Source organism: Nocardioides sp. Root140 (genome assembly GCF_001426745.1).
Taxonomy (GTDB): domain Bacteria; phylum Actinomycetota; class Actinomycetes; order Propionibacteriales; family Nocardioidaceae; genus Nocardioides.
Genome location: NZ_LMFI01000016.1, coordinates 153,677 through 211,347 on the forward strand (window position 1 = coordinate 153,677; position 57,671 = coordinate 211,347).

Consider the following 57,671-nt stretch of genomic DNA (forward strand, 5'->3'; position numbering starts at 1 on the left):
GTCCTGCGGATCATGAACGCCTACATGGACGGCGACTACACCTCGGTGCCCAACAGCACCACCTCCGCGGTCTACATCCCGCCGACGTACACCTTCACGCACCCCACCAACGGCGGCAAGGTCGGCTCCCCGCACACTGCCTCCGGCGGCAACAACACCGGCAACACCGGCGACCCGGAGTCCCCGTCGACTGAGTCCCCCTCGACCGGCACCACCGACCCGGGCACGACCGACCCGGGCACGACCGACCCAGGCACGACCGACCCAGGCACGACCGACCCAGGCGACGACCCGGCAGGCACGCTCACGAAGACAGGCGAGGCCATCAAGAAGGCCACCGACCCGGTCGTCGCGACCGTGACCGGCTTGCTCGGACCGATCGAGAAGACCCTCGTCGCGACGCTGGCGCCCGTCAAGTGCACCGCCGAGTCGCTGACGTTGGCGCACCTAGGAGACAGCACCTACTACAAGCGCTGCCTCGCGTCGTACGGCCTCTGATCTGACACCTCGAACGGCCCGGACTCCACACGGAGTCCGGGCCGTTCGGCATTTGCGCCACCGGGTGCAGCGAAACGGACCACTCCGCGTGCAGACGCCGTCCGTTTCGCGTCACTCGGTCTGATCAGGCGGCGTCGCAGCGCTTGTGCACCGGATCGCAGTCACCTGATGACAGCAAGGCGGTGCACAAGGGCAGGGCACCGGCGGCGGCACAGTCGGTCAGCACCGGAGAGCGCATCGGCGCCGGCGGACCGTGCGACAGGTAAGTCGGGGGCTCGGCACCAGGTCCACGCTCGGATCCGGACCGAAGTCGCCGAGTTACCTGTCCTACGGTCCGTTGCGGCCCGGAGGCAGGCGAGGAACCGGTCGCCGATGACCCGTGACGTTCATCTGGGCATACAGTTCAGCGGTCGCAGCCCCAAGGCCACGCTCAGCCGTCGCCCGTGCGGCGTGAACTGTATGTCGACATGAGCAACCATCGGCGCCGCGAGCTGGCCACGGCCAGATCCGCAGGGGCGAAGCGCACGGGCAGCGTCACCGGCGGTGACGGTGTGCTCGACCTTGTGCACCGTGCTGCGTGCAGCAGGTGACTGCCCGGCCGGGCACAGGCCGGTAGGCCAGGCGGTGCACACGCCGGTGGGCAAGACGGGCACACGCCCGTGGGCAAGGCGGTGCACATGCCGGCGTACAGACAGCGCGGCGACGAACCTCAGCGGCGCAGGAGGCGGGCGGCCTCGGCGGCCCAGTAGGTCAGCACCACGTCGGCACCGGCCCGGCGGATCGAGAGCAGCGTCTCCATGATCGCGGCCTCGCGGTCGATCCAGCCGTTGGCGGCCGCGGCCTCGACCATGGCGTACTCCCCCGAGATGTTGTACGCCGCCACGGGTACGTCGACCGCGTCGCGCACCCGGCGGATGACGTCGAGGTAGGCCAGGGCCGGCTTCACCATCACGAGGTCCGCGCCCTCGGCAATGTCGAGCAACGCCTCGCGGACGCCCTCGACGGCGTTGCCGGAGTCCTGTTGGTAGGTGCGCCGGTCGCCCTGGAGCGAGGAGTTGACCGCCTCACGGAACGGTCCGAAGAACGCGGAGGCGTATTTCGCGGAGTAGGCCAGGATCGAGACGTCGGAGGCACCGGCGTCGTCGAGGGCAGCGCGGACCACCCCCACCTGGCCGTCCATCATCCCGCTGGGTCCGACCATGTGCACCCCGGCGGCGGCGTGCGCGCGGGCCATCTCGGCGTACACCTCGAGGGTGGCGTCGTTGTCGACCCGCCCCGCGTCGTCGAGGACGCCGCAGTGGCCGTGCGAGGTGAACTCGTCGAGGCACAGGTCGCTCATCACGGTGAGCGCGTCACCCACCTCGGAGACGACGTCGGCGATCGCCACGTTGAGGATGCCGTCGGGGTCGAGCGCACCCGACCCGGTGGCGTCCTTCTCGGACGGGATGCCGAAGAGCATGACGCCGCCGAGTCCCAGAGAGGCGGCCTCGGCGGCGGCCTCCTTCAGCGACGAGCGGGTGTGCTGCACGACGCCGGGCATCGAGGAGATCGGGACCGGCTCGGTGGCGCCCTCACGGACGAAGACCGGCAGCACCAGCTGGCGCGCCTCGAGCGAGGTCTCCGCGACCATCGCGCGCAGTGCCGGCGTACGACGCAGGCGGCGGGGTCGGACTGTCGGGAACTCCATGCTGCTCCTCCGCTCGGGTGGGAAATGCCGGACGTCCTGCGTCGTGGCCGCCGGAGCGACCCCGACGCAGGACGTCACGGATGGATCAGGACGTCGTGGCCCGGCGACGGGTCGACGGCTTGCGGTCGGACGGCTTGGTGACCGGCTGACCGCTCTCGACCAGCGACGCACGACGCGTGGCACCGAAGTCGGCGAGCGCGTCGACGAGCACCTCGACCGACGGCTCGCTGGCCATCACGTCGACCCGCAGGCCGTGCTCCTCGGCGGTCTTGGCGGTGGCCGGACCGATCACCGCGATCACGGTGGAGGCGTGCGGCTTACCGGCGATGCCGACCAGGTTGCGCACCGTCGAGGACGAGGTGAACACGACCGCGTCGAACTTGCCCGACTTGATCGCGTCACGCGTCGGCGCCGGCGGCGGCGTGGCCCGCACCGTGCGGTAGGCGGTGACGTCGTCGCACTCCCAGCCCAGGTCGATCAGGCCGGCCACGAGGTTCTCGGTGGCGATGTCGGCGCGGGGCAGGAAGACCCGGTTGATCGGGTCGAGCACGTCGTCGTACGGCGGCCAGTCCTCGAGCAGGCCGGCAGCGGACTGCTGGCCCGAGGGCACCAAGTCGGCGCGCAGGCCCCACGCGGCGATGGCCGCGGCGGTCTTGTCGCCGACGGCGGCGATCTTGAGGCCCGAGAAGGCACGTGCGTCGAGGCCGTACTCCTCGAACTTCTCGCGCACGGCCTTGACCGCGTTGACCGAGGTGAACGCGATCCACTCGTAGCGACCCTCGACCAGGCCGCGCACGGCCTTGTCCATCTGCTGCGGGTTGCGCGGCGGCTCGACCGAGATCGTCGGCACCTCCTCGGGGACGGCGCCGTAGCCGCGCAGGCGCGAGGTCAGCGAACCGGCCTGCTCCTTGGTGCGCGGCACCAGCACCCGCCAGCCGAAGAGCGGCTTGGTCTCGAACCACGACAGGGTCTCGCGCAGGTTGACCACGTCGCCGACCACGGTGATCGCCGGCGGGGCGATCTTGGCGGCGCGGGCGTCGGCGGCAATGCGCTCGAGCGTCGAGGTGACGGTCGACTGGGTGGTGGTCGTGCCGGACTGGGTCATCGCAACAGGAGTCGTCGCCGAGCGACCGGCGTCGATCAGTGCCTTGGCGATGTCACCGATCGAGCCGACCGCCGAGAGAAGCACCAGGGTGCGGTTGTCGGCGTACCGGCTCCAGTCGATCTTCTCGCCACAGGTGACCACGGCGACCTCGCGGTTGTTGCGCGTGGTCAGCGGCACTCCGGCGTACGCCGGCACCGCGGTGGCCGACGAGACACCGGGCACGATCTCGAAGCCGATGTCGGCCTTGGCACAGGCCTGGGCCTCCTCGGGCCCGGAGGCGTAGAGGAACGGGTCGCCGTTCATCAGGCGTACGACGCGGAGCCCGCGCCTGGCCTGCTTGACGACCACCTTGGCGCGGTTCGCGTGGGTCAGCGGCTGGCCGTCGGGGCCGAACCCACCGTCGACGATCTCGGGGCCGGCGGCCTCCTCGAGCGTCTCGTTGCCGTCCTCGTCGGCGACCATCCGCGGCTCCGGGATGCCGAGCACGGCGCGCACGAACGCGGCATGCTCGGGCAGCTCGGTGACGACGACCTCGGCGTCGCGGAGCAGCTCGGCCGCCCGCACGGTCAACAGGTCGGGGTCACCGGGGCCACTGCCCACGAATGCCACCCACCCGCGTGCCTGCGAAGGGATCGTTGACGGGCCCTGCACGGATGCGGGGGCCGGCGTGGTCTTGATCTTTCGTCCAGTCATGCCTGCTGCCTTCTACCTGGTGTGTCGATCAGTTCAGCTGCGCCCTCTTCGAGCATTCCGGCCGCCAACCGGGTGCCCACTCCTGCCGCGTCGGCGAGTGGGCCACTCGCTGATCTGCGGATGTCGATCGTGCCGTCGTGCGACAACGCCACGGCGCGGATCCAGACCTCGTGTCCGTCCTGCCCGTCGTCGACCACTTCGGCCAGTGCTCCCACCGGGGCCGAGCATCCGGCCTCCAGCGTGCTGAGCACGGCCCGCTCCGCCTCCACGGCGGCCCGGGTGAACCGGTCGTCGAGGTGTTCGCGCAGCCGTGCTGCCAGCTCCGTGTCGGTGGTGCGGCACTCGACGGCGAGGGCTCCCTGCCCCGGGGCCGGCAGCATCTGGATCGGGTCGATGGTCTCGGTGACCAGCTCGAGCCGACCGATGCGCGCCAACCCGGCACGGGCCAGGATCACGCCGTCGACCTCACCCGAGGTGACCTTGCCGACGCGGGTGTCGATGTTCCCGCGAAGTCCCACGATCTCCAAACCGAGACCGAGGGCGCCGAGCTGGGAGGCCCGGCGCGGCGACCCGGTGGCGACGACGGAGCCCTGCGGCAGCTCACCGAGGGTGAGCCCGTCGCGGGCGACCAGCACGTCGCGCGGGTCCTCGCGGGTGGGTACGGCGGCCAGGGTGATGCCCTCGGTGGGTGCGGTGGGGATGTCCTTGAGGGAATGCACCGCCACGTCGACCCGACCCTCGAGCAGGGCGTCGCGCAGTGCACTGACGAAGACGCCGGTGCCGCCGAGCGTGGCCAACGGGGCACGAGAGACGTCGCCCTCGGTGGTGATCTCGACGAGCTCGACCTCGACGCCGAGGCGTTCGCTGATCATCTCGGCCACATGGCCGCACTGGGTGCGGGCCAGCAGGGAGGCGCGGGTGCCGATCTTGATCGTCATGTCAGACGCCCCGCTCGGGTGACCGCGTCGACGGCCTCCGGGTCGAGGGCGAAGAGCTCGCGCAGGGCAGCCGCGTAGGACACGGCGCCGGTCTCGTTGGCGAGCTCCTTGACCCTGGTGGTGGGCTGGTGGAGCAGCTTGTCGGCCACCCGGCGTACGGCCTGCTCCACCTCGGCGCGGGACGCGTCGTCGAGGTCGGGCAGGCGGGTGAGCAGCCGCTCGATCTCGCCGTCGACGACGTCGGTGGCCATGCTGCGCAGGGCGACCACGGTCGGGGTGACGCTCGCCTTGCGGCGGGCGCTGACGAAGGCGGCGACCTCCTGGCCGACGATCTCGCGGACGCCGATCACCTCGAGGGCACCGTCAGTGCCGGAGAGGTCGGAGGCGAGTCGGCGCAGGTCGATCACGGAGACGCCGGGGAGGTCGGCCACGGCCGGGTCGACGTCGTGCGGGAGGGCCAGGTCGAGGAAGACCAGGGGGTCGTGGTTGCCGGCCCGTGCGGCGGCCACCTGGCCGGCGGTGACCACCTGACCGGTGGCGCCGGTGCAGGAGACCACCAGGTCGGCCGTGGCCAGCTCGTGAGTGATCTCGGAGAGGGGCAGCGAGCGGGCGCCGTACTCGGTGGCGAGGCGTTCGGCGTTGCCCTCGGTGCGGTTGAGCACGGCGATGTCGGCGGCGCCCAGGCGGGACACGGTGGCCACCGAGAGTGCGGCCATCGCGCCGGCCCCGACGACGGCGACGCGCTTGCCGGCGACGCTGCCGATGTCGGCGGCGGCCAGGTCGAGGGCGGCCGAGACCATGGAGGGTGCGGCGCGGTCGATGTCGGTCTCGGCGTGGGAGCGCTTGCCGACCCGCAGGGCCTGCTGGAAGAGCACGTTGAGCGCGGGACCGACGGTTCCGGACTCCTGGCCGAAGCGGAGCGCCTCGCGGGCCTGGCCGAGGATCTGGCCCTCGCCGACGACCATCGAGTCGAGCCCGGCGGCGACGTGGAAGAGGTGCGACACGGCACCGTCGTCGTAGTGCACGTAGAGGCAGGAGAGCAGGTCGTTGTCGAGCGCCAGGTCGGCGCCCCGGTCGCAGAGCAGCCGCGAGATCTCCTCGACGCTGCCGTGGAAGCGCTCGACCTCGGTGTAGATCTCGAGGCGGTTGCAGGTGGCCAGCACGGTGGCCTCGGCGACGTGGTCGACGCCGATGACGTCGGTCAGCAGCTTGGCGACACCGTCCTCGTCGAGGGCGAGACGTTCGAGGAGGTCCACCGGGGCTGTGCGATGTGAGATTCCGACCACGAGGATGCTCACGCGATCACCTCCTGGTCCGTTGCGTGGCCCAGGTCCGCGTCGGGAGCCGCCTTGCGCTGCTCGTGGTAGGCGAGGATCTGGAGTTCGATGGAAAGGTCGACCTTGCGTACGTCGACTCCCTCGGGCACCGAGAGCACCGTCGGGGCGAAGTTGAGGATGCTGGTGACGCCGGCGGCGACCATGCGGTCGGCGACATCCTGGGCGGCCACCGCGGGCGTGGCGATCACGCCGATGGAGACGGACTCGGCGGCGACAATCTCCTCGAGGTCGTCGAAGGGACGCACCTCAAGACCGGCCACCGCCTCGTCGTGGCGTTCGGGGGCGGCGTCGAGAAGGGCCACCACGCGGAAGCCTCGCGAGCGGAACCCGGAGTAGTTGGCCAGCGCGTTGCCGAGGTTTCCGATGCCGACGATGACGACCGGCCAGTCCTGGGTGACGCCGATCTCGCGGGCGATCTGGTAGCGCAGGTAGTCGACGTCGTAGCCGACCCCGCGGGTGCCGTAGGAGCCGAGGTAGGAGAGGTCCTTGCGGAGCTTCGCACTGTTCACGCCGGTGGCGGTGGCGAGGTCCTCGCTGGAGCAGGTGCCGATGCCGCGCTCGACGAGCACGGTCAGCGCCCGGAGGTAGATCGGCAGCCGGGCCACGGTCGCCTCGGGGATCTCACGACCAGCGGTTCGGGCCACGCCGTCGACAGGTGCAGCCCCATGGGGGCTGCCGGCGGCGGGCGTCCGTGCGGTCAATTGTCTCGTCTCCAAGGCGCCGCCAGGCACGATTCATCACCTGGCTGGAATGCGAGGCGGTGTTCCTTGCGGCGTCGTTCACTTTAGGAGTTTGTGAACGGAAGAACAAAACGAGTCCGCACCGTGGCTACCACAGGCGGGGTGACCCATCTCACGGGGGTCCCGATCAGCCGGTCAGGGCCTGCCTCAGCCGGGCCTCGTCGACCCTCCAGAAGTCGTGCTGGCGCCCGTCGACGAACGTCACCGGGACCTCGTCGGTGAAGCGTGCCTGCAGCTCGGGATCGGCGTCGATGTCGACCTCGTCGTAGGACTCCCCGAGGTCGGCGCAGACCCGTTCGATGACCAGCCGCGCCTCGTCGCAGAGGTGGCAGCCGGTGCGGCCGTAGAGCCGGACCCGGGGCTCAGCCACCGGACGCCTCTTCGGTCGGCTGGTCGGTCGGCTCGTCGGTCGGCTCGTCGGTCGGCTCGTCGAAGAGGGCCACCCGCTGGCGGGCGGCGGCGCGGAGCCGGCCCTTCTGCACCTTGCCGGTGACGGTGTAGGGCAGCTCGTCGACCACGTGCACGGTGGTGGGCTGCTTGAAGCGGGCCAACCGGTCGGCGCAGCGGGCACGCACCGCCTCCTCGAGCCCGGCCTCGTCACCGTCAGGGGTGGCCACGACGTAGGCCACGACCGCCTCGCCGGTGAGCGGGTCCTCGACCCCGATCACGGCGCAGGCCTGCACCCCGGGGACGTTCGCGATGGTCTCCTCGACCTCGGAGGGGTAGACGTTGAAGCCGGACACGATGACGAGGTCCTTGCGCTTGTCGACCAGGAAGAGGTCCCCGTCGGTGTCGAGGAAGCCGACGTCGCCGGTGGCCCACCAGCCGTCGCCGTCGGGTCCCTCGCGACCGTCGGGCCAGTAGCCGCTGAACAGGTTGCCGCCACGGATCTCGATGTCGCCGGGGTCGCCGCCCTCGACGTCGTGACCGGCCTCGTCTCGCAGCCGGATCTCGATGCCGGGCAGCGCCGCACCGACCGAGCCGGTGGGCGCGTCCTTGCTGCACAGCGTCGAGGTGACCACCGGCGCCGCTTCGGTCAGCCCGTAGCCCTGGTGCACCGCGACTCCAGTGCTCTCGACGAAGGAGTCGATGACCTCGGCCGCCAGCGGCGCCGAGCCCGAGAGCACCAGCCGCACGGGGCCCAGGCGCTCGGCGAGGTCGTCGAGCGGCAGCCAGTGCGCGAACACCGGCGGCGCCACCGGCACCACGCTGATCGCCTCGTCCTCGATGAGGTCGAGGGTGCCGCCCGGTTCGAAGGAGTCGGCGAGCACCACGCGCACCCGCAGCCGCAGCGAGGCGCCGAGCACGGCGTTGAGGCCGTAGACGTGGAACAGCGGCAGCACCCCGAGGACCACGTCGTCGGCGGCCAGCATCGGGGGCTGGACCTCGGCGATCTGCTCGATGTTCGCCAGCAGTGCCCGGTGACTGAGCATGGCCGCGCGCGGGCGCCCCGACGTACCGCTGGTGTAGAGGAGCGCGGCCAGGGTCTCGGGGTCCTGGAGCGCGGGGAGCGCGCGGCCGTGGCTGGCACTGAGGTGGGCGTAGGACCGCTCCCCCGGCTGCAACGTCGAGCCGACCGTCACCAGACGGGGCTTCGGGACGTCGGCCAGGTCGTCGGGGTCGATGCCCTCGAACTCGCCGTTGCGGGCCCGCTCGACGATCTGGAGGGCCTCGCGGACCACCGTCACGGTGTCGGTGTCGGCGATGATGATGCGGGTGCCGGAGTCGGCCAGCATGCGGGCCAGCTCGTTGGCGGTCGACCGCGGATTGACCGGTACGACGACCAGCTGCGCGCGCAACGCCCCGAGGTAGCTGGTCACGAACTCGATGCGGTTGCCGAGCACGAGCATCACGCGGTAGCCGGCGACGGCGCCCTCGTTGGCATAGCCGGCGGCGACCCGGTCGACCTCGTCCTCGAGCTCCGACCACGTGACCCGGCGTCCGCTGGACGCCTCGACGACCGCCATGCCGTCGGGCAGTTCGCGCGCGGCCGACGTCAGGAGGTCGGCGACCGAGTTCGTCATGCGCAGATACTTCCACACGAAGGTCGGTCGCTGGCGAGAACCCGAACGCCCCGGGGTACGCAGAGCGCGCCTCCGCAACGTGGGTTGCCCACTAGGGTGGAGGCGTGAACGACAAGCGGCCCCAGGCTCCCCGTCGGATCGACCTCAAGGCGCGGTCGACGATGGCCGGCGAGGCCGCGGCCGCGGCGACCGAGGTGGAGTCCGCCCTCGACGTCCCGCCCGACCCGGGGTCGGCGGCGTTCTTCGACGTCGACAACACGATCATGCAGGGCGCCAGCATCTTCCACCTCGCCCGTGGGCTGCACCGCCGCAAGTTCTTCACCACCCGCGACATCGTCGGCGCGGCCTACAAGCAGGCCTACTTCCGCCTCGTCGGCGTCGAGGACCCCGAGCACGTCGCCGAGGCCCGCAACTCGGCGCTCAGCTTCATCGCCGGACACACGGTCACCGAGCTCGAGGAGCTCGGCGAGGAGATCTTCGACGAGGCGATGGCGCACCGCATCTGGCCGGGCACGCGCGCCCAGGCCCAGCTGCACCTCGACCAGGGCCAGCGGGTCTGGCTGGTCACCGCGGCACCGATCGAGATCGCCAGCATCATCGCCCGCCGACTCGGACTGACCGGCGCGATGGGCACCGTGGCCGAGCACGAGGACGGCGTCTACACCGGCCGCCTGGTCGGCGACATGCTCCACGGTGAGGCCAAGGCCGAGGCGATCAAGGCCCTCGCAGCGCGTGAGCACCTCGACCTGACCCGTTGCTCGGCGTACAGCGACTCCTCGAACGACCTGCCGATGCTCGGGCTCGTCGGCGACCCGGTGGCGATCAACCCGGACGCGAAGCTGCGGGCCCACGCCCGCGAGCAGGGCTGGCGGATCCGGGACTACCGCACCGGACGCAAGGCCGCCCGGGCCGGGCTGGTCCTGGGCGCCGTCGCCGGAGCGGCAACGGGGTCGGTCGCCGCAGCAGCAGCACTGCGCCGCAACCGCAACTGAACGTGTCGGGCACCTCACATTCTGGAGAGGTGTTCACAGATGACCGAAAATTACCTACTCTTGGGTAGCGGGCCAGGGAGAGGACCGCGGGAGGGCAGGATCGATGTCTTGGGGAGCGCAGGACCTCGCGCGCGGCATGACCGCGTTGCGGGACGCGGTTCTCGCGACCCTCGCCGCTGAGCCCGAGCTGGCCCACGGCCTCGCCGGCGACTCCGGCGTCGTGCTCACCCAGGACGTCCTCGCCGGCACCCGTCCCTCCGGCGGCGGCAACGGGTCGTACGACGACGCCGACCAGGCCGCGTCCTCCGCGGAGAACGAAGCCGACCGCGAACGCATGATCGCACTGGTCGAGCTGGCCCGTGGAGGCGACAAGGAGGCCTTCGGGCAGCTCTTCGACCACTACCACCCGGCGGTCTACCGGTTCCTCTACTACCGCACCCGGTCCCAGACCCTGGCCGAGGACCTCGCCTCGGAGACGTTCTTCCGTGCGCTGCGGTCGATGAACAACTTCCGCTGGCAGGGCAAGGACTTCGGCGCCTGGCTGATGACCATCGCGCGCAACCTGACCACCGACCACTTCAAGGCCGGCCGCACCCGCCTCGAGATGACCACCGAGGACATGGGCGCCCACGACGACGTCACCGACGGACCCGAGTCCGCCGTCCTCGCGTCGCTCACCAACGAGTCGTTGCTGGCCGCCCTGCAGAAGCTCCCCAAGGAGCAGCAGGAGTGCCTGATCATGCGGTTCCTCCAGGGCATGAGCATCGCCGAGACTGCCCAGGTGCTGGCCCGTTCCGACGGCGCAGTCAAGCAGTTGCAGCTGCGCGGCGTGCGCAACCTGGCGAAGTTGCTGCCCGCGGGGATGAGGGACTGATGTCGCCTACGTCTCAGACCGTAACCTCGGTTCCCCGCGCCTCGTTGTTCCTGTCGACAGGGTCACTGCCGACGGCTGCGTGCGGCCGGCGTGACGTGAACGAACCGACAGGAAGAGCGCGATGATCTCGGTGCTTCCGGCACACAGGCGTGCCGAGGAGTTCAACGCCCAGCTCGAGGGCGCGGGCGGCAGCCACAACTCACGGCATGCCGACCTCCTCGAACTGGTCTCCGCCATGCGCTCGGTCGAGGCCCCCGCGCCGCGGCCCGACTTCGTCGCGGACCTGCGGGCCCGACTGATGGCCGAGGCCGACGTCGCCCTGACCGAGGTCGACCGCAAGCTGGCCCTGCCGGCCCACCCGCGCAGCCACCGCGACCGGCGCATCGCCGTCCTGGCCGGCACCGCGGCTCTCCTGGGCGCCACGACCTCGGTCGCCGTTGCGGCCCAGGGCACCCTCCCGGGCGACACGCTCTACCCGGTGAAACGGGCCATCGAGGGCATCCAGTCCTCCCTCACGTTCGACGACACCGCCCGCAGCGAGACCGTCCTCGACCAGGCCACCGGCCGTCTCCTCGAGGTCGAGGCGCTGGCCCGCCAGGTCGACTCCAGCCGGGCCGACCAGCTGCCGTCCACCCTCGACGACTTCTCCAGCCAGGCCGGGGAGGGCGCCGACCTGATCTTCACCGAGTACGGCGAGACCGGTGACACCGATCCCCTCGTCGAGCTCAACGGCTTCGTCGACTCCAGCATGAAGAAGCTGGTCGACCTCGACGCGCTGCTCCCCTCGACGGTCACCGACTCGCTGCGCAACGCCACCACCGTGCTGACCCGCATCGACGACGAGATCACCAAGCTCTGCCCCGAGTGCGCCGGCGGCATCCTGCAGCTGCCCGCCCGGCTGACCAGTGCACTGGGCAGCGCCGACCCCGGCCCCGTGGTCACCCCGAAGCAGAAGGCCTCCACTCCCGGCGACTCGACGCCCAACCAGGCGATCGACCCGAAGGACGTCATCCCGCTGCCCCCGGTCGGCGGCGACTCGACGCCTGACTCCCCGACGTCCGACCCGACGAAGACGATCACCGAGGAAACCCCCAAGACGGTGAAGAAGACCGTCAAGGCGGTCGAGGGGACGCTCAAGGGCGGCAACGAGCTCCTGCTCGGCACTAACGGCGTGCTCGGCCCCGTCACCACGACGCTCGACCCGTTGCTCGGGCCCATCCTCGGTGACGGCGGTCTGCTCAGCGACTGAGCCGTCGCCTCTCCGTACGCTGGTCGGCCTTCGAGGACCAGCCCGCGAAGGTCGCGTTCTCGCAGGTCAGCCGAAGACCGACTTGCGCTCCATCAGCAGCTTGTAGAGCGACTGCTGGATCGTCTCGCGCACCTGGTCGGTCACGTTGAAGACCAGCATCGGGTCGTCGGCGGCGTTCTCGTCGTACTCGTCGGTGCGGATCGGCTCACCGAACTCCAGCAGCCACTTCGAGGGCAGCGGCACGAGTCCGAGCGGGCCCAGCAGCGGGAAGAACGGCGTGATCGGGATGTAGGGGATGCCGAGCAACCGGGCCAGTGAGGGCACGTTGCCGACCAACGGATAGATCTCCTCGGCACCGACCACGGACAGCGGGATGATGGGTACGCCGGTGCGCAGTGCGGCCGAGACGAATCCGCCGCGGCCGAAGCGCTGGAGCTTGTAGCGCTCGGAGAACGGCTTGCCGATGCCCTTGAAGCCCTCGGGCCAGACTCCGACCAGCTCGCCCTGGCGCAGCATGCGCTCGGCATCCTCGCTGCACGCGAGGGTGGCGCCGCCCTTGCGGGCCACACCGCCGACCACGGGCAGCTGGAAGACCAGGTCGGCACCGAGCGGACGCAGGAACCGGCCGGCCTTGTCGTGCGTGGTGACCATGGTCATCAACCCGTCGATCGGCACCGTGCCGGAGTGGTTGGAGACCACCAGCGCGCCGCCCTCCGCGGGGATGTTCTCGAGGCCGCGCACCTCGATGCGGAACCACTTCTCGGCGACCGGGCGAAGGGCGGCCATGAAGAACTTCTCGGTGATCTCCGCGTCGAAGCCGTACTCGTCGACGACGTACTCGCCGTTGACGCGGCGGCGCAGGAACGCGAGGAAGTGGGCCAGCCGCGGCTCCCAGTCGGTGCCGAAGACCTCACGGGCGGCCTGGTTGATCGCGCTCAGCCAGTCACCGATCGGGATACCGCCGCCGGGGGCGCGGTCGACCGCAGTGGTCGCCGACGTCCCGGGTGTGCGCACCGCCGGCTGCTCGATGACCGGGGTGTCGGTCGTCGGCTCGTCGGCCTTCACCCGGGTCGGCTTGGAAGCGGCCTTGCGACCCGTGGCCAATCCGCGCGCGGCCGACGACGGTCGCTTGCTGCCACTGCCGCGACCGGGGCGGCCACGGGTGCCGATCGGGATGATGTCTGCGTCACCCACGGGCGTCTCCTCGCGTCAGCTGGTGGGAGAGTCCGGCCAGCACGTTGTCCGGAGAGGCAAGGCGCCCCGGTGAGTGGATGCCCGGCGGCAGGGTGGCCGCGAAGTCCGCGAACGCGCCGGCGGTGGTGTACTGCGGCTCGAAGCCCAGCTCGGTGCGCATCCGGGTGGTGTCGACGCCGCGACCGAAGGTCAGGAACTTGACCTGCTCGGGCGAGAAGTCCGCGTGGCCGAGCTTGCGCAGGGCGGTGCCGAGGCCGCCGACTGCGAAGGACGGCAGCGGCAGGGTGGCGCGACCCATACGGCGTGCGGCCTGGGAGAGCATGATGACGCCGTCGCCAGCGACGTTGAACGTGCCGACGGCATCGGAGAGCACGCCGTGGCGCATCACGGCCATCAGGTCGTCGACGTGCAGGAACTGCAGGCGCGGGTCGAATCCGAGGACGGTCGGCAGCACCGGCAGCTTGAAGTACTGGGTGATCGGCGACTGGACCCCGGGGCCGAGGATGTTGGCCGCGCGCAGGGTCGCCACCTCGACGTCGGGTCGTCGGCGCGCGAAACCGCGCACGTAGCCCTCGACCTCGTAGGCGTCGCGGGAGTAGCCCGAGCTCGGCGTGCGCTTCGGGTTCATCTCCTCGGTGAACATCGCCGGGTCGCGGTTGCTGGCGCCGTACACCGTGGTGGTCGACTTGACCACGAGTCGCTGCAGCCCCGGGGCGCGCTGGCAGGCCGCGAGGAGCTGCATCGTGCCGATGACGTTGAGCTCCTTCATCGTCCCCCGACCGCCGACGCCACCAGGGGTGGCGATGACGCTCATGTGGACGACCGTGTCGACGTCTTCCTTGGCGATCACCTTGGCGATCACGGGCGTGCGGATGTCCGCACGGATGAAGTCGACACCGGAGGTGTCACCACGCGGCGGGACGATGTCCACGCCGATGACGCGATCTACGGCGGGGTCGTCGGCAAGTTCGCGCGCCAGCCGTCGCCCGAGGTCCCTCGAGACCCCGGTGACCAGGACGACCCTGCCCATGACCCCGCCCCGAGTCTTACTTGCCGAGCTTGCGGCGCTGGACGCGCGTCTTCTTCAGGAGCTTGCGGTGCTTCTTCTTCGCCATACGCTTACGGCGCTTCTTGATGACTGAACCCACTGTTTTCCTTCCAGAGCTGTGGTCGCGCCCGACAGAGCGGCCGGGACGACCGGCACAGCCTATCCGCCAATGGGCAGGCAGCAGAAACCAGCGGTCAATTGACCACTATCCGGCTCTGGAAGGAATTGGGCCCCGGCGCTTCCCCGGGAGCCCGGACTCAGTCTGAACAGACTCAGCCTGCGTCGAAGAAACTGCGCTCGAGATAGGCGTTGACGTCCTTCTCGGTGACGCGGAAGGAACGGCCGACCCGGACGGCGGGGAGCTCCCCGTTGTGCACGAGGCGGTAGACGGTCATCTTGGACACGCGCATAGTCGCCGCGACCTCAGCGATCGTCAGGAACTTCACCTCGGAGATATCGCCCGAGTTTGCCATGGCACACCACAACTTTCCTCCGGCACGTCACTCGCTTCCCCACGAGTGATCAGCGTGCCTCACTCCCGTGAGAATAGGGCCTGATGTGACCTGTGGGGAAGGGTGGACGGAAAAATAGTTCTGGGCACTCGGCGTGTCGGATTGAACTCACTCCCCCACGAACCGTGGATTGTTGCGTCGCGAGCCGTGGATTGTTGCGTCGCGAGCCGTGGATTGTTGATGCACGAGCCGTGGGTTCTTGGTGGTTGGCCCAGTTGTGGCACCATCGAGGGGTGCTGACGAACCGCTCCACCCAGTGGTGGCCCGCCTGACCGGCGGACCCCACTTCGACGCACCCCTTCGAAAATCGGCCGCCCTCGGGCGGCCGTCGTGCATTTCGGCTGACCCGTGGGCCCTCACCCCCAGGAGTCACCATGATCAAGCTCTCGCTCTTCAAGCCCACGGGTCACCTCACGCTCGGCAACCACCTCGGAGCCCTGCGCCCCATGGTGGCCGGCCAGGCGGAGGGCCGCGGCTTCTACGGCATCGCCGACCTGCACGCGCTGACCGTGCCGCACGAACCGGCCAGGTTGCGGGCGCTCAGCGCCGAGATGGCCCGTCTGATGGTCGCCGTCGGCCTCGACCGGAGCACGCTGTTCGTGCAGAGCCGGGTGCCCGCGCACTCCGAGCTCTCGTTCCTGCTCGAGTCCACGGTGCACACCGGCGAGCTGAACCGGATGATCCAGTTCAAGGAGAAGGGCCGCGACCAGCCCTCCACCCGCGCCTCGCTCTACACCTACCCGGCACTGATGGCGGCCGACATCCTGCTCTACCGACCCGAGCAGGTGCCGGTCGGCGACGACCAGCGCCAGCACGTCGAACTCACCCGTGACCTGGCGCTCCGCTTCAACCGGCTGTACGGCGAGGTGTTCACCGTGCCGGAGATCGTCACGCCACCCTCCGGTGCGCGGGTGATGGACCTCCAGGACCCGACCACCAAGATGGGCAAGTCGCACGTCGACGGTGCCGGCATCATCTACCTGCTCGACCCGCCCGACGTCGTACGCCGGAAGGTGGCACGGGCCGTCACGGACTCCGAGGTCGGCGCCGCCTCGGTGCGCGCAGACCGCGACGCCAAGCCGGGCGTGACGAACCTGCTCGACATCCTCACCGCGTGTGGCGGATCGGCCGACGGCATCACGACGTACGGCGCACTCAAGGCAGCGGTCACCGAGGCAGTGGTCAACGAGCTCGAGCCGATCCAGAAGCGGTTCGCCGACCTCGACGACGCCGCGGTCACGGAGGTCTTCGAGAGCGGTGCGGCGACGTGTCGGCAGGTCACTGCCCCGGCGCTGGCCGCCGCCCGCACCGCCATGGGATTGTGACCCGGCAGCCTCGCTGGACGAGCACTGAGTCAACGCGGAACATCGCAGTCACTGGGTGACTGTGATGTTCCGCCTTGATCGCCGGAGGGGCCAGCCCACTAGGTTGCTGGGGTGGATCTCCTTCGCGGCCGCGTGGCCGATGCCGACCCTGCCCTCGAGATGGCTGCCTCACACGCCCTGCTCCGACGGGCCAGCCGGGGCGAGATCGACGCCGCGCTGCGCGTGTTCCGGCCGACGACGATGGTGGCGTTCGGGCGCCGGGACACCAACCGTCCCGGCTTCCCGGCCGCAGCGCAGGCCTGTCGCGACGCCGGCTTCACGCCCGTCGTTCGCGCATCGGGCGGCCGCGCCGTGGCGTGTACGACGACCGCACTCGTCATCGACCACGTGCAGCGCGACCCCGCGTCGTTGGGCGGGATGGATGACAGGTTCGAGGACTACGGCGCCATGCTGGCCGGCGTGCTCGCGGACTTCGGGATCGACGCCCGGGTCGGGGAGGTGCCGGGCGAGTACTGCCCCGGGGCGCACTCGATCAACGCGCGCGGCGAGGTGAAGCTGATCGGCACGGCGCAGCGCATGGTGCGCGACGCGTGGCTGTTCAGCTCCGTGGTCATCGTCGACGACGCACCCAGCCTGCAGCCCCTGCTGGCCCGGGTCTACGACGCCCTGGAGGTCCGCTTCGACCCGGCGTCGGTGGGCGCCGTCGCCACCGAGTCAGGCGTGGGGGTCGACGTGCTCGAGGAGGCGTTCATCGGTGCGTACGACGACCGCTTCGGGCTCACCGAGTCGGCGTACGGCAGCCTCGACGAGGCCCGGTCAATGGTCGGCGACCACCGGGTGGACTGACCGGCAAGTCATCAAGAATCCACGGTTCGCGACGCAAGAATCCACGGTTCGCGACAGGGAAGGACGTCAGGAACCTTCGGCGAGGGCCTGGGAGCGGTTGCGGGCGGCCTCCATGGCGGAGAGGAACGCGGCACGCACCTTGTGCACCTCGAGCTCACGGATCGCGGCGGCGGTCGTGCCGGCCGGTGAGGTGACCTGCTCGCGCAGGACGGTCGGGTGGGTGCCGGTCTCGCGGAGCATCTTCGCCGAGCCGACGACGGTCTGGATGACCAGCTCGGTGGCGGTGGCACGCGGCAGGCCGAGGTGCACTCCCGCCTCGATCATCGACTCGACGACGTAGAAGACGTAGGCCGGGCCGGACCCGGAGATCGCGGTGACCGCGTCGAGGTGCTTCTCGTCGAGGCGCATCACGTGACCGGTGGCACCCAGCAGCTGCTCGGCCTCGGCGAGGTGCTCCTCGTCGCAGTGCGAGCCGGGCGAGATCGCGGCCATCCCCTCGTCGACCAGGGCGGGCGTGTTCGGCATGACGCGGACCACTGCCACGCCGTCGGGGATGCGGGACTCGATGAACGCGGTGGTGATGCCGGCAGCCAGCGAGACGATCAGCTGGCCGGGGCGGAGGTGCGGCTCGATCTCCTCGAGCACGGCGCCCATGTCCTGCGGCTTGACCACCAGGGCGAGGGTGTCGGCCTTCTGCGCGGCCTCGACGTTGGAGACCACGGTGACGCCGTACCGGTCCTCGAGCTCACCGGCCCGGGCGGCACGCTTCTCACCGACGAGGAGCGTGTCCGGGGCAGCACCGGCCCGCAGCATTCCGGACAGCAGGCTCTCGCCCATGACGCCGGCGCCGATGATGGCGGTCTGTGCCACGCGGTCCACCCCTTCTGTGACTACTTCTTGGAGACCAAGGACTTCACGAAGAATGACAGGTTCTGCGGTCGCTCGGCGAGACGTCTCATGAGGTAGCCGTACCACTCCTGGCCGTAGGGCAGGTAGACCCGCACCGTCTCTCCGGACGCCGCCAGTCGCTTCTGCTCCTCGGGACGAATGCCGTAGAGCATCTGGAACTCGTAGGTGCCCTTGTCGCGACCGGCATCGGCGGCGATCGACGACGCGATCGCGACCATGCGCGGGTCGTGCGTGGCGATCATCGGGTAGCCGCTGCCGCGCAGCAGCACCTTGAGACAGCGCACGTAGGACTTGTCGACGTCGAGCTTGTCCTGGAAGGCGACCGACTCGGGCTCGTTGTAGGCGCCCTTGCACAGTCGCACCCGCGAGCCCTGGTGGGCCAGCGCGCGGCAGTCCTCCTCGGTGCGGTGCAGGTAGGCCTGCAGCACGGCGCCGGTCTCGGGGAAGTCCTGGCGCAGCTCGGCCAGGATCGCCAGCGTCGCGTCGGTGGTGGTGTGGTCCTCCATGTCGAGGGTGACCGTGGTGCCGGCGTTGCGCGCGGCCCGGCAGATGGTGCGGGCGTTCTCGAGCGCGGTCTTGTGGCCGATGCTCGGCAGCGCCTGGCCGATCGCGCTGAGCTTGACCGAGACCTCGGCCTTGCGGGCCAGGCCTCGGGCCGACAGCTGGCCGAGCAGATTGAGGTAGGCCTCGACGGTGGCGTCGGCCTGGGCCGCGTCGAGGGTGTCCTCGCCGAGGAAGTCGAGCGTGACGGTCAGGCCGTCCTCGACCAGGGTGGCCGTCGCGTCGACGGCCTCTTCGTTGGACTCACCGGGGACGTAACCGTGCACGATCCCCGACGACACGGGCAGGGTGCTGACCAGCTTCTTCACGCGCTCGCTCCGGGCAAGGAGCAGCAGCGGTTCACGCAACAAGGACATGTGACCAAGGCTACGCTGAAAGTCCCCGCAGATCCCAGTCGGGTGTGCCGACCACTCCGGGTGAATGCCCCTTACGTCCGCTCAGGTCGTACGTCGACGCAGCGTGGCCGCACCGAGCGCCAGGGCGGCCAGCGCGAAGCCGACGACCACGGCCAGGTCGCCCCACACGTCGCCGGTCTCGGTGGTCGTGGTCAGGGTGCTCATCGCGTCGACCGCGTAGGAGAGCGGCAGGACGTCACTGATCACGCCGAGCACGTCGGGCAGGAGCTCGCGCGCCACGAACAGGCCGCACAGAAGGATCTGCGGGATCACCAGCAGTGGCATGAACTGCACGGCCTGGAACTCGGTCTGCGCGAAGGCACTGACGAAGAGGCCGAGCGCGGTGCCGAGGACGGCGTCGGCCACCGCGACGACGGTGAGCAACCAGACCGGTCCCTCGACGTCGAGCCCGAGCAGCCCCACGCTGAGCACCACCGCGAGGATCGACTGCACGGTGGCGATGGCACCGAACGCCAGGGCGTAGCCGACCAGGAAGTCGCCCTTGCCCATCGGCATCGACAGCAGCCGCTCGAGCGTGCCGCTGGTGCGCTCGCGCAGCGTGGTGACGCTGGTGACCAGGAACATGATGATGAAGGGGAACATCGCCAGCAGCGCGGGACCGAGCCGGTCGAAGGTGTTGCCGGGCAGGTCGTCGAACATCCACCACAGCAGGGACATCAGCAGGCAGGGCAGCACCAGGAGCATGGCCAGGGTGCGGTGGTCCCGGCGGATCTGGGTGAGCACCCGGCCGGCCACGGCGAACGTGATCCGGGGGTTCATGCCGCACCCCTCACGATGGTCAGGAAGGCCTGCTCGATGTCGTCGGCACCGGCCTTCGCGCGGATCTCGTCGGGCGTTCCGTCGGCGATGAAGACGCCGTCGCGCATCAGCAGGAGTCGGTCGCAGCGCTCGGCCTCGTCCATCACGTGGCTCGAGACCAGCACCGCCGCACCGTCGTCGGCGAGGCGGTGGAACATCGCCCAGAGGTCCTCGCGCAGCACCGGGTCGAGGCCGACCGTCGGTTCGTCGAGCACCAACAGGTCGGGGGTGCCGAGCAACGCCACGGCCAGGCTGGCCCGGGAGCGCTGGCCGCCACTGAGGTTGCCGACGACCGCGTCGGCGTGCGACCCGAGGTCGACCGACTCGATGACGCGGTCCACGTGGTCGGCGCCGACGCCGAGCACCTTGGCGAAGAAGCGCAGGTTCTCGCGCACGCTGAGGTCGTCGTACACGCTCGCGGCCTGGGTGACGTAGCCGATCCGGTCGCGCAGGGCGCGGGACCCGGCCCGCGCACCGAACACCGTGACCTCGCCCTTCACTCCCGCTTGCACGCCGACGAGCACGCGCATCAACGTGGACTTGCCGCAGCCCGACGGGCCGAGCAGTCCGGTCACCTGGCCCACGGGGATCGTGAAGTCGAGCCCGTGGAGGACCTCCTTGGCGCCGCGGACCACGTCGAGTCCGTGCACCTCCACCGCGTTATTCATCATGTGATGAATTATGCTCCCGAGTCGTCCGGATGACAACCCACCCCTTTCACACTGTCGCCCCGCGGAGGACGGACCGTCGAACATGCAGTTCGGCCAGTACGTCGTACGACGCACGCTCACGGACGCTGGCCCTGGCGCGAACTGCATGTTGAACGGTCCGCCGAGGCTCTCGGACATCGGCGCTTCAGCGAGCGACCCAGCCGGCCAGCCGGTGAGGACCGCGCCTCCGACCCGTCGTGAGTTCTTCGGAGCTCAGGGAAGCTCGCCCGTGAGGTAGCGCTGGAGGGTGGGCGCGTAGATCGCCACCACTTCGTCGGGCGACATCGAGGCCAGCGGCTCGACCTTCAAGAGGTACCGCACCATGATCAGCCCGAGCACCTGGCTGGCGACCAGCGGCATTCGACGCTCCGGCTCGTCGATGCCCAGCGCCACGCCGACCGGTCCGATCACGACCTTGAGAAAGCCCTCGCGCAGCAGCACCTGGCCGTCTGGCTCGGCGATGCTGCGCACCAGTCCCAACAACGGCAGCTGCAGGGCCGGGTCGTCCCAGACGGAAAGGAAGACCCGCAGCATCCGCTCGCCCGCACCCTTGGGCCCCTCGGCGATCGCGGGGGCCAACAGCACCCGCGGGTCGACCGGAAACCGCAACGCGGCCAGGAACAGCGCGTCCTTGGTGCCGAAGTAGTGGTGCACCAGGGCCGGGTCGACGCCGGCGGACTGGGCGATCGCGCGCACCGACGTACCGGCGAAGCCCCGGGTGCCGAAGAGCTGCCGTGCGGCGTCGAGGATCGCGGCACGGGTGTCGGGAGAGCCGGGCCGTCGTCCGGCCCGACGCGCGGAGCTCATCGTGGCAGCTTCGTGACGAAGTGGTCCCGGGCGAACTGCAGCGACTCGGCCAGGTCGGTGGTGCGGGCCGAGGAGGTGCCCGAGCGCCGGGTGTTGATCTCGACCACGATGTGCCCCTCGAACCCGACCTCGGCGAGGTGGCCCAGCAGCTCGGCGGCCGGCTGGTTGCCCCGGCCCGGCACGAGGTGCTCGTCCTTGGGCGTCCCGCTGCCGTCGGTCAGGTGCAGGTGCCGCAGGCGCGGGCCCAGCCTCTTGGCCATCGCCAGCGGGTCGGACTGCGCGGTCGCGGCGTGCGAGAGGTCGAGCGTGGTGTTCGCGTAGTCCTCCTCCGACGGGTCCCACCCGGGCAGGTAGACCTCGACGCCCCGCCGCGACGTGGCCCGCCACGGGTACATGTTCTCCACGGCGAACGCGATGCCGGTCGACTGCTCCAACCCCTCGATGCCCCAGATGAACTCGCGGGCGTAGTCCTTCTGCCACCGGAACGGGGGGTGTACGACGACCACGTCGGCGCCGACCTCGCTCGCCATCTCGGCCGAGCGCTCGAGCTTGCCCCAGGGGTCGGATCCCCAGACCCGCTGGGTGATCAGCAGGCACGGCGCATGCACCGCGCAGACCGGGATCGCGTGGTGCTCCGAGAGCTGCTTGATCGCGGAGGTCTGCTGGCTCAGCGCGTCGATGCCGACCATCACCTCGACCGCGTCGTAGCCCAGCTTCGCCGCGTAGGTGAAGGCGTGCGCCGTCGACTCGGGATAGACCGAGGCCGTGGAGAGACCAACGAGGGAAGTCACCTCAGGCTGGTTCCACCGGGCCAGACGCCCTCGAGCACGCTGATCTGGTCGAAGCGTTCGAGGATCACGCCCTCACGAAGCGCCCACGGGCAGACCTCGAGCGCGGGGAGGTCGAAGATGTCGAGCACCGCCTCCGCCACCAGCGCGCCGGGAACGATCTGGTGGCTGCGGCTCGGCGAGACACCGGGCAGCACCGCGAGCTCCTCGGGCGACATCGCGATCAGCTTGGGCAGCCACTCGGCCAGGGCCGCGGCCGGCAGCTGGCGCGGCACGAGCGGACCGTCTGCGGACGGCGCGGCGCCGCAGATGCGGGCCAGCGAACGGAACGTCTTCGAGGTGGCCGCCGCGCGGTCGGGCGCACCGGCGCGCAGCAGGTTGCCGGCGTCGCGCGCGATCTCCGCGCGGATCTGGCGGCGCAGGGCGCGGATGCCCTCCTCGTCGGGCACACCGGAGCCGAACCAGTCCTTGGCCAGCCGAGCCGCCCCCAGGGGCAACGACCAGGCCACGTCGGGCGCCTCGTCCTGGCCTCCGGCTATCTCGAGCGAGCCGCCGCCGATGTCGAAGACGGCCAGCCGCCCGGCAGACCACCCGAACCAGCGGCGTACGGCGAGGAAGGTCAGGCGGGCCTCGTCCTCTCCGGGCAGCACCTCGAGGTCGACACCGGTGACCTCGCGGACGTGCTCGAGGACGGCGTCCGAGTTGCCCGCGTCGCGCACCGCGGACGTGGCGAAGCCGAGCATCTCCTCGCAGCCCTTGTCCTCGGCGACGACCAGCGCCTGCCGGCAGAACTCGGTCAGCGCGTCGATGCCGGCCTGCGACACCGCACCCTCGTCGTCGAGGTGCTCGGCCAGCCGCAGGGGCTCCTTGTAGGAGTAGGCCGGCAACGGCGCAGCACCACCGTGGGCATCCACGACGAGCAGATGACCCGTGTTGGAACCGATGTCGAGCACTCCCAGCCTCATGGCACCACGGTATCCCCGTCCGCCACGTATGGTTGCCGCGTGCCCGAAGTGCCCCTCGACTTTCCGCGCGCATGGGTCGAGTTCCCCGATCCCGGCGACGCCGACCAGGTCTTCCGCTGCGACCTCACGTGGCTGACCTCGAACTACACGTGCATCTTCGGATCCGGCTGTTCCGGCATCTATCGCGACTCCCCCGACGTCGGCTGCTGCACGCTCGGCGCGCACTTCTCCGACAAGGACGACGAGAACCGCGTCGCGGCGTACGTCGACCAGCTCGACGAGACCACGTGGCAGTTCCACCCGGGCCGCAAGGTGCGCAAGAAGGACTGGATCGAGAAGGACGACGAGGGCGCACGCAAGACGCTGGCCATCGAGGTCGACGGCCAGAACGCGTGCGTCTTCCACAACCGTGCCGACTTCTCGACGGAGAACTGGACGGTCGGCGCCGGCTGCGCCCTGCACGGACTGGCCCTCGCCCAGGGACGCAACCCGCTGGAGACCAAGCCCGACGTGTGCTGGCAGCTGCCGATCCGGCGCACCTACCGCGACGTCGAACGCCCGGACGGGTCGACGTACAGCGAGGTCACCGTGACCGAGTACGACCGCCGCGGCTGGGGCGCGGGAGGTCACGACCTCGACTGGTACTGCACGGGCAACACCGAGGCGCACGTCGCGATGGAGCCGTTCTACGTCACGAACGCCGCCGAGCTCGTGGAGCTGATGGGGCAACCGGCGTACGACGAGCTGGCGCGTCACTGCGAGCACCACCTGCGATCGCGTTCCCTGCTTGCGATCCACCCCGCCGATCCGCGCTGACCCACCCGCCGGATCACTTCCACGACAACAGTCTCGACGTCAAGAGACAGCACCCCCGATGTGACGTACGGATCATCGAGAGACCAGAATGCTGGGCATGCGCCTGGACCATCTCTCTTTCGCGGCCGGACCCGACGGTCTCGCCGCCACAGCTCAGCGGCTCGGGGAACTGCTCGGCAAGGAGTTCACCGATGGCGGTATCCACCCCCGCTTCGGCACCCGGAACCGCATCCTCCCGCTCGCTGAGAACACCTACCTGGAGATCGTGGAGGTCCTCGACCACCCGGCCTCCGACAAGGCTCCGTTCGGCCAGGCCGTCCGTGCCCGCTCCGCCCTCGGCGGTGGCTGGCTCGGCTGGGTCGTCGCAGTCGACGACATCGCACCTGTCGAGCAGCGCCTCGGTCGCGCCGCCGTCGACGGCTCGCGGCACCGCCCCGACGGCAAGGCCCTGTCGTGGAAGCAGATCGGCATCAACGGCCTGATCTCCGACCCGCAGCTGCCGTTCTTCGTGCAGTGGCTCTCGCCTGCCGAGGACCACCCGAGCAACGGCGCGAATGCCGACTTCTCCCTTGCCTGCCTGGAGATCGCCGGCGACCCGCACCGCGTGAGCGAGTGGCTCGGCGAGACCGTCGAGGCTCCGCTCGAGGACGTCAAGGTCGAATGGGTCGCCCCGCACGGCACCCCCGGCGTGATCGCCGCCCAGTTCCAGACCCCCAACGGCCTCGTCCGGATCTGAGTCGGCCAGCCCGACGCGAGGAACGAGCGCCGGGCGTGGGGCCGACCAGGTCGAGCAAGCGACGTGACTGAGGAACGAAGTCACGCGAGCGCGTCGAGACCAGGACCCGCAGGCCGAGAGCGGTCCGAGACCAGGGCCCGCAGTCCGAGACTAGGACCCGCAGGCCGAGAGCGGTCCGAGACCAGGGCCCGCAGTCCGAGACCAGGACCTGCAGGCCGATGACCAGGCCCAGCCAGGGCGCGGTGCCCAGCCCAAACATCTGGCACCACCCGGAGACCTACGAGATCGAGAACCACGCCGCGGACCCCGACGGCGTGATCGAGTCGGCCATGCGCGCGACCACGGACTGGTCCGGGCGCACGTTCCTCGACCTGGGCTGCGGCACCGGCTTCCACCTCGCCCGGTGGGCCGAGACCGCACGCGAGGTCATCGGTGTGGAGCCGCACCCCGACCTGGTCTCGATGGCCCGGCGGCGCGTCCGCCGACTGGGCAACACGCAGGTCCGTCAGGGCACGGCCCAGGAGATCCCGCTCCCCGACGCGTCGGTCGACGTGATGCAGGCCAGGTGGGCCTACTTCTTCGGCCCCGGATGCGAGCCGGGGTTGGCGGAACTCGACCGGGTGATGCGTCGCGGTGGCACCGCGTTCGTGATCGACAACGACGCCTCGCGTTCCACGTTCGGCGGCTGGTTCCGGCGCGGCTACCCGATGATCGACCCCGATGCGGTCGAGCGGTTCTGGTCGCAGCGCGGCTGGACCCGCCAGCCCCTCGACATCCGCTGGTCGTTCGCGAACCGCACCGACTTCGAGGCCGTCGTCCGCATCGAGTTCGACGCTGCGACCGCCGCGCACGTGCTTTCGACGTACGACGGGTTCGAGGTCGACTACGCGGTGAACCTCTGGATCCGCGGCTTCTGAAGCCGCCTCACCGAGCAGCGGCCGCCCACGATGCGACCACCGCGCGGCCGTGGTTGACCACGTGTCGTAGGCTGCAGGGCATGAACACCCGTTGGTATGCGTATTTTGCGTTGGCTCTGGAGGGGCCCGCGACTTAACTGACGCGCACCAACACCCACCAGAGCCACAGGGCGGAGAGCAATCTCTGCCCTTTCGTCATTTCATCGGCGGGCTCTGACCGGGTCCGCCTCACCGGACGGGAACACCATGGAAACCATCAAGGCCAGTGCCGCCACCTCGGACCTGCGGGTCCGCCGCTTCGAGGCACTGCCCGAGCCCCGCGAGATCACCGACGAGATCCCGCTGACCTCCGCACGCGCCGACGTGGTTGCCCGCGGCCGCGACGAGATCCGCGCGATCCTCGACGGCGTCGACGACCGACTGCTGGTCATCGTCGGCCCGTGCTCGATCCACGACACCGACGCCGGCCTCGAGTACGCCGCACGCCTGGCCGAGCAGGCCACGCGGCACGCGGACCGCCTCCTGGTCGTGATGCGGACCTACTTCGAGAAGCCTCGCACCACGGTCGGCTGGAAGGGCCTGGTCAACGACCCGCACCTGGACGGCAGCCACGACATCGCCACCGGCCTGCGCTCGGCGCGCCAGTTCCTCGCCGCCGTCACGGACCTCGGGCTGCCCACGGGCACCGAGTTCCTCGAGCCGATCAGTCCGCAGTACCTCTCCGACCTGATCAGCTGGGGCGCGATCGGTGCGCGCACCACCGAGAGCCAGATCCACCGCCAGCTCGTCTCGGGCCTCTCGATGCCGGTCGGCTTCAAGAACGGGACCGACGGGGGCCTGCAGGTGGCGTTGGACGCGTGCGCCGCGTCCGGCGTACCGCAGGCGTTCCTGGGCATCGACGACCGCGGGCGGGCCGCCCTGGTCGCCACCGAGGGGAACGCCGACGCGCACCTGATCCTGCGCGGCGGGGCCGACGGACCCAACTACTCCGCCACCCACGTGGCTGCGGCGAGCGCCCGACTGGCCGAAGCGGGTCTGAACCCGCGGCTGATCGTCGACGCCAGCCACGCCAACAGCGGCAAGTCGCACGTGCGTCAGGCCGAGGTCGCCGCCGAGCTCGCCGATCAGGTCGCCGGAGGATCCCCGATCGCCGGGGTGATGCTCGAGTCGTTCCTCGTCGAAGGGGCCCAGAAGCTCGACGTCACCGTCGGGCCGGCCGCATTGACCCGCGGGCAGAGCGTGACCGACGCCTGCCTCGGCTGGGACACCACCGTCGACGTGCTCGACCGACTGGCCGGCGCTGCCGGCTGATCCGGCTGCTCGAACCGTGTGTCGGTGCCGTCGCCTAGGTTGTGAGCCATGAGCACCAAGAAGGCAGCCCGTTCGACGTACCGCTGCAGCGAGTGCGGTTGGGAGACCGGCAAGTGGGTCGGTCGTTGCGGCGAGTGCCAGGCGTGGGGCTCGGTCAACGAGGTGGGCGCCGGCCCGGTTCGCGCCACCAAGGCGTCACCGGTGACCACCGCAGCCGTCCCGATCGGCAAGGTGTCGGTCGAGGAGTCCACCACCCGCAGCAGTGGCGTGGCCGAGCTCGACCGGGTGCTCGGCGGCGGGCTGGTCCCGGGCGCCGCGATCCTGCTCGCCGGTGAACCCGGCGTCGGCAAGTCGACGCTCCTCCTCGAGGTCGCCGCCCGTACGGCGCAGGGTCGGCGCCGCACGCTCTACATCACCGGTGAGGAGTCGGCCTCCCAGGTGCGGCTGCGTGCCGACCGCACCGACGCCGTGCACGACGAGCTCTACCTCGCCGCCGAGACCGACCTCGGCGCCCTGCTCACCCACATCGAGGACGTCCGTCCCGAGCTGCTGGTGATCGACTCGGTGCAGACCATCGCCGCCTCCGACGTCGACGGCGTGCCGGGCGGGGTCAGCCAGGTCAAGGAGGTCGCCGCGGCGCTGATCCGGGTGGCCAAGACCCGCAACATCACCACAGTGCTGGTCGGTCACGTCACCAAGGACGGCACCATCGCCGGCCCGCGGGTCCTCGAGCACGTGGTCGACGTCGTGCTCCACTTCGAGGGCGACCGCAACTCCCGCTTCCGCATGCTCCGGGCGATGAAGAACCGCTTCGGCCCGGTCGACGAGGTCGGCTGCTTCGACCTCTCCGCCGGTGGCATCACCGCGGTCACCGACCCGAGCGGGCTCTTCGTCGAGCACCACAACCAGCAGGTCGCCGGGACCTGCGTCGCGGTCAGCATGGAGGGCCGCCGGCCGATGCTGGCCGAGGTGCAGTCACTGGTCACGCCCTCGCCGTCCGACAAGCCGCGGCGCACGACGTCGGGGCTCGACTCGTCGCGCGTCGCTATGGTGCTCGCCGTCCTCCAGAAGCACGGCAACCTCCGGCTCCACCAGCAGGACGTCTTCGGGTCCACGGTCGGCGGCGCCAAGCTGACCGAGCCGGCCACCGACCTGGCCATCGCGATCAGCCTCGCCTCTGCGACGTACGGCCGCCCGGCACCGCAGGGCATCGTGGCCATGGGCGAGCTGGGGCTGGCCGGCGAGCTGCGCCGCGTCCGCGACCTGCCCCAGCGGCTGGCCGAGGCCGCCCGGCTCGGCTTCAAGTACGCCATCGTCCCGAGTGACCGCACCGGCGGCGGCACCCAGCGCAAGGCACAGGCGCGCATCCTCGACGGCATGGAGGTCATCGACGTGCCCGACATCGGCGCCGTGCTCCAGCTCCTGGGCTTCCGCGGGCCGGTCGACCCCGTGAACTGAGCGCCGCGTCGATGCCGAGCGTGTGTCGGGTTCCCCTAGACTGACGGCAATTCGACCGGAACCACGAACGGGGACACCTGGCCATGATCGAACGCTCCGAGGACAGCCTGCGCCTGCGCGCCACCCTCGCGTCGATCGCACCGGGCACAGCCCTGCGCGACGGACTCGAGCGAATCCTGCGCGGCCGCACCGGCGCCCTGATCCTGATCGGCTACGACAAGACCGTCGAGTCGATCGCCACCGGCGGGTTCACCCTCGACGTTCCGTTCACCGCGACCGGTCTCCGTGAGCTGGCCAAGATGGACGGCGCGATCATCGTCGACTCCGACCTGACCCGCATCCACCGCGCCGCCGTGCACCTCATGCCCGACCACACGATCCACAGCGAGGAGACCGGCACCCGGCACCGCACCGCCGACCGGGCCGCCCGGCAGACGGGGTTCCCGGTCATCTCGGTGTCGCAGTCGATGCAGATCATCGCGGCGTACGTCGGCGAGACCCGGCACGTCCTCGAGGACTCCGCGCAGATCCTGTCCCGCGCGAACCAGGCGCTGGCCACCCTCGAGCGCTACAAGCTCCGCCTCGACGAGGTCTCCAGCACGCTGTCGGCGCTCGAGATCGAGGACCTCGTCACCGTGCGCGACGTGGCGGTCGTGGCCCAGCGGCTCGAGATGGTCACCCGCATCGCCCGCGAGATCGAGGACTACGTGCTCGAGCTGGGCACCGACGGCCGGCTGCTCTCCCTGCAGCTCGAGGAGCTGATCACCGGCGTCGACACCGAGCGCGAGCTGGTGATCCGTGACTACCTGCCGACCGGACGCCGGGCCAAGAGCCCCGAAGACGTCCTCGGCCGTCTCGAGACCCTCTCCCCGACCGAGCTGGTCGACCCGGCGTCGGTCGCGAAGGCGCTCGGCCTGAGCGCCAGCGAGCACCTCGACGGCGCGGTCGCACCGCGCGGCTTCCGGCTGCTGGCCAAGGTGCCGCGGCTCCCACCCGCCGTGGTCGACCGCCTGGTCGAGCACTTCGGCACCCTGCAGAAGCTGCTCTCCGCGGGCATCGACGACCTGCAGGCCGTCGAGGGTGTCGGCGAGCTCCGGGCCCGCAGCGTGCGTGAGGGCCTCTCCCGCCTCGCCGAGTCCAGCATCCTCGAGCGATACGTGTAAGCAGGCGGCAGCGGGTCTGAGACGCGTCAGCGGATCAGACGATGGTGGTCGAGCGAGCGGCAGGCCTGAGGAACGAAGGCGTGACCCGCGTGTCGAGACCTGGTGAGGTGCAAGCAGACCTGGACCGCGGGTGCTGGCTCAGAAACGAACCCTAGTTGGGCTCAACCGCACCTGATGGCGATGACGAGGCCGACGACGAAGGCTTCTCGGACGTCTTGTCCGACGTCTTCTTCTTCGGCTTCGGCTTCGGCTTCTCGGTCTTGTAGACCGTCTTCGGCTTCGGGTTGACCAGCTCGAACTTGTCGGAGGTCGGCTCGCCACCGAGCGCCGCGGCCTCGACGTGGTACCAGCCGGCGGTGGCCCACTTCGCCGTACGGCTGCAGTCGTCGTCGGAGCGACGACCGTTCCAGACCAGCACGATCCTGGTGGAGGTGGCCGAGCGGACGACGACGTCCTCGCTGGGCACCTTGGCGCACTCCTGGCTGGTCCAGATCAGGTCGCTGCCCGAGGTGATCTTGATGACCATCGTGGAGTTGGAGACCTGGAAGGTGCAGGCCTCGTCGGTTCCGGAGAGCAGGAACGGGATCTCGATGCTGCCGTCGGCCGCGACCCGGTCGAGGTCGGGCTCGACGGTGATGTCGTCGGGTGAGCAGGGGCCGTCGGGCTGCGGCAGCGGTGTGCGGGTCTTCTTCGGCTTCGCGGTCGTCGTGGGGGTCGTGCCGGCGGAGGACTGGTCCGTCGGGTCGCCCGCGGCCTGCTCCGCGACCGGCGTCCCGGACGCGTCGGAGCCTCCGTCGCCGTCGTTGCCCGAGCCGAGCAGACGCGCGAATCCGAAGATCAGCAGGAACGCGGTGCCGAGCACCAGGGCGCGCCGCACCCAGTAGACGCGGGCGGGCAACGGGCCGCGCGGCCGGGTGGCACCACTCATGGGCCCACGGTATCCAGCGGGATCCCCCGATCCGGGGAGCAACACTCGACGCCGCGCCCCGGAGACGTAACATGCGCCCGTGAGCGACCTCCATGACCCACTGCTGGAGTGGTACGACGAGCACGCGCGCGAGCTGCCGTGGCGTGGCAACGGCGCCAGCGCCTGGTCGGTGATGGTCTCGGAGTTCATGCTGCAGCAGACGCCGGTGGCGCGGGTGCTGCCGATGCACGAGGCGTGGATGCAGCGGTGGCCGACACCCTCCGACCTGGCCGACGACGACGCCGGCGAGGCAGTGCGCGCCTGGGGCCGGCTCGGCTATCCGCGTCGCGCCCTGCGGCTGCACGCCGCGGCCACGGCGATCCGCGACCTGCACGACGGCGAGGTCCCCACCGCGCACGACGACCTGCTGGCACTGCCCGGTGTCGGCGACTACACCGCCGCCGCTATCGCGTCGTTCGCCCACGGCCAGCGGCACGTCGTGCTCGACACGAACGTGCGTCGCGTGCTGGCCCGGGCGGCCAGCGGTGTCGAGTTCCCCGCTCCCTCGGTCACGAAGGCGGAGCGCGACCTGGCCACGTCACTGCTGCCCGACGACGCCCCCACGGCCGCCACCTGGGCGGTCGCCACGATGGAGCTCGGCGCCCTGGTCTGTACGGCGAGCAACCCGGCCTGCGGTCGTTGTCCGGTCAGCGACCGCTGCGCGTGGGTGGCCGCGGGGCGCCCGGCGTACGACGGACCGGCGCGACGGACGCAGACCTATGCGGGCACCGACCGCCAGGTGCGGGGCCGGCTGCTGGGCGTGGTGCGTGACAGCGAGGGCGCCGTACCCCGGCACCGGCTCGACGCGGTGTGGAGCGACGAGCCGCAACGCGACCGGGCGCTGGCCAGCCTGGTCGCCGACGGACTGCTGGTCAGGGTCGAGCCCGACCACTTCGCCCTCCCCTGAAATGCACGACAGTCCCCAACGTCCGGCTCCTGCCTTCCCTCAGTGAGGGCGCCAGACGTTGGGGACTGTCGGTGAGAGCTCAGTCCTCGGCGCGGGGCACGTCGACCGGGCCCTCGGTGTCGTCGGGACCCTCGGGGGTCTCGCTGAGCACGTCGCCGGAGACCACGTCGACCGGCTCCAGCGGCAGGCTGTCGGGCAGCGCGCCCACCTTCTGGCCCTTGAACGTGAACGTGGCCGTGGGGCCTTCGCCCTCGACGTCGACCAGCACGATCTGGCCGGGGCCGACCTCGCCGAACAACATCTTCTCGGCGAGGACGTCCTCGATCTCGCGCTGGATCGTGCGGCGCAACGGTCGCGCACCCAGCACCGGGTCGAAGCCACGCTCGGCGAGCAGGTTCTTCGCGTTCTGGGTGAGCTCGAGGGACATGTCGCGGTCCTTCATGCGCAGCTCGACCGAGGCCACCATGTTGTCGACCATCGAGACGATCTGCTCCTGCGACAGCGGCGGGAAGACCACGATCTCGTCGACACGGTTGAGGAACTCGGGCCGGAAGTGCTGCTTGAGCTCCTCGGTGACCTTCGCCTTCATCTTGTCGTAGGTGCCCTGGGTGTCGGACGCGTTGCCGAAGCCCAGGCTCACCCCCTTCGAGATGTCGCGGGTGCCGAGGTTGGTGGTCATGATGATGACGGTGTTCTTGAAGTCGACCACCCGGCCCTGCGAGTCGGTCAGGCGACCTTCCTCGAGGATCTGCAACAGCGAGTTGAAGATGTCGGGGTGGGCCTTCTCGACCTCGTCGAAGAGCACCACGGAGAACGGCTTGCGGCGCACCTTCTCGGTGAGCTGGCCACCCTCTTCGTAGCCGACGTAGCCGGGAGGCGAACCGAACAGTCGCGAGACCGTGTGCTTCTCGGAGAACTCCGACATGTCGAGCTGGATCAGCGCGTCCTCGTCGCCGAACAGGAACTCGGCCAGCGTCTTGGACAGCCACGTCTTACCGACACCGGACGGACCGGCGAAGATGAACGAGCCACCGGGACGCTTCGGGTCCTTCAGGCCGGCACGGGTACGGCGGATCGCCCGGGAGAGAGCCTTGACGGCCTCTTCCTGGCCGATGACGCGCTTGTGCAGCTCGTCCTCCATCTTGAGCAGTCGGGTCGACTCCTCCTCGGAGAGCTTCACGATCGGGATGCCGGTGGCGACGGCGAGGACCTCGGCGATGAGCTCCTCGTCGACCTCGGCGACGACGTCCATGTCACCGGCGCGCCACTGCTTCTCGCGGTCGGCCTTCTTCAGGATGAGCTGCTTCTCCTCGTCGCGGAGGGCGGCAGCGGCCTCGAAGTCCTGGCCGTCGATGGCGCCTTCCTTGCGCTGGCGCACCTCGGCGATCTGCTCGTCGAACTTGCGCAGGTCCGGCGGGGCGGTCATCCGGCGGATGCGCAACCGGGAACCGGCCTCGTCGATCAGGTCGATGGCCTTGTCCGGGAGGAACCGGTCGGAGATGTAGCGGTCGGCGAGCGTGGCCGCGGAGACCAACGCCTCGTCGGTGATGGTCACCCGGTGGTGCGCCTCGTAGCGGTCGCGCAGGCCCTTGAGCATCTCGATCGTGTGAGCGATCGACGGCTCGTTGACCTGGATCGGCTGGAAGCGGCGCTCGAGGGCGGCGTCCTTCTCGAGGTACTTGCGGTACTCGTCGAGGGTGGTCGCACCGATCGTCTGCAGCTCGCCACGGGCCAGCATCGGCTTCAGGATCGAGGCCGCGTCGATGGCGCCCTCGGCCGCACCGGCACCGACGAGGGTGTGGATCTCGTCGATGAACAGCACGATGTCGCCGCGGGTGCGGATCTCCTTGAGCACCTTCTTGAGGCGCTCCTCGAAGTCACCGCGGTAGCGCGAACCGGCCACCAAGGCACCCAGGTCGAGGGTGTAGATGTGCTTGTCCTTGAGCGTCTCGGGCACGTTGCCCTTGACGATGTCCTGGGCGAGGCCCTCGACGATCGTGGTCTTGCCGACGCCGGGCTCACCGATCAGGACGGGGTTGTTCTTCGTGCGGCGCGACAGGATCTGCATGACGCGCTCGATCTCCTGCTCGCGACCCACGACTGGGTCGAGCTTGCCCTCGCGGGCCTGCTGGGTCAGGTTGCGACCGAACTGATCGAGGACCAGCGAGGACGACGGTGCCTCGGATCCGCTTCCGGACGGCGCGCCAGCGGCCGCGCTCTCCTTGCCCTGGAAGCCGGAGAGCAGCTGGATGACCTGCTGCCGGACCCGGTTGAGGTCGGCGCCGAGCTTCTGCAGCACCTGGGCGGCGACGCCCTCGCCCTCACGGATCAGGCCGAGCAGGATGTGCTCGGTGCCGATGTAGGAGTGGCCGAGCTGCAGCGCCTCGCGCAACGACAGCTCGAGCACCTTCTTGGCGCGCGGCGTGAAGGGGATGTGCCCACTGGGGGCCTGCTGGCCCTGGCCGATGATCTCCTCGACCTGTGCGCGCACGGCCTCCAGCGAGATGTCGAGGCTCTCGAGCGCCTTTGCGGCGACGCCCTCACCCTCGTGGATGAGGCCGAGCAGGATGTGCTCGGTCCCGATGTAGTTGTGGGAGAGCATGCGTGCCTCTTCCTGGGCAAGCACGACCACCCGACGGGCTCGGTCTGTGAACCGCTCGAACATGTACGCACTCCTCAAACTCAGGTACCAGCACCCCGGGACGGGAGGGGCGCGGACATTGGTACCAACGTCTGGCTCCACCCTACGTGTTCCCGACCAACGAGTAATCCGCTCTCAGCGAACAGGATGCCGCTCGACCCGGCGTGAGCAGGTCCTTCAGAGTGAGATCACGACGGGTCGAGGGGCCACCAGGTCAGTTGGCGGCGTCGTAGGCGGCGCGGACGTCGGACGGGATGCGGCCGCGCTCGGGAACGTCGTACCCGTTGTCGCGGGCCCAGGCCCGCACCTCGGCGGCGCTCGTGCCGGACGCGGCGACGGTGCTGCCGGACTTGCGGCGACCGGAGATCCGGCGACCGTGGCCGACGTACGTCGCGAGGGCTTCGCGCAATTGCTGTGCGTGCGCTTCATTGAGGTCGATCTCGTAGTTCACGCCGTCGAGGCCGAAAGTGAGCGTTTCAGAGGCTTCGCTGTCGTCGATGTCATCGACAAGGATGATGTTGACCTTCTGCGCCATGAATTCCTCTTTCTCGTGAATTGAAATTCGATCGAAGGCATCATGGCACGAAGGAATTGTCGTCGAAAATGCCATCGCGCATTCTTCACAATTCTGCGGATCTGCATTCCGGGCGCCTCGCCCCACTGGATTCCGTGACGGTCCGGGCCCCCGGGTAGTTTGAGCGCATGTCCCAGCCCACTCCGCCGCTCCCCGAAGACGCCGTCCTGCTGCACATCGGCCCGCACAAGACCGGCACCACCGCGATCCAGGGCATCCTTGCCGCCGCGCGCGAGGACCTTCTGGAGCACGCAGTGACCTATCCGGGACGCCATGGTGCCCACCACGGCCATGCTCGCGCCCTTCGTCAGCACCCGGCGGGCTGGACCAACGACACCGAAGAAGTCCCGAGCGAGAAGCAATGGGAGAACTTCGCCCGCAAGGTCAGGAACACGCCCGGGCGGGTGGTGGTCAGCAGCGAGTTCTTCGCGCAGTCCGAGCCCGCGGAGATCTCCCGCGCGGTCGCAGATCTCGACCCCGAGAGACTCCACGTCCTCATCGCCGCCCGGAATCCCGGTTCGATCGCTTTGTCGACCTGGCAACAGGTTCTGAGGGACGGCAAGGCCGGGCACCTGTCCGCGTGGCTGGACAAGGGGTTCAAGCGGCAGAGCCCTGCGGTGGTGTCGCGAGGCTTCTGGTCGTGGGCCGACACCGCGACCCTGGTCGAGCGCTGGAGCGAGGTTCTCCCCGTCGACCGAATTCGGGTCGTGGTGATCGACGAGGCGGACCGGGCACTGCTGCCCGCCACTTTCGAACAGCTCCTCGACCTTCCGCCCCAGTTCCTCTCGACCCGCACTCCCGCTTTCAGCAACCGAGGGTTGACCGCCCCGGAAGCCGAACTGTTGCGGCAGGTCATCGAGGAGAACCGCGACCGGCTGACCTGGACCCAGTTCTCGCTGATGATCCGCTACGGGATGGTGGCCCGCATCCTCAAGGAGCGCCGGCCCGACTCGGATGAACCCAAGAGCGCACTGCCTCCCTGGGCTGTCGAGCAGGCCCGGGTCGAAGCAGACTGCATCATCGAACGCCTCAGGGCATCCGGCGTCGCCGTCAGTGGCGACCTCGAGAACCTGCGTCGGCTCCCGGCCACCGGCGAGACTCCGGAGTTCGACCAGATCCCCATCTCCATCGCGGTCCAGGGAATCTCCGGCGCCATCACCTCGGCCCTCAAGGGCATGGAACAGGCCGATGCCCACGGCCGGGAGGAGGCTCTCCGGGAGGCCCAGCTCGCTCGCAAGCCCCGCAAGCACGGTCGCAAGAAGCGCCAGGTCGAAGACATGAGCACGCGTGAGCTGATGAAGGTCCTGAACGCGCGGGTCAGGGCCGGCCTCCGCCGTCGCCTCGACCCGCGCGTCCGGCGCAAGGCCTGAGGCCAGCGGTTGGGATCGGCCCCGCGTCACGCCCTAGGGTGATTTCCCAGCCGCCGTACGACGAGTTCGCCAGACGCACCACAGATCAGACCCGGAAGGAACCCTGCACCTATGAGCAATGAGGCGCGTCCCCTCTTCTCGATCGTGAGTGCCGTCTACAACGTCGCGCCCTACCTGCCCGATTTCATCGCCTCGATCGAGCGCCAGACCCACGGCCTCGACGACGTGGAGATCCTGATGATCGACGACGGGTCCACGGACGAGTCGCCGCGTCTCCTCGCCGAGTGGGCGAACAGGCATCCGAAGACCGTGCGGGTCATCACCCAGGAGAACGCCGGCCAGGGAGCCGCTCGCAACACCGGCATCAAGGCCGCCCACGGCGAATGGATCACCTTCCCCGACCCTGACGACACCGTCAACGACAAGTACCTCCAGGTGGTGGCGGACTTCATCGAGGCGCACCCCGATGCCCACATGGCGGCCACGCACCGGCTGATCTGGAACGAGGCCGAGGACAAGGTCACCGACCGGCACCCGCTGCGCTCGATGTTCCACGCCAACCCCTACGTCGATCTGTCCCTGAACCCCGAGCGGTTCCACGGCAGCTCGCCTGCGACGTTCTTCAGGCTCGACCGGATCCGTGACCTCGGACTCGAGTTCGACGGCCGGATCCGGCCGAACTTCGAGGACGGTCACTTCAACTCGCGCTACCTGCTCAGCTTCGACCAGCCGCGGGTCGGGTTCCTCGACGCTGCCCGCTACCACTACCGCAAGCGCGCCGACGACAGCTCCACCCTGCAGACCGCGCAGGCACACCCCGGCCGCTACAACGTCGTCCCGAAGCTCGGCTACCTCGACCTGGTCGAGCGCGCGCGAGAGCTGCACGGCCGGGTTCCGCGCTGGTTGGAGTCCTTCCTCCTCTACGAGCTGCACTGGTACTTCAAGGCGACCGACTCCCACGCGGCTTCCACCGGCCGCCCACAGGGGGGCCCCATCACGGATGAGTTCCACGCCGTGGCCGCCGAGATCCTCGGGCAGATCGACGTCGACGAGGCGTTGCGCTACGTCCCGCCGACGGTGCCCGGGCAGACCCGACTGGTCCTCGCGCACGGCTACGAGGAGCAGCCGTGGCACGACCCGTTCGTCCACCTCAAGAAGTTCGACGTGGACCAGGTCATCGTCAAGGCGTCGTACTTCTACACCGGGGATCTGCCGACCGAGGTGTGGCGTGCCAACGGTGAGCCGATCGAGCCGCTGCACGCCAAGATCCGCGACCTCGAGTTCTACGGTCGCACACTGATGCACGAGCGTTCCGTGTGGCTGCCCGCCAACAGGTCCCTGCAGCTCGACCTCGACGGCGCCGCTGTCGACATCGTCTACGAACGCCCGTACGGACCGACACGAGTCGCGCCGCCGGGGCAGATCCGCTGGTTCGGCAGCCCGCTGTCGCAGCGCGCCCGCAGCCGGGTCCCCAAGCACCTGCAGATCAAGAAGCCCGAGTCCAGGCAGGGCAAGATCGCCCAGAAGCTGATGCGGACGCCGCGGGTCCGCAAGAAGTACGCCGACGCCTGGGTGCTGATGGACCGGGTGCATGACGCGGCCGACAGTGGCGAGATCCTGTTCCGGTACCTGCGTGCCAACCATCCCGAGATCAACGCCTGGTTCGTCCTCGAGAAGGGCGGCAAGGAGTGGGAGCGGTTCCGCAAGGAGGGTCACGGCGACCGTCTGGTTGCCTACGGCTCGCTGCAGTGGCGGCTCCTGCTCGCCCACGCGAAGCACCTCTTGTCGTCGCACGCGGACGCCGCAGTCGTGGCACCGGCGGAGATCACCGAGTTCACGCCCCGAAACTGGCGCTTCCACTTCCTGCAGCACGGCGTGATCAAGGACGACATCTCCTCGTGGCTGGACCCCAAGGAGATGGACACCTTCGTGGTCAGCACTCGCCAGGAGATGGCCTCGATCGCCGGCGACCACACGCCGTACGTCTTCACCACCCGTGAGGTCGCCCTGACCGGACTGCCGCGCTTCGACCGGCTGCGCGAGGTCGGCCTGCGGTTCCCCCCGGACAAGCGCGATCTGCTGCTGGTCACCCCGACGTGGCGAAACGGACTGCTGCCGCCGGTGATCAAGGGCAGCCAGCGTCGCGAGCTGGACAGCTCGCTGCTCGAGTCCGACTTCGTGCAGCAGTGGATGTCCTACATCTGCGACGACAAGCTGGCCGAGGCGTGCCGGCGACACGGGCTGAAGCTCGGGTTCCTGCCGCACCCCAACCTCCAGCCGCTGCTGCCGATGATGCAACTGCCCGACCACGTGCTCCCGCTGTCCTATGAGGGCGGTGACCCGCAGGAGTTGTTCGCCCGCGCCCGCGCCGTGGTCACCGACTTCTCCTCGATCGCGTTCAATGCCGCCTACCTGCAGCGCCCGGTCGTCTACTTCCAGTTCGACGCCGACACGGTGCTCGGCGGTGGCCACGTCGGTCGGGCCGGCTACTTCGAGTACCCCCGTGACGGCTTCGGTCCGGTCGAGGAGGACAAGGACTCAGCGGTGGCCGCCACCATCGAGGCCCTCGACCACGGCCCGGATCCCCTGCCGGCGTACCAGGCCCGCATCGACGCCAGCTTCCAGGAGCGCGACGGCAAGTGCTGCGAGCGGGTCGTGGCCCACGTGAAGCTCACCGAGGGCAACCGGTCGAGGCTCCCTGCGGAGCCGACGCCGCAGATGCCCGCGACGGTGGTCCGACCATGAGCGACCCCCGCGTCGTGGTGGTGATGGGCAGCTGCATCACTCGCGACAACTTCAACTCCCGGTTCAACGCTGACTACAAGCAGTGGTTCGAGGTCGGGGCGACCACCAACCAGAGCTCGATGATCGCCCTGATGTCACCGCCGGTGGACGAGCCCTGGGAACCACTCGAGCCGATGAAGCCGTACGGCCTGTGGAACGTCGCCTCAGACCTCAATCGCGAGATCCTGGGCCTCATTGCGGAGAATCCGCCGGAGATCCTGATCCTCGACTTCTTCGGTGACGTGCACTTCGGCGTGCTACGCATGGCCGATGGCCGTTTCGTGACCAACAACCGGTGGCGGATCCACAAGACAGACCTCTACCAGCGGCTCATCGACGACGAGCGCACCGAGGTGCTGAGCTGGCAGGCGGACGCCGATGCCTACTTCGAGCTGTGGACCGAGGCGATGGACCGCTTCGCTGCGTTCGTCACCGAGCACTGCCCCACCACCCGGGTCATCGTGCACTGCGGCTTCAACGCCACCGAGGTGATGCGGCCCCACCTGCCGATCCCGGGACGGCTGCACCCGGTCAACAAGGAGGTCAGGCTCACGCACGTCCGCGGCAACGACTTCTGGGCCCGCCTCAACAAGTACGCCAGCACGTCGTACGGCTGGGACAGCATCGACCTCGGCGGCGAGTCGTACACCTCCTTCAAGGAGCACCCGTGGGGGCCCTTCGAGGTGCACTACACGATGGACTACTACCACCGGTTCCTCGGTGAGCTGCACCGACTGGCTCTGCGCGATGACCTGGCCCCCGACCTGATGACGAAGGTCGACGAGATCGCCGACGCGTCCGCGGAGCGTGTCCGCACCGAGCTCGACCGGCTCAGCAAGGCGTTCGACGCAGTCGCGAACCCGCCGGCACGACCCTCGCCCACCGGATGGCGGAAACTGGTGCCGCGCAAGACGGGCGAACGCACCGACCCCGGCCCTCCCGCGGAGGTGGCCCGCCGCGACCACGACCTGCTCGACGCACTCCGCGGCACCGTCGACGACGAGACGTTCGAACGCGTCGCCCAGCTGCCGGCCAGCGCCGACGAGCACGTCGCCGTGCTCCGCGGCATCTGGCTGGCGAGGATCGAACGCAGGCGCGACACGGACGGATCCCGATGACCACGGCACAGGAGGGCATCAAGATGACCACAGTGGCCGTCGTCGGCCAGGGGTACGTCGGACTTCCCGTGTCGATGGGCGCAGTGCGTGCGGGCTGCACCGTGATCGGGATCGACACCGACATCGCTCGTGTCGAGCGCCTGCGTGCAGGCGACTCGTTCATCGAGGACGTCAGTTCCGAAGAGTTGAACGACGCGCTCACCACCGGTCGCTACACCGCGACCAGCGACTGGACCGGGATCACCGCGTTCGACGTCTGCGTGATCACGGTCCCGACGCCGCTGCGCCAGGGAGCACCCGACCTGACCTACGTCGAGGAGTCCGGCCGCGCGATTGCGCCCCACATCACTCCCGGTGCCACGATCATCCTCGAGTCGACGACCTACCCCGGGACCACCGACCAGTTGCTGCTGCCGATCCTGGAAGCCGGCAGCGGCCTGACCGCCGGCAAGGACTTCTTCCTCGGCTACAGCCCCGAACGCATCGACCCGGGCAACCCGACCTTCGGCCTGACCAACACGCCCAAGGTCGTCTCCGGTGTCGACGACGAGTCCCTGTCCAGGGTGCAGCAGTTCTACGACCTGTTCGTCGAGCAGACCGTCCCGGTGTCGAGCACCCGCACGGCCGAGATGACCAAGCTCCTGGAGAACACGTTCCGGCACGTGAACATCGCACTGGTCAACGAGATCGCCACGGTCTCGAGAGACCTCGGCGTCGACGTCTGGGAGGCCATCGACGCGGCCGACAGCAAGCCCTTCGGCTTCATGAGGTTCACTCCCGGGCCGGGCGTCGGCGGGCACTGCCTGCCGATCGACCCCTCCTACCTCCTGTGGCAGGTGCGCCAGACCTCGCGGGGCGACATCCGCATGATCGCAGCGGCCAACGACATCAACGACCACATGCCCGACTACGTCGTGTCCCGGCTGCAGGCCGGCCTGAACAGACGTCGGCTCGCGGTCAACGGCGCCAAGGTGCTCGTCCTCGGGCTCGCCTACAAGAAGAACGTCGGCGACATCCGCGAGTCCCCCGCACTCACGGTGCTCGAGCAGCTGCAGGCACTGGGAGCCGACGTGCGCGTCGCAGAGCCGTTCACCGAGGACAGCCTGATGCCCCGGGGCGTCGTGCGGGCCGCCCTGGACGCCGACAGCCTGGCGTGGGCCGACGCAGCCGTGCTGCTCACCGACCACGACCAGTTCGACTACGACCTGTTGTCGGCCTCGGAGACCTACGTCCTCGACACCCGGAACCGGTGTGCCGGACCGCAGGTGGAATTGCTCTGATCCCGCCCGCTCGCGGGGGCGCCAGACGGCTACCCTTGCTGCTCCATCCCGCAGTGAGGTGTTCATGACGGTGCCCGATGTCAGTGTGATCATCCCGGCGTACAACGCATTGCCCTGGTTCCATCGTTGCCTGGACTCACTGGAAGCGCAGACCATCGGCACCGACCGGATGGAGATCATCGTCATCGACGACGGCTCCACCGACGGGACAGCGGAGGAGGCCGACCGGCGAGCACTCGCCCACGACGGGCTCTACCGGGTCGAGCACCACCCCGCCTCCGGCGGCCCCGCGGGCCCGCGCAACCGTGGGTTGGACATCGCCACCGGGCGTTACGTCTACTTCGTCGACGCTGACGACTACCTCGGCGTCGAGGCTCTGGAACGCCTGGTCACCGTCGCCGACGAGCAAGGATCCGACGTCGTCGCGGGCAGCCTGGCCAGTGACTCCGAGCGCGGCGTGGGCGCATCGGCCTTCCGCAGGACGGACCTGGACGCCGACCTCTTCACCTCACAGGCCTACTGGTCCATCTCGGTCCTGAAGCTCTACCGGCGGAGCATGGTGGAGGAGCACAAGATCAGGTTCCCCACCGAGTTCCCGGTGCTCAGCGACCAGCCGTTCGCGGTGCTCGCCTACCTGCGCGCCACGAAGATCAGCCTCCTCGCGGACTACGAGTACTACTGGGTCGTCCTTCGTGATGACGGCGGCAACATCACCTACTCCGGGAAGGCCGCCAGCCGGGTCGACGTCATCGAGTCGATGTGTGCCCTCCTGGTCCGCGAGGTTCCCGACCCCGACAAACGGGGCCGCCTGTTGGCCCGCCACTTCCAGCTCGAGTTGCAGCGCGTCCTGCTCGCCCTGCCGGAGCTCGATCCGAACGAGCAACGAGAGTTGCTGGTGCGGGTCGCAGCCCTGGTCGCGGAGCACCTCACTCCTTCCGTCATGAAGTGGCTCAGCCCGGACATGCGGCTCCTCTACCACCTGGTCGGACGAGACCTTCGTGAAGAGCTCGTCACCGCCGCCTCCGACGAGTCGGTGCGGCACAGGTCCTGGAAGGTCGGCATCAGCGACGGTCGGGCACACGCGCTTCTCCCCTACTTCCGCGACGCTGCCGTCGGTGTCCCCGACGAGGTGTACGACGTCACCGAGCGGTTGGGTTTCCGCCAGCACCTGACGTCTGTCTCCTGGAACGGGGCGACCCTGCACCTGGAGGGCGAAGCAGCCTGGGACCGGACGCCCGCCGACTCGGTGGGAACCGTCACCATGCGTCTGCACAGTCGAGACGAACCCGGCACCGACCACCTGGTGACTGCTCGACGTGGCGACGGCGACACGTTCCGGGCCGACCTCGACACGCTCGCGCTCGGCGGCGATCGGCTGCATGACGCGATCTGGGACGTCCACACGCAACTGAGCCACGAGGGCCTCACCCGGGAGCAACAGACTCGGTTGGGCGAGGACGCGGTCACCGGTGACGAGCCGTTCCTGCACTGGGAGATCACGGACGGCTGGACCGTCGCGTCGTACCTCAGTCCCGACCGGCGCCTCAAGCTCGACGTCGGGCAACGCAAGCACCGCGTCGGCAAGATGCTCCGCGACTGGCGCGTCTCCTGGCAGGCCGGGGACCTGGTGGTCGAGGGCCGCCTCGATCTCGATCTCGATGCGCCCCTGAGCCTGATCGCCCGGAAGGACAAGGAGTCGGTCGAGCGCGAGGTGTCACTCGCCGCCGGGCAGTTCAGCGGACGGATCCCGGTCGGCGACCTCGAGCCCGGAAGATGGATCGTCCGCATACGGGCCGGGCAGCCCCCGCACCACGAGAGGTTCGCGGTTCCGGCGCCCACCGGTCTCGGCACCCACACCGTGGGCAAGGGGCTCAGGCAGGTCGTCGCGGAGGCGGTCACCCTGAAGAGTGGCGGCCTGGCCGTCGATGTCGTCGCGTCGAGCCCACTGCGTTCGGTGACCCAGGCACTTCGCCAGCGGGCCGCCGGCCAGGACAGGACCTAGGAGTCGGGGCCCACCCAGGCATGCGGGCCGACGTCAGCCCCTGCGGGCTTTCGCCAGACGCCTGCGGACCCGGCCGGCCGACCTCCGGGCCCGGCTTCCGGCCTTGCGGATCGGGTTGACCGACAACCGGGCGACGTCGTCCTCGAGGGCGGCGATCCGCTTGCGGGACTGGTCGTTCTCGGCGCGCTCGGTGCGGGCGAGTCGGTGAAGCTCGTCGATACGCCGGCCGAGCTGCGACTCGGTCTCACATGCGGCCAGATCCTTGTCGCTCCACGGCTCAGCGGCCTCCGTGCGGGAGAAGTCCCAGAGGTGGCCGAAGCGGTCGAAGTCATCTGCATACAGCTCTTCGATGCGTTCGCGGATGCCGTTCTCGAAGAGCGCCCCGATGGGTCGCAGGGGCGTCGGGTTCGCCCGTGGAACATGCACCTCGCCCTGGTATCCGACCTTCGTCAGGTGCTCGGAGAGATCACTCGTGAGCTGCTTGAACTCGCTGATCTCATAGACGCGGGTGTAGGGGATCGCGTGCTCGACCAGCATGTCGACCTGCCCACGGAAGTGGGGGTCTCGACGGAGAATGTGCTGGGGCTCGTTCTCGAAGAAGGCAACGAACTTTGCGAAGTCCTCGATGACGCTCTCGCGGGTGAGCGGATGACGGGGGTACCAGTCCCGGTTCCGGAACTGCGTGATGTGCGGGTTCTCCATCAGGACCTTGTTCTGCCACGCGGAGAACAATCGGAGCCTCGGGTCTCGCACGACAGCGAAGATGAACCAGTCGTTGTCGGGACGGATCTCGGCACGCTCTTCGGGAGTGAGCTGGCTCAGGCGTGGAGACACCTGCCACAGGTCACGGTTGTGCACGGCCTCCGAGTCCGCGATGTAGCCGCTCCAGCCGGCCTTGAAGGTGGAGAGGTCCTCGCCGGCGAGGTCCGCCATCATCCACTTCAGACTGGTGCACGCGTTCTTGTTCAGCGACTCGAACATCACCTTGGCCTCGGGTGCCAGGTAGGTGCGCAGGACCGCCCCGGGCACCTCACGCATGGCTTGGAACATCGCATCGTCCGGCGGTGACAGTTCCTCGCTCATGACCGAAAGCATAGGCGGAGGCTACCCGGCGCTACGCCGGGGTGTTGCGGTGGAAAACGATTTCGAGACCGATGAGTGTCAGGTGCGGCGCGAACGAGGTCAGGGTGCCGCACTCGTCGAGCACGATCGGCGCCATGTGGCCCGTCGCCACGACGTTCACCGATTCGCTCGGCTCGCCGAGCTCGGCGATCATGCGGGTGGTCAGGCCGTCGACCATGCTGGAGTAGCCGTAGAGCATGCCCGACTGCAGGGCCTCGACGGTGTTCTTGGCGATCACGGTGCGCGGCCGCAGGATCTCGACCTTGCGCAGCTGTGCACCACGCCGGCCCAGCGCCTCCAGGGAGATCTCGAGGCCGGGCGCGATCGCGCCACCGACGTACTCACCGTTGGCGCTGATCACGTCGAAGGTGGTCGCCGTGCCGAAGTCGACCACCACCGTCGGGCCGTCGTACAGCTGTGCCGCGGCGAGGGCGTTGATGATGCGGTCGGCGCCGACCTCGCGAGGGTTGTCCATCAGCACCGGGACCCCGGTGCGGATGCCGGGCTCGACCACGACGGCCGGCACCGTCGGGTAGTGGCCGGTGAGCATCTCGCGCCATTCGTGGAGTACGGCGGGCACTGTCGAGCACACCGCGATGCCGGTCAGGTCGGCCTCGTCGATCGCGCCGGAGACGAGGCCGCGCACGAGGACGGCCCACTCGTCGGAGGTGCGGCGCTCGTCGGTGGAGACCCGCCAGTGGGCGGCGACCTGTCCGCCGTCGAGGAGGCCGAGCACGGTGTGGCTGTTGCCGATGTCGGCGGCCAGGACCGTCACGGCCGTAGGTCCATCGCGATGTCCATGACCCTGGCGGAGTGGGTCAGCGCACCGACGGCCAGGAAGTCGACCCCGGTGGCGCCGTACTCGGCGGCGTCCTCGAGGGTCAGCCCGCCGGAGGACTCGAGGGTGGCCCGGCCCGCGGTCAGCGCGACCGCCTCCCGCAGGGTGGCCGGGTCCATGTTGTCGAGCAGGATCCGGTCGACCCCGATCTCGAGCAGCTGGCGCAGCTGGTCGAGCGAGTCGACCTCCACCTGCACCGGCACCTTGGGGTAGCGCGCCCGGATCAGGTTGTAGGCCTCGACGACCCCGCCGGCAGCCACGACGTGGTTGTCCTTGACCAGTGCCATGTCGGAGAGGGAGTGCCGGTGGTTGACCCCGCCGCCGGCGCGGACGGCGTACTTCTCGAGGTCACGCCAGCCGGGAATGGTCTTGCGGGTGTCGCGGACCCGGGCGCCGGTGCCCTCGAGCGCACGCACCCAGTCGGCGGTCGCCGACGCGACGCCGGAGAGGTGGCAGGTGAAGTTCAGGGCGGTGCGCTCGGCGGTCAGCAGCAACGCCGTGGGGCCGGTGACGGTGAGCAGCACGTCGCCCTTGCTGACCCGGGTGCCGTCCCTGACCGGCCGCTCGACCGTGATGTCGTTGCCCATCACGTAGCGGAAGACCAGCTCCCCGAGGGCCAGGCCGGCCACGGTGCCGTCCTCGCGGGCCACGAAGTCGGCGGTCTCGACCTGGTCGGCGGGGATGGTCGCCCAGCTGGTCACGTCGTCGCCGGGGAGGTCCTCGGCGAGGGCCGCGACGACCGCGCGGTGGATCGCCCGAGCCTCGAGGCCCGCCTCACCGAGCTCGACGGCCAGGTTGGCGGGCATGTCGTCACACGGCAGGGCGACGATGCGGTCGACGGCACTCATGGGCGGGCTCCTGCCGGCTCGGCGGGGTGGGACGGGTCGGTCGAGGGCGCCGGGTGGAACGTGACGTCGAGGTCGTCACCGACGAGGTGGGCGTCGAAGTGGCCGGACCACGCCTCGTCGCGCTCGGGGAAGTCCTCGCGCCAGTGCGACCCGCGGGTCTCGCGGCGGCCGAGTGCGGCCTGCGCCAGGGCGGTGGCGATGGTCAGCAGGTTGGTCGCCTCCCAGGCCTCCACCCCCTCCTCGCCGGTCGTGGCGGCCAGCGCCGGGAGCTCGGCGAGGGCCTTGCGGACGCCGTCCTCGCTGCGCAGCACGCCGACGTACTCGGTCATCAGGGTCTGCATCTCGGGGCGGCAGGCGGCCGAGGCGACGTGCGCCTCCCGGTCGTCGTCGACCGGGTCCGCCCACGGCCGCAGCTCGCCGGGCAGTACGTCGGCGATGCGGCGCGAGAACACGAGGCCCTCGAGCAGCGAGTTGGAGGCCAGCCGGTTGGCGCCGTGCACGCCCGAGCAGGCGACCTCGCCGGTGGCGTAGAGGCCGGCCACGTCGGAGCGACCGAACAGGTCGGTGGCCACGCCGCCCGAGGCGAAGTGGTGTGCGGGAGCCACCGGGATCAGCTCGCTGATCGGGTCGACGCCGTGGGAGCGGCAGACCCCGAGGATCGTCGGGAAGCGCTTCTCCCAGAACTCTTCGCCGAGGTGGCGGGCGTCGAGCCACATGTGGGCCTTGCCGGTCTCGTGCATGCGGCGGGTGATCGCCTTGGCCACCACGTCGCGCGGCGCCAGGTCGGCGAGCTCGTGCTGCCCCTGCATGAACCGGTTGCCCTCGAAGTCGACCAGGAACGCGCCCTCGCCCCGGACCGCCTCGGAGATCAGCGGCTGCTGGCCGCGGGACTCGGGGCCGAGGTACATCACGGTGGGGTGGAACTGCACGAACTCGAGGTCGCGCAGCGCGGCTCCTCCGCGCAGGGCCAGCGCCATGCCGTCGCCGGTGGAGACCGACGGGTTGGTCGACTGGGCGAAGACCTGGCCCAGGCCGCCGCTGGCCAGCACCACCGCGCGGCAGCGCACGGCGCCGACGCCGTTGCGCTGCCCTTCGCCGATCACGTGCAGGGTCACCCCGGCGACGCCGCCGTCGGCCGCGCGCATCAGGTCGATGGCCAGCGCGTGCTGGATGACCTCGATCTCGGGGGCGGCCTCGACCGCGGCGATCAACGCGCGCTGGATCTCGGCACCTGTGGCGTCCCCGCCGGCGTGCGCGATGCGGTCGCGGTGGTGGCCGCCCTCACGGGTCAGCGAGAGCACGCCGTCGTGGTGGTCGAAGTTGGTGCCGAGGGCGATCAGCTCGCGCACCGCATCGGGCCCCTCGGTGACCAGGACGCGTACGGCGTCGGTGTCGCAGGCCCCGGCGCCGGCCACGAGGGTGTCGCGCTCGTGCTGCTCGGGGGTGTCGCCCGGGCCGAGCGCGGCGGCGATGCCGCCCTGGGCCCACTGTGTGGAGCCGGCGTTGAGGACGTCCTTGGTGACCACGAGGACCGTGGCACCGTCGTCGTCGGGCCTCTCCCGGAGGGCGGCATGGATGCGCAGGGCAGCGGTGAGCCCGGCGATGCCGGAGCCGATGACCACGACGTCTGAGCGCGTGGTCCAACCGGGCTCGGGGGCACTGAGGCGTCCCGCCAGTCCGGCGTTCTCGAGGAGGGCCATTCGGGCAGGTTAGCGGCTGGCCGTGACGTCGCCGCGCAGCAGGCCGGACCCCTCGGGCGCCTCGGCCGGGTCGAACCCGGTGGCCAGGACCTTGTTGTCGGCGTCGACGAAGACCACCGACGGCTTGTACTCCTTGGCCTCGGCGGTGTCCATCTGGCCGTAGCCGATCAGGATCACCACGTCACCCGGGTGCACGAGGCGGGCTGCGGCACCGTTGATGCCGATGACGCCCGAGCCACGCTCTCCCGCGATCGTGTAGGTCTCGAGGCGGGCGCCGTTGGTGACGTCGACGATGTGGACCAGCTCGCCGGAGAGCAGGTCGGCGGCGTCGAGGAGGTCTTCGTCGACCGTGACCGACCCGACGTAGTGCAGGTCCGCCTGGGTGACGGTCGCGCGGTGGATCTTGCTCTTCATCATGGTGCGCAGCATGTGCTGTCTCCCTTGTTGGTTACGGAGTTCGGAGAGCCGCGGACGGCTCCGGGTGGTCGGCGGTGCCCAGGTGGACGGGCATGTTGTCGATCAGGCGGGTGCTGCCCACGCGGGCGGCGATGATCACCCGGGCCTCACCGTGTGCGGGGGCCGGGCCCAGGTCGGTTCCGGTGATCACGAGGTAGTCGAGGTCGACGCCGTCGGAGGCGCGCAGCTCGGCGCGGGCCGCGGCCAGGGCCGAGTCGGCGCCGTACATCGCGTTCTCGCGGGCCCGCAGGAGTGTGCGGGACAGGGCGACCGCGTGCTCGCGGTCGGCCGGCTCGAGGTAGCGGTTGCGCGAGCTCAGGGCCAGGCCGTCGGGCTCGCGGACGGTCTCGCCGCCGACCACCTCGATGCCCATGCAGAGGTCGTCGACCATGCGACGGATCAGGGCGAGCTGCTGGTAGTCCTTCTGCCCGAAGACCGCCACGTCGGGGCGGACCAGGCCGAAGAGCTTGGCGACCACGATCAGCACGCCGCGGAAGTGGCCGGGCCGCGTGGCGCCTTCGAGGATCGAGCCGAGCGGCCCCGGGTCGAGGGTCACCTGCGGCTCGACGACACCGTCGACCGAGCCGGGGTAGACCTCGTCGACGGCCGGCGCGAACACGATGTCGACACCGTGCTCGCCGCACAGCGCCAGGTCGGCGTCGAGGGTGCGGGGGTAGCGGTCGAGGTCTTCCCCGGCGCCGAACTGGAGCGGGTTGACGAAGATCGAGACGACGACGGGGCCGTCGCCGACCTCGGCCCGGGCCGCCTCCATGAGGGAGGCGTGCCCGACGTGGAGCGCACCCATGGTGGGCACGAAGCCGACCCGCTTGCCGGCGCCGCGGGCGTCGGCGAGCAGGCCGAGGAGCTCCTCGCGGGTGCTCGCGAGAACGGGGGTGGAGGTCATCGCCGGACGACTCCGGCGACCGGGAGCGTGGTCGCGACGGCGCCGTCGAGGACGCGGGTGAGCGTGGCTGCACGGATCGGCAGCAGGCGGCCGTCGGAGACCGCGCGGGACAGCGTGGCGCGGGCCATCGCGACGTACGACGGCACGGTCTGCGGCGCCGAGACCGCGAGGTCGACGAGGTGTGCACGGACGGTGTTGACGTCACCGCGCACGATCGGGCCGGTCAGCGCAGCGTCGCCGTGGTTGAGCGCGTTGTCGAGGGCCGCCTCGAGGAGCGGGCGGAGGGTGCCGGCCGGGTCGTCGCCACCGGCGGCGACCAGCATCTCCATCGCCTCGGCGACGAGGGTGACGAGGTGGTTGGCACCGTGGGCGAGACCGGCGTGGTAGAGGATCCGCTTGTCCTCCGGCACCCACATCGGGCGGCCGCCGAGGTCGGCGACCAGGGACTCGGTGAAGCGGCGTTCGGCCGGACCGGCGGTCACGCCGAACACGATGTCGTGCAACCGGTCGAGGTCGAGCTCCGTGCCGGTGAAGGTCATCGCGGGGTGCAGGGCCACGGCGCGGGCGCCGAGGGCGGTGGCCGGAGCCAGCACCTCGAGGCCGTGCCGGCCGGAGGTGTGGACGACGAACTGGCCGTCGCGCAGGGAACCGCTGGCGGACAGCATCTGCACGACGTTGTCGAGCATGTCGTCGGGCACGGTGAGCAGGAGGACGTCGCAGGCCCGGGCCACGGCGCTCGGCTTGTCGACGACGACACCGGGCAGCAGCGCGTCGATGCGGCTGCGGGAGGCGTCGGACTCACCGGCGACGGCCACGATCTCGTGGCCCGCGGTGCGGAGCGCGGATGCGAGTACGGCGCCGACGCGTCCTGCGCCGACCACGCCGATACGGAGCGGTTCAGACATGTGCTGCAAGCCTTTCGTTCCAGTCCCTCCGATTTCCTGCTCCTCGTGCGAGGGGCTGGCCGGTGTGGGTACCAGACGGTGTGCCTTCAGTTGATTGCAACAACGAGGCTACGCCGATCGTTTCCGGCTGGGAACAAGCCGGTCGGTGGGATGGATCACAGCCCGCGTAACCTCCTTGACCATGAGCACCACCAGTCTCGGCATGCCCGCGTTGCCTCCCCGGACCGCCCAACCGACGTGGAAACAGGCCTGGGACTCCGCGCTCTACGGCCCCGACGGCTACCTGCGCACCCAGCCGGTGGCGCTGGAACGCGACCGCGACGAGCTCGTGGACTTCCTGCTGCCCCGACTGCGCCAGCACTCGTCCGTCGCCCTGCTCGGAGCGGCCGGCACGCTGGCCCCCTCGCTCTCCGGGCTGCTTCCCGGCGTCTCGCTCCGACCCGACCTCCCCACCGGGTTCCACGGCATCGTGGTGGCCGTCGACTGGCTCTCCCACGTGCCGACCCACGTCGTACAGGCCGATGACGACGGCCGCCCGCGCATCGTGCACGTCGACCCGATCTCCGGCCAGGAGTCACTCGGCCTGCTGCTCTCCGACCCCGGGGTTCCGCCGACGCTGCGCGAGTGGCAGGAGTCGTACTGGCCGCTCGAGGCCGACTTCGCGCGCGCCGAGATCGGCACCACCCGTGAGGCGGCTTGGCGCGACGTACTGCGGTGCCTGGAGTCCGGCGAGGCGATCGCGGTCGAGCACGGGCACCAGCTCGACGACCGGCCCGAGGCGGGCACCCTGCGCGCGCCCGGCGACCTGCCGGCGATCCCCGACGGCACTCGCGACCTGTCGGCCGACGTCGCGCTCGACGCACTCGTCGAGGCGTGCGGCGGCGCCGTCGTCACGACCGACGGCCCCCAGCGCATCGAGTGGAGCAGCCGGGGCTGACGACGCTTCGTCAGGCCGACCCACGGCGCGCGATCACCCGGTAGAGCACCGGGTCCTCGTTGCGGTACGGCGACAGCCCGGTGCCCTCGATGTCGTAGAGCACCTCGAAGCCGTGGCGCTCCTCGAGGGAGCTGCGGAACGTCTCGGCGGACTGGAACCGGCGGTAGTGGTTGCCGTGGATCTTGGCGTTCGCCTCGTCCTTGTCGGTGCGGAACTCGGCGGCGAACAGGTCGCCCGGGCGCGCAGTGGAGGCGATCGCGTCGAGGACGACGTCCTGCACCTGCTCGTGGACGGCATGCAGGAAGAAGCGGAGGTAGAACGCGACCGGGCCCTCAGCGCCTGCGATGACCTCTTCGAGGCTGGCCTCCAGTGCGCCGGGCACGGCCACGTCGCACACCACGAACGCCACCCGCTCCAGGCCCGCCTCCGTGGCCCCGTGGGTGGCGTGGTCGATGGCCACCACGGACTGGTCCAGGCCCACGACCCGTCGGCCGGCGGCGCCGAACGCCCGTGAGTCGCGACCGTCGCCGCAGCCGATGTCGACGACGGTGCCGGGCAGGTCGGGTCGCGCGGAGACGAGGTCGAAGAAGGTCGACCCGTCGGCGAAGCTGTTGCGCGCGTAGAAGGCGGCCCAGTAGACACGGGAGCGCTGGGCGTCGCTCAACGTGGCGTCGTCGGCCACGTCGGTGCGGCTCAGGGTCCAGTTGAAGCCAGGCTTGGGCAGCCGCCAGTCGTCGCCGTACACGTGCTCGACCATCTGCTCGGCGTTGGCCGGCACCAGCACCCGGCCGCCGGGGAAGTCGACGGCCTTCGTGCCCGTCCAGTCGCCGCGCGTGAGGGTGCTCGTGCCGGCCACGCCCCACGGGCAGCGCAGCCGCTCGTCGTCGTCGAAGAAGAGGTGGAACAGGTCGATGCGCAGGCGGCGCTGGTCGGGGTCGTGGATGTGCAGCATGCGGTGGCGCAGGTCGACGTGGAGTCCGGCCTCGAGCAGTGCGAGGGCGATCTCGACCAGCTCGGCCGCCGCTTCTGGTCCAGTGGTGTGACCGGAGACGTAGGCGCAGTCGAAGTCTGCGTCGTGGCCGATGTAGCCGCCTTCACGCACGGCGCCGAGCAGCGTGCCGTACATCGCGAACACGTCGTGGCCGAACCGCTCGCCGACGACCTCGGCGGTGCGCCGGTAGAGGCCCATCATCGCGGCCTGCCACTCGGTGTCGACCTTCTTCGACAGCGTGATGTGGCCGAACTGGGTGAGCACGTGGCCGTCGGCGACCCGCTCTGCGAGGTCCTCGGGGGTCAGGTCGCCGTTGCTGCGCGGGGAGAGGTAGGTGCCGTGGCCGACGATCGGAAGCGCCTGGTCGAGGTGGCGCACGGTGAGCTGGTGTCTGCGTTGCATGAAGGCCCAGACGCCCTGGATCTGGAACGAGAACGTGCGGATCTCGTCGGGTGAGTTGCGCCGGCCCTCACGCGGTCCAGCGGCCACCCCCCGCTTCACGGGCACCTGGTCCTCGGCGCGACCCTCGTCGCTCCACGAGACCGCCATGCCGTCCATCGATCCGCCCGCGGTGGGGTACGTCGACGAGAGCTGCACGTGGCCGACGTGCAGCGTCACCGGCGTCGGCGGGGTGCCGGCCGGCACCGAGATCCATCCGGCGAGCTGCTTGCGACCGACTCGTTCGACGACACCGAGGACCTGTGGAGCGCCTGTGTTCGGACGGGCCTCGCGAAGCCGGGTCCGCACCCGCCGTGCGACCGCCCCGGCCCGTCGTCGTACTTCCCCGGTCAGTCCGGCGTCCCGGTCCGGCATGCGTTCTCCAGTCTGCTCTGCGTGATGGCTCGGCCCTGCTCTTCGAATTGACCCACCTTGCCAGAGACGCCACCCGCTTCGTCGGAGGTGCCACCCCGGGTCACGTCGGCCGACCCCGGGCCCGGCTCCCGGTCGACCGCCTCTGCACTCCTGATCCGGCGTACCGCCGCTGTTAGAGTGCGGTCGCGGCGGCCGGATCACCTCCGGCGCCCCGAACTTCGCGAAAGGCTCCGATGTTGCTCCCCTCCCACGGCGAAGCCCGCTGAGCGTGGCCGCCGAAGGAGTGCGCGCGGCTCCCGGCAAGGTGCGCCGGGCCGTACGCCGACGCCTGGCCGCGAGCAACCCGGTCCTGACGGTCGTCATCCCGGTCTACAACGTGGCGGCGTACCTGCCCGAGTGCCTCGACAGCGTGCTGGGCCAGACGCTGTCCGAGCTCGAGGTCATCGCCGTCGACGACGGTTCCACGGACTCCTCCCCCGAGATCCTGCGTGACCGCGCCCGTCGTGACCCACGGCTGCGGGTGATCACGCAGGCCAACTCCGGTCAGGGCATCGCCCGCAACGTGGCGGCCGCCCAGGCCCGCGGTGAGTTCCTCACGTTCTGCGACGCCGACGACACCGTGCCGCCGCGCGCGTACGCCCACATGGTCGGCGTGCTGCGAGAGACAGGGTCCGACTTCGTGGTCGGGGCCGCCCGACGGGTCGCCGCCGGGAAGAACCTGGGCGTCGCCTTCCGTGACGCCCACCTCGTCGACCGTCTCGGCACCACGATCGAGGAGACGCCGGTCGCGATGCAGGACATCATCGCCTGCAACCGGGTGGTGCGGACTGCGTTCTGGGTCGATCGGGTGCCGGCGTACCGCGGCCACATCGCCTACGAGGACCACGTGCCCGGGTTGGCGGCGTACGTCCGGGCGGAGCGCTTCGACCTGCTGACCAACGTCACCTACAACTGGCGGGTCCGCGAGGACAACACCTCCACCGGGCAGCAGAAGGCGAACCTCGAGAACCTCCTCGACCGGATCGCGGTGAAGGAGGAGGCCAGCGAGCTGCTCCTCGCCGAGGCCCCGCCGGCGGTGTACGCCGCGTGGGTGGGCCGCTGCCTGAGCGTCGACTTCCCGCCGTTCCTCGCACACGGGCTGGTGGGGAACGACATGTACCGCAACGTGCTGAGCGCGACGTACCGCACGTTCCTGGACCGCGCCTCGACGGAGACGTGGCTGGCCGTGCCCCAGGTGAACCGTCTGCGTGGGTGGCTGTGCGCGCAGGGGCGCTGGAGCGACCTGGCCGCGGTCGACGAGCGGATCGAGACCCGGGGACGCCTGCCCCGCACGGAGGTGCGTGACGGGCTCGTCCTCGCGGTCCGCGAGCCCAGCCTGGCCGACGTCCCCGACGAGCTCTGGCAGATGTCGGAGCAGGAGACCGGGTTGATCGCCGCCGTCAGGTCGGTGCACTCACCGGCCCCCGGCACCGTGCGCATCTCGGGTTTCGCTGCGATCCGTGCCCTGGACTGCTCCCACGAGGCCCCGCAGACGCAGGCCTGGCTGCACGACCCGTCGACCGGCCGCACGGTCCCGCTGTCGGTGGAGCAGTACGCCGACCCGGCGGCGAACGTCTGGACCAGTCACCTCAACGCCAGCTACGACCACGCGGCGTTCCAGGTCGACGTGCCCGCCACCGAGCTCGGCACGGACCCGGACACGACCTGGGTCCTGCACCTGAAGGTCTCGCAGCAGGGCGTCGTCCGCGAGGGCACCGTGCATGCCGCCGTCGAGGGATCTGCCGGACACCACCTGCGTCCGGTCGAGGTGGGCTCCGGCTCCGTCACCCCCGCGCTCTCCGGTGCGCTCGGCCTCCACCTCACCGTCAGCCCCGACAACGCGGGTTCCGGTGACGAGCTCGCTGACGCGGTTCTCCGCGACGTCGAGCTGACCGACGGGACGCTCGTGCTGACCATGGAAACACCGGACGGCCGACGCCCGGCCGCACTGCGGCACGAGACCACCGACCTGGAGCCGACGTACGTCGAGCCGGCTCTCGTCGAGCCGGCGCACGACGAGCCCGGTGGCGACGAGCCCGGTGGCGACGTCACCCGGATCGGCTTCGGACTGGCCGACCTGCCCGACGGCGACCTGCTCCTCGGCACCCCGGACTCCCTCACCGTGGCGCCTGACCTCTGGCAGCGCCTGCCCGTGGCGCTGACCGCCGGCGACCCGGCCTCCGACGACCCGGCCTCCGACGACCTCAGCGTCGTCGTGCTCGTACGCCGAACCCGCCAGCTCGTCCTCCGCCTGTCGCGAACCGTGCATTCTTGATGCGCGAGCACCGGGTTCTTGGTGAACGCAGCGCCGCCTTTCGCGTTCAGCGGTAGCGGAAGGCTCGGCGAAGGGGTCAGGACAGCCCTGGGCTACCGCTGAACGCGATCTCGCTGCATCCACCAAGATTCCGGTGTTCGACGCGCAAGAACGCACGGTTCGCGCATCAAGAATCCACGGTTCGAGGGGTGTGCTGGGTCAGCGCTTCTTCGTGAGGGACTTCTCGACCATCGGCACGAGGTCACGGCCGAGGAACGGGCCGAGCGTCTCGGAGTACGTCGCGGTGATGTGCGAGGCATCGAAGTAGACCGCGACCCCACCGACGGCGACGTCGCAGTACTTCGGGCCGCAGATGCGGTCGGTCAGGTCGACGACGGAGACCATCGGGTCGTCGATGTCCTCGGCCGCGTTGGCGAGGGCGTCGTTCGGCACCCAGTCCTTGCGGAGGCCGGTGCAGGCACCCAGGCCGTCCTCGTGCTCGGCCGTGCACTCCGGGCCGTTCACGTCGGTGGAGCCGGGCAGCGGGGTGTCGTGGATGACCACGACGCGCTGGCCCTGGGCGATCCAGTCGGAGAGGTAGTCGCGGTAGCCCTGCTCCCACAGCTCCTGCTCGTTGCCGTCCTCGGCGTCCACGGGCTTGCGACCGTTGCGCTCGGAGGTGACCACGACGTCGAAGTCGCCCTTCGCGGTCGTGTCGAGCACCCGCTGGCCCCAGTCGAGGCAGCCCTCGGACTCCTCGTCGGTCTTGAACTCGACCTTGGTGCGGGTCGCGGTGCACTCGGAGGCAAGGATCGTGGTGATGTGCCAGCCCTGGTTCTCGGCGACCACCTGCAGCGCGGGAAGCCAGTGCCCGGCGTGCGAGTTGCCCACCAGCGCGATGTGTACGTCGGACGCCTCGTCGCCGTACTCACACGTCTTGAGGCCGTCGAAAGGGATCCATTCCCAACAACCGTCGCGGTAGGCGTCGGACTTGTCGTCGATGGCCAGGTTCGGCGCGGGGACGACCGGACCCTCGGTGATGCGCGGGCACTGTGACCCGTCGGCGAGCGAGGCCGCGCCGAAGCAGGGGTCGTCGCTGCCCTTGGCGTCGGAGAGTGCCTGGCGGGCCTGGTCCTGCTGCTTCTCGAAGTAGCGGTCGAGCGTGTGGGCGGCGCCCCAGACCAGTGCCATTGCGAGCACCATCGCCAGGAACGGCTTGAACAGCGGCTTGCGGAACCGGGCCTGCCGGAAGACGTCCTCGATGAAGTACTTCGTCAGGGTGGCGAGCACGAGGGTGACGACGATGATCGCCAGCTTGTTCTCGAGGGTCAGCGGGTGGCCAGTGGCCTGCGGCACCAGCACGACCATCGGCCAGTGCCAGAGGTAGACCGAGTAGGAGATGTCGCCGAGGAACTGGATCGGCTTCCACGCCAGGATCGGTCCGGGCGAATGCCGCTTCAACGGCGCGTCCACGGCAATGACGGCCACCGTGCCGAGCACCGGCAACAGGGCCTGCCAACCCGGGAACGGCGTACTGCCGGTGTAGGTGAACGCGGTCAGTGCGATCGCCCCGAAGCCGAGCCAGGCGACCGCGGAGCGGGCCGCCTCGGGGATCAGCACGTGCTCGTGGTCGACGTCGCGGCCGAACGCGCGCCGCGACAGCAGGCCGGCCAGCACGCCGCCGAGCCCGAGCTCCCAGATGCGGGTGGGGGTGACGAAGTAGGCGGCGGCCGGGTTCGAGGCGGTCTCGGTGATCGAGTAGACCAGCGAGGCGGCCACGGCGAGGGCCAGACCGGGTACGACGACCCGGGTCGCCGGGCGCTTGAGGACCCGCGCCAGCACGAAGAGCAGCAGGAGCAGGATCGGCCAGCCGAGGTAGAACTGCTCCTCGATCGAGAGCGACCAGTAGTGCTGCACCGGCGACGGGGCAGCCTCGGCCGCGAGGTAGTCGACCGAGCTGGAGGCGAGGTTCCAGTTGACGTAGTAGAGGGTCGCGGCCTTGATCTGGGCCGCGGTGCTCCCCCACTCGGTCTCGGGCGCGAACATCCGGCTGCCCACCACGGAGAGCGCCAGCACGAGCAGCGACGCCGGCAGCAGCCGCTGGATGCGACGCGCCCAGAAGCCCAGCAGGTCCTTGGCACCGGTCGGCGGGTGCGCCAGCAGGTGCGAGGTGATCAGGAAGCCCGAGATCACGAAGAAGACGTCGACGCCGACGAAGCCGCCGGTCATCCGGTTCGGCCAGAGGTGGAACAGGAAGACCAGGCTGACGGCCAGTGCTCGGAGGGCCTGGATGTCGGTGCGGACCAGCGTCGCTGTCGCCTTCGCCTTCACGGTCAACGGGCTCAGGGTGTCGGGCACGTGCAGCCTTCCGGCGGGACTAAAGAACGTCGGTCAGGATAACCGCCGACCCGGCGGGACCCTATTCACGTCTATCCTGTGACCGGCCGCAACCGGGGCCGCCACGGCGGTCCGACCTCGAGGAGCTTGGTGAAGAACATCGCAGTACTCCTGGCCGGAGGCGTGGGCACACGCGTCGGCCTCGACATCCCCAAGCAGCTCATCAAGATCGCCGGGCGGCCGATCATGGAGCACACGCTGGCCACCCTCGACGCCCACCCGATGGTCGACGAGATCATCATCCTGATGGCGCAGGGCCACCTCGACGCCGTGCACGCGATGATCCGCACCGGCGGCTACACCAAGGTCACCCAGGTGCTCGAGGGCGCCGAGACGCGCAACGACACCACGCTCCGCGCGATCCGCGCGATCCCCGACGAGGAGGCCAACCTCCTCTTCCACGACGC

General features: G+C 70.0%; 51 protein-coding genes (1 of these 51 cut by a window edge). 21 read left to right on the plus strand and 30 right to left on the minus strand.

The window, feature by feature from the left end:
* On the plus strand, positions 1–498 hold a 498-nt coding region (locus ASD30_RS26815; protein ID WP_200951249.1), incomplete at its 5' end, for a hypothetical protein.
* A gap of 709 nt (positions 499–1,207) precedes the next feature.
* On the opposite strand, the gene hemB is transcribed toward ASD30_RS26815, so the two are convergent.
* The 7 genes from hemB to ASD30_RS24785 form a co-directional block, all read right to left on the minus strand.
* Positions 1,208–2,185: a porphobilinogen synthase gene (hemB, locus tag ASD30_RS24755; protein WP_056688668.1), complete on the minus strand. Its 978-nt coding sequence runs from the start codon at positions 2,183–2,185 to the stop codon at positions 1,208–1,210.
* An 85-nt stretch (positions 2,186–2,270) separates the two neighbouring features.
* A complete protein-coding gene (locus tag ASD30_RS24760; RefSeq protein WP_056688671.1) occupies positions 2,271–3,983 on the minus strand; it encodes a uroporphyrinogen-III synthase in 1,713 nt (570 codons plus the stop codon).
* Positions 3,980–4,921, minus strand: coding sequence for a hydroxymethylbilane synthase (gene hemC, locus ASD30_RS24765; RefSeq protein ID WP_056688673.1), 942 nt, complete (start codon positions 4,919–4,921; stop codon positions 3,980–3,982). Before hemC ends, ASD30_RS24760 begins: the two co-directional genes overlap by 4 nt.
* A complete protein-coding gene (locus ASD30_RS24770; RefSeq protein ID WP_056688677.1) occupies positions 4,918–6,219 on the minus strand; it encodes a glutamyl-tRNA reductase in 1,302 nt (433 codons plus the stop codon). Before ASD30_RS24770 ends, hemC begins: the two co-directional genes overlap by 4 nt.
* Positions 6,216–6,902: a redox-sensing transcriptional repressor Rex gene (locus ASD30_RS24775; protein ID WP_056688679.1), complete on the minus strand. Its 687-nt coding sequence runs from the start codon at positions 6,900–6,902 to the stop codon at positions 6,216–6,218. Before ASD30_RS24775 ends, ASD30_RS24770 begins: the two co-directional genes overlap by 4 nt.
* Before the next feature lie 223 nt (positions 6,903–7,125).
* Positions 7,126–7,368, minus strand: coding sequence for a glutaredoxin family protein (locus ASD30_RS24780; protein WP_056688681.1), 243 nt, complete (start codon positions 7,366–7,368; stop codon positions 7,126–7,128).
* Complete coding sequence (locus tag ASD30_RS24785; RefSeq protein ID WP_082564159.1) at positions 7,361–9,022, minus strand: AMP-binding protein; 1,662 nt, start codon at positions 9,020–9,022, stop codon at positions 7,361–7,363. Before ASD30_RS24785 ends, ASD30_RS24780 begins: the two co-directional genes overlap by 8 nt.
* A gap of 104 nt (positions 9,023–9,126) precedes the next feature.
* Here ASD30_RS24785 and ASD30_RS24790 point away from each other — a divergent pair, with 104 nt between their 5' ends.
* From ASD30_RS24790 to ASD30_RS24800, 3 genes are all read left to right on the plus strand, one after another.
* Positions 9,127–10,014 carry an HAD family hydrolase gene (locus ASD30_RS24790; RefSeq protein WP_235532673.1) on the plus strand — a complete coding sequence of 296 codons (888 nt, stop codon included), beginning with the start codon at positions 9,127–9,129 and terminating at the stop codon, positions 10,012–10,014.
* Positions 10,015–10,117: 103 nt separating this feature from the next.
* Positions 10,118–10,888 carry a sigma-70 family RNA polymerase sigma factor gene (locus ASD30_RS24795; RefSeq protein ID WP_056688683.1) on the plus strand — a complete coding sequence of 257 codons (771 nt, stop codon included), beginning with the start codon at positions 10,118–10,120 and terminating at the stop codon, positions 10,886–10,888.
* Positions 10,889–11,009: 121 nt separating this feature from the next.
* Entirely contained in the window at positions 11,010–12,137 is a 1,128-nt protein-coding gene (locus ASD30_RS24800; RefSeq protein ID WP_056688685.1) for a DUF5667 domain-containing protein, read from the plus strand.
* 66 nt (positions 12,138–12,203) lie between these two features.
* On the opposite strand, the gene ASD30_RS24805 is transcribed toward ASD30_RS24800, so the two are convergent.
* From ASD30_RS24805 to ASD30_RS24815, 4 genes are all read right to left on the minus strand, one after another.
* The gene (locus ASD30_RS24805) at positions 12,204–13,331 is read right to left on the minus strand and encodes a lysophospholipid acyltransferase family protein (RefSeq protein ID WP_056688688.1); all 1,128 of its coding nucleotides are present in this window, start codon (positions 13,329–13,331) and stop codon (positions 12,204–12,206) included.
* Complete coding sequence (locus ASD30_RS24810; protein ID WP_056688690.1) at positions 13,324–14,361, minus strand: NAD-dependent epimerase/dehydratase family protein; 1,038 nt, start codon at positions 14,359–14,361, stop codon at positions 13,324–13,326. Before ASD30_RS24810 ends, ASD30_RS24805 begins: the two co-directional genes overlap by 8 nt.
* A 16-nt stretch (positions 14,362–14,377) precedes the next feature.
* Positions 14,378–14,479 carry a 30S ribosomal protein bS22 gene (locus ASD30_RS26235; protein ID WP_008356322.1) on the minus strand — a complete coding sequence of 34 codons (102 nt, stop codon included), beginning with the start codon at positions 14,477–14,479 and terminating at the stop codon, positions 14,378–14,380.
* A 172-nt stretch (positions 14,480–14,651) separates the two neighbouring features.
* Positions 14,652–14,852: a helix-turn-helix domain-containing protein gene (locus ASD30_RS24815; RefSeq protein ID WP_056688692.1), complete on the minus strand. Its 201-nt coding sequence runs from the start codon at positions 14,850–14,852 to the stop codon at positions 14,652–14,654.
* 413 nt (positions 14,853–15,265) lie between these two features.
* Here ASD30_RS24815 and trpS point away from each other — a divergent pair, with 413 nt between their 5' ends.
* Both trpS and ASD30_RS24825 read left to right on the plus strand, forming a co-directional pair.
* The gene (gene trpS, locus ASD30_RS24820; protein ID WP_056688694.1) at positions 15,266–16,216 is read left to right on the plus strand and encodes a tryptophan--tRNA ligase; all 951 of its coding nucleotides are present in this window, start codon (positions 15,266–15,268) and stop codon (positions 16,214–16,216) included.
* Positions 16,217–16,327: 111 nt separating this feature from the next.
* The gene (locus tag ASD30_RS24825; protein WP_056688696.1) at positions 16,328–17,062 is read left to right on the plus strand and encodes a lipoate--protein ligase family protein; all 735 of its coding nucleotides are present in this window, start codon (positions 16,328–16,330) and stop codon (positions 17,060–17,062) included.
* Positions 17,063–17,128: 66 nt separating this feature from the next.
* On the opposite strand, the gene proC is transcribed toward ASD30_RS24825, so the two are convergent.
* The 7 genes from proC to ASD30_RS24860 all read right to left on the minus strand — a co-directional run bounded on the left by proC (position 17,129) and on the right by ASD30_RS24860 (position 23,016).
* Positions 17,129–17,932 (minus strand): pyrroline-5-carboxylate reductase, encoded by an 804-nt coding sequence (gene proC / locus ASD30_RS24830; protein ID WP_082564179.1) that lies wholly within the window; start codon positions 17,930–17,932, stop codon positions 17,129–17,131.
* 20 nt (positions 17,933–17,952) lie between these two features.
* Positions 17,953–18,888: a proline dehydrogenase family protein gene (locus tag ASD30_RS24835; protein WP_235532674.1), complete on the minus strand. Its 936-nt coding sequence runs from the start codon at positions 18,886–18,888 to the stop codon at positions 17,953–17,955.
* An 81-nt stretch (positions 18,889–18,969) separates the two neighbouring features.
* Positions 18,970–19,707 (minus strand): ABC transporter permease, encoded by a 738-nt coding sequence (locus ASD30_RS24840; protein WP_056688698.1) that lies wholly within the window; start codon positions 19,705–19,707, stop codon positions 18,970–18,972.
* Positions 19,704–20,417, minus strand: a complete 714-nt coding sequence (locus ASD30_RS24845; protein WP_056688701.1) for an ABC transporter ATP-binding protein — start codon at positions 20,415–20,417, stop codon at positions 19,704–19,706. The genes ASD30_RS24840 and ASD30_RS24845 overlap by 4 nt, the downstream gene beginning before the upstream one ends.
* Before the next feature lie 252 nt (positions 20,418–20,669).
* Positions 20,670–21,263, minus strand: coding sequence for a TetR/AcrR family transcriptional regulator (locus tag ASD30_RS24850; protein ID WP_056688703.1), 594 nt, complete (start codon positions 21,261–21,263; stop codon positions 20,670–20,672).
* On the minus strand, positions 21,260–22,054 hold the full coding sequence (locus tag ASD30_RS24855; RefSeq protein ID WP_056688705.1) for a sugar phosphate isomerase/epimerase family protein: 795 nt from the start codon (positions 22,052–22,054) through the stop codon (positions 21,260–21,262). Before ASD30_RS24855 ends, ASD30_RS24850 begins: the two co-directional genes overlap by 4 nt.
* Positions 22,051–23,016, minus strand: coding sequence for a Ppx/GppA phosphatase family protein (locus tag ASD30_RS24860; RefSeq protein WP_056688708.1), 966 nt, complete (start codon positions 23,014–23,016; stop codon positions 22,051–22,053). Before ASD30_RS24860 ends, ASD30_RS24855 begins: the two co-directional genes overlap by 4 nt.
* Positions 23,017–23,055: 39 nt before the next feature.
* Between ASD30_RS24860 and ASD30_RS24865 the strand changes: the two genes are divergently transcribed.
* From ASD30_RS24865 to disA, 6 genes are all read left to right on the plus strand, one after another.
* On the plus strand, positions 23,056–23,832 hold the full coding sequence (locus tag ASD30_RS24865; RefSeq protein WP_056688711.1) for a hypothetical protein: 777 nt from the start codon (positions 23,056–23,058) through the stop codon (positions 23,830–23,832).
* Positions 23,833–23,929: 97 nt separating this feature from the next.
* Positions 23,930–24,568, plus strand: coding sequence for a VOC family protein (locus ASD30_RS24870; RefSeq protein ID WP_056688968.1), 639 nt, complete (start codon positions 23,930–23,932; stop codon positions 24,566–24,568).
* Between the two features lie 218 nt (positions 24,569–24,786).
* Entirely contained in the window at positions 24,787–25,485 is a 699-nt protein-coding gene (locus ASD30_RS24875; protein ID WP_056688714.1) for a class I SAM-dependent methyltransferase, read from the plus strand.
* A gap of 246 nt (positions 25,486–25,731) precedes the next feature.
* On the plus strand, positions 25,732–26,796 hold the full coding sequence (locus tag ASD30_RS24880) for a 3-deoxy-7-phosphoheptulonate synthase (protein WP_156388546.1): 1,065 nt from the start codon (positions 25,732–25,734) through the stop codon (positions 26,794–26,796).
* 48 nt (positions 26,797–26,844) lie between these two features.
* Positions 26,845–28,254 (plus strand): DNA repair protein RadA, encoded by a 1,410-nt coding sequence (gene radA / locus ASD30_RS24885; protein WP_056688719.1) that lies wholly within the window; start codon positions 26,845–26,847, stop codon positions 28,252–28,254.
* Positions 28,255–28,337: 83 nt separating this feature from the next.
* The gene (disA, locus tag ASD30_RS24890; protein WP_056688722.1) at positions 28,338–29,417 is read left to right on the plus strand and encodes a DNA integrity scanning diadenylate cyclase DisA; all 1,080 of its coding nucleotides are present in this window, start codon (positions 28,338–28,340) and stop codon (positions 29,415–29,417) included.
* Positions 29,418–29,568: 151 nt separating this feature from the next.
* Here disA and ASD30_RS24895 read toward each other — a convergent pair whose 3' ends face one another.
* A complete protein-coding gene (locus ASD30_RS24895; protein WP_056688725.1) occupies positions 29,569–30,345 on the minus strand; it encodes a hypothetical protein in 777 nt (258 codons plus the stop codon).
* Between the two features lie 79 nt (positions 30,346–30,424).
* Here ASD30_RS24895 and ASD30_RS24900 point away from each other — a divergent pair, with 79 nt between their 5' ends.
* Positions 30,425–31,291: an A/G-specific adenine glycosylase gene (locus ASD30_RS24900; protein WP_056688727.1), complete on the plus strand. Its 867-nt coding sequence runs from the start codon at positions 30,425–30,427 to the stop codon at positions 31,289–31,291.
* Positions 31,292–31,370: 79 nt separating this feature from the next.
* Here the strand turns inward: ASD30_RS24900 and ASD30_RS24905 are convergent, their stop codons facing one another.
* Together ASD30_RS24905 and ASD30_RS24910 are read right to left on the minus strand one after the other, a co-directional pair.
* Positions 31,371–33,956 carry an ATP-dependent Clp protease ATP-binding subunit gene (locus ASD30_RS24905; protein ID WP_056688731.1) on the minus strand — a complete coding sequence of 862 codons (2,586 nt, stop codon included), beginning with the start codon at positions 33,954–33,956 and terminating at the stop codon, positions 31,371–31,373.
* 190 nt (positions 33,957–34,146) lie between these two features.
* On the minus strand, positions 34,147–34,542 hold the full coding sequence (locus ASD30_RS24910) for a histone-like nucleoid-structuring protein Lsr2 (protein WP_442938277.1): 396 nt from the start codon (positions 34,540–34,542) through the stop codon (positions 34,147–34,149).
* Positions 34,543–34,634: 92 nt separating this feature from the next.
* Here ASD30_RS24910 and ASD30_RS24915 point away from each other — a divergent pair, with 92 nt between their 5' ends.
* The 5 genes from ASD30_RS24915 (at position 34,635) to ASD30_RS24935 (ending at position 43,060) form a co-directional block, all read left to right on the plus strand.
* A complete protein-coding gene (locus ASD30_RS24915) occupies positions 34,635–35,876 on the plus strand; it encodes a sulfotransferase family protein (protein ID WP_056688737.1) in 1,242 nt (413 codons plus the stop codon).
* A 111-nt stretch (positions 35,877–35,987) separates the two neighbouring features.
* Complete coding sequence (locus tag ASD30_RS24920) at positions 35,988–38,621, plus strand: bifunctional glycosyltransferase/CDP-glycerol:glycerophosphate glycerophosphotransferase (protein ID WP_056688741.1); 2,634 nt, start codon at positions 35,988–35,990, stop codon at positions 38,619–38,621.
* Positions 38,618–39,778 (plus strand): DUF6270 domain-containing protein, encoded by a 1,161-nt coding sequence (locus ASD30_RS24925; protein WP_056688744.1) that lies wholly within the window; start codon positions 38,618–38,620, stop codon positions 39,776–39,778. The genes ASD30_RS24920 and ASD30_RS24925 overlap by 4 nt, the downstream gene beginning before the upstream one ends.
* Positions 39,775–41,058 (plus strand): nucleotide sugar dehydrogenase, encoded by a 1,284-nt coding sequence (locus tag ASD30_RS24930; protein WP_200951250.1) that lies wholly within the window; start codon positions 39,775–39,777, stop codon positions 41,056–41,058. The genes ASD30_RS24925 and ASD30_RS24930 overlap by 4 nt, the downstream gene beginning before the upstream one ends.
* 64 nt (positions 41,059–41,122) lie before the next feature.
* Positions 41,123–43,060, plus strand: coding sequence for a glycosyltransferase family A protein (locus ASD30_RS24935; RefSeq protein WP_056688747.1), 1,938 nt, complete (start codon positions 41,123–41,125; stop codon positions 43,058–43,060).
* A 33-nt stretch (positions 43,061–43,093) separates the two neighbouring features.
* On the opposite strand, the gene ASD30_RS24940 is transcribed toward ASD30_RS24935, so the two are convergent.
* From ASD30_RS24940 to ASD30_RS24970, 7 genes are read right to left on the minus strand one after another with little or no spacing between them, the layout of a single operon-like run.
* Positions 43,094–44,143 carry a sulfotransferase family 2 domain-containing protein gene (locus ASD30_RS24940; RefSeq protein WP_162251056.1) on the minus strand — a complete coding sequence of 350 codons (1,050 nt, stop codon included), beginning with the start codon at positions 44,141–44,143 and terminating at the stop codon, positions 43,094–43,096.
* Positions 44,144–44,174: 31 nt separating this feature from the next.
* Positions 44,175–44,957, minus strand: coding sequence for a type III pantothenate kinase (locus tag ASD30_RS24945; RefSeq protein ID WP_056688752.1), 783 nt, complete (start codon positions 44,955–44,957; stop codon positions 44,175–44,177).
* Complete coding sequence (gene nadC, locus ASD30_RS24950) at positions 44,954–45,868, minus strand: carboxylating nicotinate-nucleotide diphosphorylase (protein WP_082564162.1); 915 nt, start codon at positions 45,866–45,868, stop codon at positions 44,954–44,956. Before nadC ends, ASD30_RS24945 begins: the two co-directional genes overlap by 4 nt.
* On the minus strand, positions 45,865–47,568 hold the full coding sequence (locus tag ASD30_RS24955; RefSeq protein WP_056688755.1) for an L-aspartate oxidase: 1,704 nt from the start codon (positions 47,566–47,568) through the stop codon (positions 45,865–45,867). Before ASD30_RS24955 ends, nadC begins: the two co-directional genes overlap by 4 nt.
* Positions 47,569–47,577: 9 nt before the next feature.
* Complete coding sequence (gene panD, locus ASD30_RS24960) at positions 47,578–47,997, minus strand: aspartate 1-decarboxylase (protein ID WP_056688758.1); 420 nt, start codon at positions 47,995–47,997, stop codon at positions 47,578–47,580.
* A 19-nt stretch (positions 47,998–48,016) separates the two neighbouring features.
* Complete coding sequence (gene panC / locus ASD30_RS24965; protein WP_056688761.1) at positions 48,017–48,928, minus strand: pantoate--beta-alanine ligase; 912 nt, start codon at positions 48,926–48,928, stop codon at positions 48,017–48,019.
* Positions 48,925–49,833, minus strand: a complete 909-nt coding sequence (locus ASD30_RS24970) for a Rossmann-like and DUF2520 domain-containing protein (protein ID WP_056688763.1) — start codon at positions 49,831–49,833, stop codon at positions 48,925–48,927. The genes panC and ASD30_RS24970 overlap by 4 nt, the downstream gene beginning before the upstream one ends.
* Positions 49,834–50,014: 181 nt before the next feature.
* On the opposite strand from ASD30_RS24970, the gene ASD30_RS24975 reads away from it, so the two are divergent.
* The gene (locus ASD30_RS24975) at positions 50,015–50,770 is read left to right on the plus strand and encodes an SAM-dependent methyltransferase (protein WP_056688766.1); all 756 of its coding nucleotides are present in this window, start codon (positions 50,015–50,017) and stop codon (positions 50,768–50,770) included.
* A gap of 10 nt (positions 50,771–50,780) precedes the next feature.
* Here ASD30_RS24975 and ASD30_RS24980 read toward each other — a convergent pair whose 3' ends face one another.
* Entirely contained in the window at positions 50,781–52,574 is a 1,794-nt protein-coding gene (locus ASD30_RS24980) for a class I SAM-dependent methyltransferase (protein ID WP_056688769.1), read from the minus strand.
* A 268-nt stretch (positions 52,575–52,842) separates the two neighbouring features.
* Here ASD30_RS24980 and ASD30_RS24985 point away from each other — a divergent pair, with 268 nt between their 5' ends.
* Positions 52,843–54,888, plus strand: coding sequence for a glycosyltransferase family 2 protein (locus tag ASD30_RS24985; protein WP_056688773.1), 2,046 nt, complete (start codon positions 52,843–52,845; stop codon positions 54,886–54,888).
* Positions 54,889–55,086: 198 nt separating this feature from the next.
* On the opposite strand, the gene ASD30_RS24990 is transcribed toward ASD30_RS24985, so the two are convergent.
* Positions 55,087–57,225 carry an acyltransferase family protein gene (locus ASD30_RS24990; protein WP_056688776.1) on the minus strand — a complete coding sequence of 713 codons (2,139 nt, stop codon included), beginning with the start codon at positions 57,223–57,225 and terminating at the stop codon, positions 55,087–55,089.
* A gap of 129 nt (positions 57,226–57,354) precedes the next feature.
* Between ASD30_RS24990 and ASD30_RS24995 the strand changes: the two genes are divergently transcribed.
* On the plus strand, positions 57,355–57,671 hold the start of the coding sequence (locus tag ASD30_RS24995; protein ID WP_235529970.1) for a bifunctional cytidylyltransferase/SDR family oxidoreductase. 1,081 nt of this gene lie beyond the right edge of the window; 317 of the gene's 1,398 nt are visible here — the first part of the coding sequence; the start codon lies at positions 57,355–57,357; its stop codon lies off the right edge, out of view.

Bases quoted from the DNA above. Each gene is read 5' to 3' on its own strand.
- panC (WP_056688761.1), bottom strand. From the start codon at position 48,928: ATGACCTCCACCCCCGTTCTCGCGAGCACCCGCGAGGAGCTCCTCGGC.
- hemB (WP_056688668.1), bottom strand. From the start codon at position 2,185: ATGGAGTTCCCGACAGTCCGACCCCGCCGCCTGCGTCGTACGCCGGCA.
- ASD30_RS24935 (WP_056688747.1), top strand. From the start codon at position 41,123: ATGACGGTGCCCGATGTCAGTGTGATCATCCCGGCGTACAACGCATTG.
- disA (WP_056688722.1), top strand. From the start codon at position 28,338: ATGATCGAACGCTCCGAGGACAGCCTGCGCCTGCGCGCCACCCTCGCG.
- ASD30_RS24920 (WP_056688741.1), top strand. From the start codon at position 35,988: ATGAGCAATGAGGCGCGTCCCCTCTTCTCGATCGTGAGTGCCGTCTAC.
- ASD30_RS24810 (WP_056688690.1), bottom strand. From the start codon at position 14,361: ATGGGCAGGGTCGTCCTGGTCACCGGGGTCTCGAGGGACCTCGGGCGA.
- ASD30_RS24850 (WP_056688703.1), bottom strand. From the start codon at position 21,263: ATGAGCTCCGCGCGTCGGGCCGGACGACGGCCCGGCTCTCCCGACACC.
- ASD30_RS24910 (WP_442938277.1), bottom strand. From the start codon at position 34,542: ATGGCATTTTCGACGACAATTCCTTCGTGCCATGATGCCTTCGATCGA.
- ASD30_RS24870 (WP_056688968.1), top strand. From the start codon at position 23,930: ATGCGCCTGGACCATCTCTCTTTCGCGGCCGGACCCGACGGTCTCGCC.
- hemC (WP_056688673.1), bottom strand. From the start codon at position 4,921: ATGACGATCAAGATCGGCACCCGCGCCTCCCTGCTGGCCCGCACCCAG.
- ASD30_RS24925 (WP_056688744.1), top strand. From the start codon at position 38,618: ATGAGCGACCCCCGCGTCGTGGTGGTGATGGGCAGCTGCATCACTCGC.
- ASD30_RS24940 (WP_162251056.1), bottom strand. From the start codon at position 44,143: ATGAGCGAGGAACTGTCACCGCCGGACGATGCGATGTTCCAAGCCATG.
- ASD30_RS24930 (WP_200951250.1), top strand. From the start codon at position 39,775: ATGACCACGGCACAGGAGGGCATCAAGATGACCACAGTGGCCGTCGTC.
- panD (WP_056688758.1), bottom strand. From the start codon at position 47,997: ATGCTGCGCACCATGATGAAGAGCAAGATCCACCGCGCGACCGTCACC.
- ASD30_RS24975 (WP_056688766.1), top strand. From the start codon at position 50,015: ATGAGCACCACCAGTCTCGGCATGCCCGCGTTGCCTCCCCGGACCGCC.
- ASD30_RS24815 (WP_056688692.1), bottom strand. From the start codon at position 14,852: ATGGCAAACTCGGGCGATATCTCCGAGGTGAAGTTCCTGACGATCGCT.
- ASD30_RS24840 (WP_056688698.1), bottom strand. From the start codon at position 19,707: ATGAACCCCCGGATCACGTTCGCCGTGGCCGGCCGGGTGCTCACCCAG.
- ASD30_RS24980 (WP_056688769.1), bottom strand. From the start codon at position 52,574: ATGCCGGACCGGGACGCCGGACTGACCGGGGAAGTACGACGACGGGCC.
- ASD30_RS24970 (WP_056688763.1), bottom strand. From the start codon at position 49,833: ATGTCTGAACCGCTCCGTATCGGCGTGGTCGGCGCAGGACGCGTCGGC.
- nadC (WP_082564162.1), bottom strand. From the start codon at position 45,868: ATGAGTGCCGTCGACCGCATCGTCGCCCTGCCGTGTGACGACATGCCC.
- ASD30_RS24835 (WP_235532674.1), bottom strand. From the start codon at position 18,888: ATGTCCTTGTTGCGTGAACCGCTGCTGCTCCTTGCCCGGAGCGAGCGC.
- ASD30_RS24860 (WP_056688708.1), bottom strand. From the start codon at position 23,016: ATGAGGCTGGGAGTGCTCGACATCGGTTCCAACACGGGTCATCTGCTC.
- ASD30_RS24880 (WP_156388546.1), top strand. From the start codon at position 25,732: ATGGAAACCATCAAGGCCAGTGCCGCCACCTCGGACCTGCGGGTCCGC.
- ASD30_RS24845 (WP_056688701.1), bottom strand. From the start codon at position 20,417: ATGATGAATAACGCGGTGGAGGTGCACGGACTCGACGTGGTCCGCGGC.
- ASD30_RS24785 (WP_082564159.1), bottom strand. From the start codon at position 9,022: ATGACGAACTCGGTCGCCGACCTCCTGACGTCGGCCGCGCGCGAACTG.
- ASD30_RS24795 (WP_056688683.1), top strand. From the start codon at position 10,118: ATGTCTTGGGGAGCGCAGGACCTCGCGCGCGGCATGACCGCGTTGCGG.
- ASD30_RS24760 (WP_056688671.1), bottom strand. From the start codon at position 3,983: ATGACTGGACGAAAGATCAAGACCACGCCGGCCCCCGCATCCGTGCAG.
- radA (WP_056688719.1), top strand. From the start codon at position 26,845: ATGAGCACCAAGAAGGCAGCCCGTTCGACGTACCGCTGCAGCGAGTGC.
- ASD30_RS24875 (WP_056688714.1), top strand. From the start codon at position 24,787: ATGACCAGGCCCAGCCAGGGCGCGGTGCCCAGCCCAAACATCTGGCAC.
- ASD30_RS24915 (WP_056688737.1), top strand. From the start codon at position 34,635: ATGTCCCAGCCCACTCCGCCGCTCCCCGAAGACGCCGTCCTGCTGCAC.
- ASD30_RS24800 (WP_056688685.1), top strand. From the start codon at position 11,010: ATGATCTCGGTGCTTCCGGCACACAGGCGTGCCGAGGAGTTCAACGCC.
- trpS (WP_056688694.1), top strand. From the start codon at position 15,266: ATGATCAAGCTCTCGCTCTTCAAGCCCACGGGTCACCTCACGCTCGGC.
- ASD30_RS24955 (WP_056688755.1), bottom strand. From the start codon at position 47,568: ATGGCCCTCCTCGAGAACGCCGGACTGGCGGGACGCCTCAGTGCCCCC.
- ASD30_RS24895 (WP_056688725.1), bottom strand. From the start codon at position 30,345: ATGAGTGGTGCCACCCGGCCGCGCGGCCCGTTGCCCGCCCGCGTCTAC.
- ASD30_RS24905 (WP_056688731.1), bottom strand. From the start codon at position 33,956: ATGTTCGAGCGGTTCACAGACCGAGCCCGTCGGGTGGTCGTGCTTGCC.